This window comes from Ancylobacter mangrovi, from assembly GCF_024752355.1.
GTDB lineage: Bacteria > Pseudomonadota > Alphaproteobacteria > Rhizobiales > Xanthobacteraceae > Ancylobacter > Ancylobacter mangrovi.
This window is the reverse complement of sequence record NZ_JANTHZ010000009.1, coordinates 56083-111323: the sequence shown is the minus strand read 5'-3', so window position 1 is coordinate 111323 and position 55241 is coordinate 56083. Positions and strand designations below refer to the sequence as shown.

Annotated in this window: 54 protein-coding genes, 1 tRNA gene and 1 pseudogene (1 of these 56 running past the window's edge); 39 read left to right on the top strand and 17 right to left on the bottom strand. The window is 68.9% G+C overall.

The genetic code is table 11. The features are described from left to right. On the top strand, positions 1-426 hold the end of the coding sequence (epmA, locus tag NVS89_RS18230; protein ID WP_258734181.1) for an EF-P lysine aminoacylase EpmA. It extends 618 nt beyond the left edge of the window; the window shows 426 of its 1044 coding nt (coding positions 619-1044); its start codon lies off the left edge, out of view; it ends in the stop codon at positions 424-426. A gap of 12 nt (positions 427-438) precedes the next feature. Here the strand turns inward: epmA and NVS89_RS18225 are convergent, their stop codons facing one another. Continuing rightward, positions 439-1083: a uracil-DNA glycosylase gene (locus NVS89_RS18225; RefSeq protein WP_258734274.1), complete on the bottom strand. Its 645-nt coding sequence runs from the start codon at positions 1081-1083 to the stop codon at positions 439-441. A 59-nt stretch (positions 1084-1142) separates the two neighbouring features. Beyond that, complete coding sequence (locus tag NVS89_RS18220) at positions 1143-1754, bottom strand: LabA-like NYN domain-containing protein (RefSeq protein WP_258734180.1); 612 nt, start codon at positions 1752-1754, stop codon at positions 1143-1145. A 258-nt stretch (positions 1755-2012) separates the two neighbouring features. Here NVS89_RS18220 and rpoZ point away from each other — a divergent pair, with 258 nt between their 5' ends. After that, positions 2013-2402, top strand: coding sequence for a DNA-directed RNA polymerase subunit omega (gene rpoZ / locus NVS89_RS18215; RefSeq protein ID WP_258734179.1), 390 nt, complete (start codon positions 2013-2015; stop codon positions 2400-2402). Between the two features lie 132 nt (positions 2403-2534). On the opposite strand, the gene NVS89_RS18210 is transcribed toward rpoZ, so the two are convergent. Then, on the bottom strand, positions 2535-2678 hold the full coding sequence (locus NVS89_RS18210) for a hypothetical protein (RefSeq protein WP_258734178.1): 144 nt from the start codon (positions 2676-2678) through the stop codon (positions 2535-2537). Positions 2679-2878: 200 nt separating this feature from the next. Here NVS89_RS18210 and NVS89_RS18205 point away from each other — a divergent pair, with 200 nt between their 5' ends. The 9 genes from NVS89_RS18205 (at position 2879) to recO (ending at position 11232) form a co-directional block, all read left to right on the top strand. After that, positions 2879-5086: a RelA/SpoT family protein gene (locus NVS89_RS18205; RefSeq protein ID WP_258734177.1), complete on the top strand. Its 2208-nt coding sequence runs from the start codon at positions 2879-2881 to the stop codon at positions 5084-5086. A 128-nt stretch (positions 5087-5214) separates the two neighbouring features. Next, entirely contained in the window at positions 5215-6051 is an 837-nt protein-coding gene (locus tag NVS89_RS18200; protein WP_258734176.1) for a transglutaminase-like domain-containing protein, read from the top strand. Between the two features lie 74 nt (positions 6052-6125). Then, positions 6126-6719, top strand: coding sequence for an orotate phosphoribosyltransferase (gene pyrE / locus NVS89_RS18195; RefSeq protein ID WP_258734175.1), 594 nt, complete (start codon positions 6126-6128; stop codon positions 6717-6719). A 5-nt stretch (positions 6720-6724) separates the two neighbouring features. Continuing rightward, a complete protein-coding gene (locus NVS89_RS18190; protein ID WP_258734174.1) occupies positions 6725-7495 on the top strand; it encodes a pyridoxine 5'-phosphate synthase in 771 nt (256 codons plus the stop codon). Between the two features lie 7 nt (positions 7496-7502). Continuing rightward, positions 7503-7943, top strand: a complete 441-nt coding sequence (gene acpS, locus NVS89_RS18185) for a holo-ACP synthase (protein WP_258734173.1) — start codon at positions 7503-7505, stop codon at positions 7941-7943. Positions 7944-8068: 125 nt separating this feature from the next. Continuing rightward, complete coding sequence (gene lepB, locus NVS89_RS18180; RefSeq protein ID WP_258734172.1) at positions 8069-8824, top strand: signal peptidase I; 756 nt, start codon at positions 8069-8071, stop codon at positions 8822-8824. Beyond that, positions 8821-9540 (top strand): ribonuclease III, encoded by a 720-nt coding sequence (rnc, locus tag NVS89_RS18175; RefSeq protein ID WP_374114599.1) that lies wholly within the window; start codon positions 8821-8823, stop codon positions 9538-9540. Before lepB ends, rnc begins: the two co-directional genes overlap by 4 nt. Beyond that, positions 9537-10469 carry a GTPase Era gene (era, locus tag NVS89_RS18170; RefSeq protein WP_258734170.1) on the top strand — a complete coding sequence of 311 codons (933 nt, stop codon included), beginning with the start codon at positions 9537-9539 and terminating at the stop codon, positions 10467-10469. Before rnc ends, era begins: the two co-directional genes overlap by 4 nt. A 16-nt stretch (positions 10470-10485) precedes the next feature. Next, complete coding sequence (recO, locus tag NVS89_RS18165; RefSeq protein ID WP_258734169.1) at positions 10486-11232, top strand: DNA repair protein RecO; 747 nt, start codon at positions 10486-10488, stop codon at positions 11230-11232. Here the strand turns inward: recO and NVS89_RS18160 are convergent. After that, positions 11226-11516: a hypothetical protein gene (locus NVS89_RS18160; protein WP_258734168.1), complete on the bottom strand. Its 291-nt coding sequence runs from the start codon at positions 11514-11516 to the stop codon at positions 11226-11228. The two genes, recO and NVS89_RS18160, sit on opposite strands and share 7 nt — an antisense overlap. Positions 11517-11834: 318 nt before the next feature. Here NVS89_RS18160 and parC point away from each other — a divergent pair, with 318 nt between their 5' ends. Then, positions 11835-14066: a DNA topoisomerase IV subunit A gene (parC, locus tag NVS89_RS18155; RefSeq protein ID WP_258734167.1), complete on the top strand. Its 2232-nt coding sequence runs from the start codon at positions 11835-11837 to the stop codon at positions 14064-14066. 152 nt (positions 14067-14218) lie between these two features. Here parC and NVS89_RS18150 read toward each other — a convergent pair whose 3' ends face one another. The 5 genes from NVS89_RS18150 to hemB form a co-directional block, all read right to left on the bottom strand. Then, a complete protein-coding gene (locus NVS89_RS18150) occupies positions 14219-14965 on the bottom strand; it encodes an arginyltransferase (RefSeq protein WP_258734166.1) in 747 nt (248 codons plus the stop codon). 84 nt (positions 14966-15049) lie between these two features. After that, positions 15050-15565: an RDD family protein gene (locus tag NVS89_RS18145; RefSeq protein WP_258734165.1), complete on the bottom strand. Its 516-nt coding sequence runs from the start codon at positions 15563-15565 to the stop codon at positions 15050-15052. A 65-nt stretch (positions 15566-15630) separates the two neighbouring features. Further along, on the bottom strand, positions 15631-16857 hold the full coding sequence (locus NVS89_RS18140; RefSeq protein ID WP_258734164.1) for a threonine ammonia-lyase: 1227 nt from the start codon (positions 16855-16857) through the stop codon (positions 15631-15633). A gap of 8 nt (positions 16858-16865) precedes the next feature. Then, positions 16866-18203 carry a branched-chain amino acid ABC transporter permease gene (locus NVS89_RS18135; RefSeq protein WP_258734163.1) on the bottom strand — a complete coding sequence of 446 codons (1338 nt, stop codon included), beginning with the start codon at positions 18201-18203 and terminating at the stop codon, positions 16866-16868. A 36-nt stretch (positions 18204-18239) separates the two neighbouring features. Then, positions 18240-19301, bottom strand: coding sequence for a porphobilinogen synthase (hemB, locus tag NVS89_RS18130; RefSeq protein WP_258734162.1), 1062 nt, complete (start codon positions 19299-19301; stop codon positions 18240-18242). Between the two features lie 278 nt (positions 19302-19579). Here hemB and NVS89_RS18125 point away from each other — a divergent pair, with 278 nt between their 5' ends. The 3 genes from NVS89_RS18125 to ldtR all read left to right on the top strand — a co-directional run bounded on the left by NVS89_RS18125 (position 19580) and on the right by ldtR (position 21764). Next, positions 19580-20641 (top strand): enoyl-CoA hydratase/isomerase family protein, encoded by a 1062-nt coding sequence (locus NVS89_RS18125; protein ID WP_258734161.1) that lies wholly within the window; start codon positions 19580-19582, stop codon positions 20639-20641. 25 nt (positions 20642-20666) lie between these two features. Next, positions 20667-21098 (top strand): DUF6163 family protein, encoded by a 432-nt coding sequence (locus NVS89_RS18120; protein WP_258734160.1) that lies wholly within the window; start codon positions 20667-20669, stop codon positions 21096-21098. Positions 21099-21239: 141 nt separating this feature from the next. After that, positions 21240-21764 (top strand): transcriptional regulator LdtR, encoded by a 525-nt coding sequence (gene ldtR, locus NVS89_RS18115; RefSeq protein WP_258734159.1) that lies wholly within the window; start codon positions 21240-21242, stop codon positions 21762-21764. Positions 21765-21785: 21 nt separating this feature from the next. Here the strand turns inward: ldtR and NVS89_RS18110 are convergent, their stop codons facing one another. Next, positions 21786-22814, bottom strand: a complete 1029-nt coding sequence (locus NVS89_RS18110) for a histone deacetylase family protein (protein WP_258734158.1) — start codon at positions 22812-22814, stop codon at positions 21786-21788. 259 nt (positions 22815-23073) lie between these two features. Here NVS89_RS18110 and glyA point away from each other — a divergent pair, with 259 nt between their 5' ends. The 9 genes from glyA (at position 23074) to NVS89_RS18065 (ending at position 30951) form a co-directional block, all read left to right on the top strand. After that, positions 23074-24381: a serine hydroxymethyltransferase gene (glyA, locus tag NVS89_RS18105; protein WP_258734157.1), complete on the top strand. Its 1308-nt coding sequence runs from the start codon at positions 23074-23076 to the stop codon at positions 24379-24381. Between the two features lie 35 nt (positions 24382-24416). Next, on the top strand, positions 24417-24947 hold the full coding sequence (gene nrdR, locus NVS89_RS18100) for a transcriptional regulator NrdR (protein WP_258734156.1): 531 nt from the start codon (positions 24417-24419) through the stop codon (positions 24945-24947). A 26-nt stretch (positions 24948-24973) separates the two neighbouring features. Next, a complete protein-coding gene (gene ribD / locus NVS89_RS18095; protein WP_258734155.1) occupies positions 24974-26086 on the top strand; it encodes a bifunctional diaminohydroxyphosphoribosylaminopyrimidine deaminase/5-amino-6-(5-phosphoribosylamino)uracil reductase RibD in 1113 nt (370 codons plus the stop codon). Position 26087: 1 nt separating this feature from the next. Further along, positions 26088-26678: a riboflavin synthase gene (locus NVS89_RS18090; protein ID WP_258734154.1), complete on the top strand. Its 591-nt coding sequence runs from the start codon at positions 26088-26090 to the stop codon at positions 26676-26678. 45 nt (positions 26679-26723) lie between these two features. Further along, entirely contained in the window at positions 26724-27215 is a 492-nt protein-coding gene (gene ribH / locus NVS89_RS18085; RefSeq protein ID WP_258734153.1) for a 6,7-dimethyl-8-ribityllumazine synthase, read from the top strand. Between the two features lie 6 nt (positions 27216-27221). Beyond that, on the top strand, positions 27222-27716 hold the full coding sequence (gene nusB / locus NVS89_RS18080; RefSeq protein WP_258734152.1) for a transcription antitermination factor NusB: 495 nt from the start codon (positions 27222-27224) through the stop codon (positions 27714-27716). A gap of 10 nt (positions 27717-27726) precedes the next feature. Continuing rightward, positions 27727-28737, top strand: coding sequence for a thiamine-phosphate kinase (gene thiL / locus NVS89_RS18075; RefSeq protein WP_258734151.1), 1011 nt, complete (start codon positions 27727-27729; stop codon positions 28735-28737). A gap of 119 nt (positions 28738-28856) precedes the next feature. Beyond that, entirely contained in the window at positions 28857-29666 is an 810-nt protein-coding gene (locus NVS89_RS18070; RefSeq protein ID WP_258734150.1) for an ABC transporter substrate-binding protein, read from the top strand. A gap of 46 nt (positions 29667-29712) precedes the next feature. After that, positions 29713-30951 (top strand): NAD(P)/FAD-dependent oxidoreductase, encoded by a 1239-nt coding sequence (locus tag NVS89_RS18065; protein WP_258734149.1) that lies wholly within the window; start codon positions 29713-29715, stop codon positions 30949-30951. A 25-nt stretch (positions 30952-30976) separates the two neighbouring features. On the opposite strand, the gene NVS89_RS18060 is transcribed toward NVS89_RS18065, so the two are convergent. Beyond that, the gene (locus NVS89_RS18060) at positions 30977-31516 is read right to left on the bottom strand and encodes an outer membrane protein assembly factor BamE (protein WP_258734148.1); all 540 of its coding nucleotides are present in this window, start codon (positions 31514-31516) and stop codon (positions 30977-30979) included. A gap of 222 nt (positions 31517-31738) precedes the next feature. Between NVS89_RS18060 and NVS89_RS18055 the strand changes: the two genes are divergently transcribed. From NVS89_RS18055 to NVS89_RS23025, 6 genes and pseudogenes are all read left to right on the top strand, one after another. Beyond that, complete coding sequence (locus NVS89_RS18055) at positions 31739-32302, top strand: ubiquinol-cytochrome C chaperone family protein (protein ID WP_258734147.1); 564 nt, start codon at positions 31739-31741, stop codon at positions 32300-32302. Then, the gene (locus tag NVS89_RS18050; RefSeq protein WP_258734146.1) at positions 32299-32838 is read left to right on the top strand and encodes a YceD family protein; all 540 of its coding nucleotides are present in this window, start codon (positions 32299-32301) and stop codon (positions 32836-32838) included. Before NVS89_RS18055 ends, NVS89_RS18050 begins: the two co-directional genes overlap by 4 nt. A 132-nt stretch (positions 32839-32970) precedes the next feature. Further along, positions 32971-34050, top strand: a complete 1080-nt coding sequence (gene plsX, locus NVS89_RS18045; RefSeq protein ID WP_258734145.1) for a phosphate acyltransferase PlsX — start codon at positions 32971-32973, stop codon at positions 34048-34050. Continuing rightward, positions 34047-35018: a beta-ketoacyl-ACP synthase III gene (locus tag NVS89_RS18040; RefSeq protein ID WP_309486568.1), complete on the top strand. Its 972-nt coding sequence runs from the start codon at positions 34047-34049 to the stop codon at positions 35016-35018. Before plsX ends, NVS89_RS18040 begins: the two co-directional genes overlap by 4 nt. 98 nt (positions 35019-35116) lie before the next feature. Beyond that, a complete protein-coding gene (locus NVS89_RS18035; RefSeq protein WP_258734144.1) occupies positions 35117-35422 on the top strand; it encodes an integration host factor subunit alpha in 306 nt (101 codons plus the stop codon). Between the two features lie 35 nt (positions 35423-35457). Further along, a pseudogene (locus NVS89_RS23025) lies at positions 35458-35727 on the top strand (MerR family transcriptional regulator); the annotation flags it as partial. Between the two features lie 726 nt (positions 35728-36453). On the opposite strand, the gene NVS89_RS18025 reads toward NVS89_RS23025, so the two are convergent. Continuing rightward, positions 36454-36822, bottom strand: coding sequence for a septal ring lytic transglycosylase RlpA family protein (locus NVS89_RS18025; protein ID WP_258734142.1), 369 nt, complete (start codon positions 36820-36822; stop codon positions 36454-36456). Positions 36823-37236: 414 nt separating this feature from the next. On the opposite strand from NVS89_RS18025, the gene amaB reads away from it, so the two are divergent. Then, positions 37237-38784 (top strand): L-piperidine-6-carboxylate dehydrogenase, encoded by a 1548-nt coding sequence (amaB, locus tag NVS89_RS18020; protein ID WP_374114596.1) that lies wholly within the window; start codon positions 37237-37239, stop codon positions 38782-38784. Here amaB and NVS89_RS18015 read toward each other — a convergent pair. Beyond that, complete coding sequence (locus NVS89_RS18015) at positions 38754-39437, bottom strand: nitroreductase family protein (protein WP_258734141.1); 684 nt, start codon at positions 39435-39437, stop codon at positions 38754-38756. The genes amaB and NVS89_RS18015 overlap by 31 nt on opposite strands. Before the next feature lie 145 nt (positions 39438-39582). Here NVS89_RS18015 and NVS89_RS18010 point away from each other — a divergent pair, with 145 nt between their 5' ends. From NVS89_RS18010 to NVS89_RS17995, 4 genes are all read left to right on the top strand, one after another. Beyond that, complete coding sequence (locus tag NVS89_RS18010; protein WP_258734140.1) at positions 39583-40107, top strand: GNAT family acetyltransferase; 525 nt, start codon at positions 39583-39585, stop codon at positions 40105-40107. A 39-nt stretch (positions 40108-40146) separates the two neighbouring features. Continuing rightward, a tRNA-Pro gene (locus NVS89_RS18005) sits at positions 40147-40224 on the top strand. 357 nt (positions 40225-40581) lie between these two features. Next, positions 40582-42954, top strand: coding sequence for an arylsulfatase (locus NVS89_RS18000; protein WP_258734139.1), 2373 nt, complete (start codon positions 40582-40584; stop codon positions 42952-42954). Positions 42955-43087: 133 nt separating this feature from the next. Continuing rightward, entirely contained in the window at positions 43088-44560 is a 1473-nt protein-coding gene (locus NVS89_RS17995) for a lipopolysaccharide biosynthesis protein (RefSeq protein ID WP_258734138.1), read from the top strand. 12 nt (positions 44561-44572) lie between these two features. Here NVS89_RS17995 and NVS89_RS17990 read toward each other — a convergent pair whose 3' ends face one another. After that, positions 44573-44815 carry a DUF2842 domain-containing protein gene (locus tag NVS89_RS17990; RefSeq protein ID WP_258734137.1) on the bottom strand — a complete coding sequence of 81 codons (243 nt, stop codon included), beginning with the start codon at positions 44813-44815 and terminating at the stop codon, positions 44573-44575. Between the two features lie 167 nt (positions 44816-44982). Between NVS89_RS17990 and NVS89_RS17985 the strand changes: the two genes are divergently transcribed. Further along, entirely contained in the window at positions 44983-46056 is a 1074-nt protein-coding gene (locus tag NVS89_RS17985; protein WP_258734136.1) for a COX15/CtaA family protein, read from the top strand. A 62-nt stretch (positions 46057-46118) separates the two neighbouring features. Here NVS89_RS17985 and uvrA read toward each other — a convergent pair whose 3' ends face one another. Both uvrA and NVS89_RS17975 read right to left on the bottom strand, forming a co-directional pair. Further along, positions 46119-49025: an excinuclease ABC subunit UvrA gene (gene uvrA, locus NVS89_RS17980; protein WP_258734135.1), complete on the bottom strand. Its 2907-nt coding sequence runs from the start codon at positions 49023-49025 to the stop codon at positions 46119-46121. A gap of 163 nt (positions 49026-49188) precedes the next feature. After that, complete coding sequence (locus tag NVS89_RS17975; protein ID WP_258734134.1) at positions 49189-49356, bottom strand: hypothetical protein; 168 nt, start codon at positions 49354-49356, stop codon at positions 49189-49191. Positions 49357-49643: 287 nt separating this feature from the next. Here NVS89_RS17975 and ssb point away from each other — a divergent pair, with 287 nt between their 5' ends. Then, the gene (gene ssb, locus NVS89_RS17970; RefSeq protein ID WP_258734133.1) at positions 49644-50177 is read left to right on the top strand and encodes a single-stranded DNA-binding protein; all 534 of its coding nucleotides are present in this window, start codon (positions 49644-49646) and stop codon (positions 50175-50177) included. 618 nt (positions 50178-50795) lie between these two features. Here ssb and NVS89_RS17965 read toward each other — a convergent pair. Beyond that, positions 50796-51422: a MarC family protein gene (locus NVS89_RS17965; protein ID WP_258734132.1), complete on the bottom strand. Its 627-nt coding sequence runs from the start codon at positions 51420-51422 to the stop codon at positions 50796-50798. Positions 51423-51800: 378 nt separating this feature from the next. Between NVS89_RS17965 and gyrA the strand changes: the two genes are divergently transcribed. Both gyrA and NVS89_RS17955 read left to right on the top strand, forming a co-directional pair. Beyond that, positions 51801-54557 carry a DNA gyrase subunit A gene (gene gyrA / locus NVS89_RS17960; RefSeq protein WP_258734131.1) on the top strand — a complete coding sequence of 919 codons (2757 nt, stop codon included), beginning with the start codon at positions 51801-51803 and terminating at the stop codon, positions 54555-54557. 34 nt (positions 54558-54591) lie between these two features. Further along, complete coding sequence (locus tag NVS89_RS17955) at positions 54592-55173, top strand: LOG family protein (protein WP_258734130.1); 582 nt, start codon at positions 54592-54594, stop codon at positions 55171-55173. Positions 55174-55241 lie beyond the last annotated feature (68 nt).

The following is a 55241-nucleotide window of genomic DNA, read 5'->3' as shown; positions in this document are numbered from 1 at the left end:
GCGGAGGACGACACATGGGCCGACGTCTTCACCCGGGTGATGGTGGAGAAGGTCGAGCGGCATCTTGGGCTGGGGCGGGCGACGATCCTGTGCGAATACCCGATCTCGGAGGCGGCGCTGGCGCGCCCCAAGCCCGGCGATCCGCGTGTCGCCGAGCGGTTCGAGCTTTATGCGTGCGGCGTCGAACTCGCCAATGCCTTCGGCGAGCTGACGGATGCGGACGAGCAGCGCCGGCGCTTCGTCGGCTGGATGGACGAGAAGGAGCGCCTCTATGGCGAGCGCTACCCGATCGACGAGGACTTCCTCTCCGCGCTTGCCGTCATGCCTGAAGCGTCGGGGATCGCGCTGGGGCTGGACCGGCTGGTGATGCTCGCCGCCGGCGCGCGGCGGATCGAGGACGTGCTGTGGGCACCCGTCGCGCCGTGAGCTGACGCGCATTCAGACCAGCGCGTCGATATGCGCGCGCACCTTGGCGAAGACGTCGCGGAACATCTCGGGCGTCAGCACGCCAGTGTTCGTGTTGTAGCGCGAGCAGTGATAGCTGTCGAAAAGCACCAGATCGCCGATCCGGTGCACGGCGCCATGGGCGAACTTGTGGTGGCTCAGCCGCTCGCCATGGGCCGCGAGCACCTGGTCATGAGCGATCTTGCCGAGCGCGACGATGGCGCTCAGCCGCGGCAGAAGCCCGATGGTGGCGGCGAGGAAGGGGCGGCAGGTGCGCATCTCCTGCGTGGTCGGCTTGTTCTCGGGCGGTACGCAGCGCACCGCATTGGTGAGGCGCGAATCGACGAGGCGCAGCGTGTCGTCCGGCCGCGCCTCGAAGCGCCCGGTGGCGAAGCCGTAGCGGATCAGCGTGTCGTAGAGCAGTTCGCCCGCATAGTCGCCGGTGAAGGGGCGGCCGGTGCGGTTGGCTCCGCGCAGGCCCGGCGCCAGCCCGACGATCAGCAGCCGGCCGTTGAGCGGCCCGAAGGAGGGCACCGGGGCGTTGTGCCAGCCGGGCTCGGCCGCGCGCCACTGCTCGCGGAAGGCGACGAGGCGCGGGCAGAGCGGGCAGTCGCGTGCCGGCTCGGCCTCGGCCGGCAGGGGCGCCGTGGCATGGAGGGCGGCGCCCGTCGCCGCGGGCCGGGTCGCCGTGGCGCGGGTCAGGAGTCGCCCTCGTCGTCATCGTCGGCGCTGCCCGAGGGCGCGGCACGGCGCTCGAGGAAGCGCGGCGTCTCCTGCAGCCGGTTCGAGCGCTCGGCCGGGTCGCGGCCGACGCGGCCCTGAAGATCGACCAGATCGATGAACACGTCCGCCTGCCGGCGCAGCTCGTCGGCGATCATCGGCGGCTGGGTGTGGACGCTGGAGACCACGCTCACCCGCACGCCGCGGCGCTGGATCGCCTCGACCAGCGAGCGGAAATCGCCGTCGCCGGAGAAGATCACGATGTGGTCGACATGGGGGGCGAGCTCCATCGCGTTCACGGCGAGCTCGATATCCATGTTGCCGCGGATGCGGCGCCGGCCAAGATTGTCGGTAAACTCACGCGCCGGCTTGGTAACGACGGAGTAGCCGTTGTAGTCGAGCCAGTCGAGCAGCGGCCGAATGGAGGAATATTCGGTGTCCTCGACGAGAGTCGTATAATAAAAGGCGCGGAGAACATATCCGCGCGACTGGAACTCCTTGAGCAGGCGCTTGTAGTCAATGTCGAATCCGAGCGACTTGGTCGCGGAATAAAGATTAGCGCCGTCGATGAAAAGAGCGATCTTTTCCATGCCGTGAGCCGAAGTGGGCAATACGCAACTCCCAGACAATCCAGAATTCCCCGCCGCCCGCGGCGAAGCAATCCACGCCCCTCATCTAGACATAGCCGATTTATGGCGCCGGTGAGGCCGGCCCGAGAACACGCCGCCACAATTCCACAAGGGCGTTGTCGCAGGGTATCAGGATAGGGTTTTCGCCGGCTTGCATGCCGATCGGCATTGGTTTAAATGCACACTCTTCTCCAGATACACCGACAGGAGTGCCGAGGCATGGCTCGCGTCACCGTCGAGGATTGCATCGACAAGGTCGACAATCGTTTCGAGCTCGTTCTGCTTGCGGGGCACCGCGCCCGCACGATCGCGTCCGGCTCGCCGATCACCGTCGATCGCGACAACGACAAGAATCCGGTCGTCGCCCTGCGCGAGATCGCCGAGCAGACCGTCTCCCCGGAGGACCTGCGCGAGGAGCTGATTCACTCGCTGCAGAAGTTCACCGAGGTGGACGAGCCCGAGCCCGAGACCGTTCCGATGATCGCGTCCGGCAATCAGGAAGGCGTGGACGATTCGGACATCATGCTCGACCGCATGACCGAGGAAGAGCTGCTCGCCGGCCTCCAGGGCCTCGTGCCGCCCGAGCCGAGCGACGACGAGGAAGGCTGAGCCCCGAAGAAGGGGATTTCTTTTCTCAGTCGACACGAAAATCAACGCCGCTTGCCACACCTCCCGACAAGTCCGGGACCGCGTGGCGGGCGGCGTTTTTCGTTCTGCTGGAAAGGGTCGGATCTCGCGCGTCTATTCCGCCGGTTCCTGACGGGCCCGAAGGCGTTCCAGCTCGTTCATCAGCTCTATCTTGGAGGCACCGCAGAACAGACCCACGGTCAAACAGCCGGACACGCCACCAATCAGATACGCAATGATGTAGCCGAACCAGTTCATCGATGGAGCCCTCTGTGCGAGCGGCACCATTAAGAGGACATTTCGTTACCGATTGCAACCTATGAGTGCCTACACAGAAAGAGGTACCTCTCGCGTTGTATTTCGGCGCGATCCTCCGCTCTTGCCTTCCGCCGGACCCATGGCAATAGTGACGCAAGATCGTCCTGGAGGACGAGTCCAGTCCAACGGGTTAGCCTGTCATGATGCGGCAGTACGAGCTCGTCGAGCGCGTGCGCCGGTATAATGCGAATACCGACGAGGCGCTGCTCGATCGCGCCTATGTCTATGCCATGCGTGCGCATGGCACGCAGAAGCGCGCCTCGGGCGACCCCTATTTCTCGCACCCGCTCGAAGTCGCCGCCATCCTCACCGATCTGAAGCTCGACGACGCGACCATCGTCGCGGCGCTGCTTCACGACACGATCGAGGACACCGACACCACGCGCGACGAGATCGACGGCATCTTCGGGCCGCAGATCGGCGCGCTGGTCGAGGGGCTGACCAAGATCAAGAAGCTCGACCTGGTCTCCAAGCAGGCCAAGCAGGCGGAAAACCTGCGCAAGCTGCTGCTCGCCATCGCCGACGACGTGCGCGTGCTGCTGGTCAAGCTGGCCGACCGGCTCCACAACATGCGCACCCTGAAATGGGTGCCGGAGGAGAAGCGCAACCGCGTCGCCCAGGAGACGCTGGACATCTACGCGCCGCTCGCCGGGCGCATGGGCATGCACGACATGCGCGAGGAGCTGGAGGACCTGTCGTTCCGCCAGCTCTCGCCGGAAGCCTATGAATCGATCCGCTCCCGCCTGCAGACGCTGAAGGAGAGCAATGGCGAGCTGGTCGCGGCGATTGAGCGCGAGCTGTCCGAGGCCGTGGCCCAGAAGGGCGTCTCCGCGATGGTGAAGGGGCGGGAGAAGCGGCCCTATTCCATCTGGCGCAAGATGGAGCAGAAGTCGGTCGCCTTCGAGCAGCTCTCCGACATCTACGGCTTCCGCATCCTCGTCGACACGGTCGAGGAATGCTACGCCGCGCTCGGCGTCGTGCACACCAAGTGGCCGCTCGTTCCCGGCCGCTTCAAGGACTACATCTCGACCCCGAAGCAGAACGACTATCGCTCGATCCACACCACCGTGGTCGGGCCCGGCCGTCAGCGGGTCGAGCTGCAGATCCGCACCCGCATGATGCACGAGGTCGCCGAATACGGCATCGCCGCGCACGCGATCTACAAGGACATGGGCGCCCCGACCGAGGACGTGCTGGCGCGCGATTCGAGCGCCTATGCCTGGCTGCGCCGCACCATCGAGCTGCTGGCGGAAGGCTCCAGCCCCGAGGAGTTCCTCGAGCACACCAAGCTCGAGCTGTTCCACGACCAGGTGTTCTGCTTCACGCCGAAGGGGCGGCTCATCATCCTGCCCCGCCGCGCCACGCCGATCGACTTTGCCTATGCGGTCCATACCGGCGTCGGCGACCGGGCGGTGGGCGCCAAGGTGAACGGCAAGGTGTCGCCGCTGGTCTCGGAGCTGCAGAACGGCGACGAGGTCGAGGTCATCACCGCCGAGGGCCAGACCCCGCCGGCGGCGTGGGAATCGATCGTCGTCACCGGCAAGGCCCGCGCCGCCATCCGCCGCGCCACCCGCGCCGCCGTGCGCGCGCAATATGCCGGCCTCGGCAAGAAGATCGTCGAGCGCGCCGTCGCCCGCGCGGGCAAGGCGTTCTCGGAGGAGAAGCTGACCGGCGCGGTCGGCCGGCTCGCGCGCTCCTCGCTGGAGGACGTCTACGCCGCCGTCGGGCGCGGCGAGATCCGCCCGGACGACGTGGTCAAGGCGCTTCATCCGGAATGGACCGGCCCGCGGCCGGAGGAGAAGGCGGCGCTGAAGGGCGAGGGCTGGTTCGAGCTCGAGCAGGGCCAGAGCCTGAAGTTCAAGATTCCGGGCATCGAATCGAATCCGGACCCGGAGACCGCGATCCCCATTCGCGGCATCAACCGGGGGCTCCCGGTCCGCTTCGCGCCCAATGGCGGGGCGGTGCCGGGCGATCGCATCGTCGGCATCCTCACGCCGGGCGAGGGGATCACGATCTACCCGATCCAGTCGCCCGCGCTGCAGGACTTCGAGGAGGAGCCCGAGCGCTGGCTCGACGTTCGCTGGGACGTCGACGAGAACGACGCGCAGCGCTTCCCGGTGCAGATCGTGGTGGTGGCGACCAACGAGCCGGGATCGCTGGCCCAGATCGCGCAGGTCATCGGCGAGCGCGGCGGCAACATCGACAATCTGCGCATGTCCTCGCGCTCGGCCGACTTCACCCAGATGGTGATCGACATCGGCGTCTACGACCTGCGCCACCTCAACGGCATCGTCGCCGACCTCAGGGCGCGCGAGGTGGTGTCGAGCGTCGAGCGCGTCAACGGCTGACAGCGGAACCGCGAGGGCGGCCTCGCGTTGTCGGGAGCGGGCCGGTCGACACCGGCCGGCGATCTGCCCGCCCATCGACGGGCAGGTTCGGAACGTCCATTCATCCCGTCTTCCGGAGGTGATCCGCGATGCGGATTCGCTATGGTTTTCGCCTCGCGCTGGACTGCGCCCAGCCCACAGCCGCCAGCTTCGCCGTCGATGTGCATCCCTCGCGGGCCGTGGACGTCATCGTCTCATCGCCATTCGCGATCCGCGACGCGAACCGCAACATCGTGCCGAGCACGCGCACGCTCGACCTGTTCGGCAATGTCCGCCGCCGCGCGGTGCTGCCTGCCGGCCGCTGCCTGCTGGAGCTTGACGGGCTGATCCGCGACAGCGGCCGGCCCGATCCGGTGGTGCCGTCGGCCGGCCAGATGCCGACCGGCGACCTGCCGGAGGACGTGATGGGCTTCCTCGTCGGCAGCCGCTACTGCGAGACCGATCTCATCGGCGCCGAGGCGTGGAGCCGCTTCGCCGGCGTGCCGGAAGGGTGGGAGAGGGTGCAGGCGATCTGCGATTTCGTTCACGGGCACATCACCTTCGGCTACGGCCACGCCGACTGCACCCGCTCGGCGATGGGCGCGCTGCGCGAGGGGCGCGGCGTGTGCCGCGACTTCGCGCATCTCGCCATAACGTTCTGCCGCGCCATGAACATTCCCGCGCGCTACTGCACCGGCTATCTCGGCGACATCGGCGTGCCGGCCGATCCCGCGCCGATGGATTTCAGCGCCTGGTTCGAGGCCTATATCGACGGGCGCTGGTACAGCTTCGACGCGCGCCACAACAAGCCGCGCATCGGGCGCATCGTGATGGCGCGCGGGCGCGACGCCGCCGACGTGCCGATCGTCAACACCTTCGGCGCCCATACGCTGGCCGGCTTCGAGGTCTGGACCGACGAGGTCGAGGAGCAGCGCGCCGTGGCGTGAACGGAACGGCGGTGACGGCGCGGGCGGGATCGGCTATCACGACGCCGATCCACAACCGCTCAGCAGGCACCGACATGACACAGGACGAGGTACTGGCCGAATTCCGCGAGGCGGGCGCACTGCTCGAGGGCCATTTCATCCTGACCTCGGGCCTGCGCAGCCCGGTCTTCCTGCAGAAGGTGTTCGTGTTCCAGGACCCGGTCCGCACCGAACGCCTCTGCCGCGCGCTGGCGGCGAAGGCCGAGGCCGCCTTCGGCAAGATCGACTATGTGGTCTCGCCGGCCGTCGGCGGCATCGTCCCCGGCTACGAGACCGCGCGCCACCTCGGCGCCAAGGCGATCTTCGTCGAGCGTGAGAACGGCGCGTTCCAGCTCCGGCGCGGCTTCACCATTCCCGCCGATGCCCGCGTTCTGATGGTCGAGGACATCGTGACCACCGGTCTTTCCTCGCGCGAATGCCTCGCCGCGCTCGCCGAGCACACCAGCCACGTCGTGGGCGCCGCCTGTCTGATCGACCGTTCCGGCGGGCGGGCCGATCTCGGCGTGAAGCTGATCTCGCTGGCCCAGCTCGACATCCCGGCCTATCCGGCCGACGCACTGCCGCCCGAGCTCGCGGCGCTGCCGCCGATCAAGCCCGGCAGCCGTGGCATCCAGGGCGCGAAGGCCTGAGCGCCATGACCGCGATCGTCCCTCCGCTTCGCCTCGGCGTGAACGTCGACCACGTGGCGACCGTGCGCAATGCGCGCGGCGGTGCGCTCCCGGACCCGGTGCGCGCGGCCCAGCTCGCCGCCGCCTCGGGCGCGGACGGCATCACCGCGCATCTGCGCGAGGATCGCCGGCATATCCGTGACGACGACATGAAGCGCCTGCGCGAAGTGCTTCAGATTCCGTTGAATTTCGAGATGGCGGCGACCGACGAGATGGTCGCGCTGGCGCTCGGCCTCAAACCGCACGCCTGCTGCCTGGTGCCCGAGCGGCGCGAGGAGCGCACCACCGAGGGCGGGCTCGACGTCATCGGCGGCGGCATCGACCTCGCCCATAAGGTCGAGGCGCTGGGCAAGGCGGGCATCCGCGTCTCGCTGTTCATCGCACCCGACCCCGACCAGATTGCTCGCTCGGCCGATATCGGCGCGGCGGTGATCGAGCTGCACACTGGCGCGTGGTGCGAATTCATCGCGGCCGGTGAGGGCGAGGCGGCCGAAGCCGAGTTCGCCCGGCTGGCCGAGGGCGCGCGGCAGGCGACGGCGCTCGGGCTCGAGGTGCATGCCGGCCACGGGCTCGATTTCGCAACCGCAGAGCGCATCTCCGGCCTGCATGAGATCCGCGAGCTCAATATCGGCCATTTCCTGATCGGCGAGGCGATCTTCGACGGGCTCGAATCCGCCATCCGGCTGATGCGTACGGCCATGGCGCGCGGGCGGGCGCAGGGCGCGAAGGCGGCGTGAGGCGGCGATGATCATCGGCATCGGCTCGGACATCACGGATGCACGGCGCCTCGCCGAGGTGCTGGAGCGCCATGGCGAGCGTTTCCTCGATCGCGTCTTCACGCCCGTCGAGCGGGCCAAGTCCGACCGGCGGCGCCGGCGCGCGGAGAGCTACGCCAAGCGCTTCGCGGCCAAGGAGGCCTGCGCCAAGGCGCTCGGCACCGGCCTCTCGCAGGGCGTGTTCTGGCGCGACATGGGCGTCGTGAACCTGCCGTCCGGCCGGCCGACCATGCAGCTCACCGGCGGTGCGCGCCGGCGGCTCGACGCGCTGACGCCGCCCGGCTTCGAGGCGCGGATCGATCTGACCATCACCGATGATGGGCCGCTGGCGCAGGCTTTCGTCATCATCAGCGCCGAGCCCGCAAGCGCGGGACCCGACAGCGGCAAATCCAAGGCCGACAACGGTTGACGCTCGGTTACCTCCAAGGAACGTGACCGGCGTGCGTTGCCGCAGGACCGGGGAGCGTTTATAGGAGCCGGCACGCCCCCGCCGGGCGGCGCACATCGCGCCCAGGGAGCGCAACGGAAGGCGATATGACCTCGACCACCGAACCCAAGAAGAAGGAAGGCGGCCTCGGCGAGACCGTCAAGGTGATCCTTCAGGCGTTCCTCATCGCCATCGTCATCCGCACCTTCCTGTTCCAGCCGTTCAACATTCCGTCCGGCTCGATGAAGGAGACGCTGCTGGTCGGCGACTATCTGTTCGTCTCCAAGTTCAGCTACGGCTACAGCCGCTTCTCATTCCCGTTCTCGCCGCCGCTGTTCGACGGGCGCGTCCTCGGCTCGTCGCCGAACCGGGGCGACGTGGTCGTCTTCAAGCTGCCGCGCGACGAGTCGACCGACTACATCAAGCGCGTGATCGGCCTGCCGGGCGACGAGATCCAGATGATCGACGGCGTGCTGCACATCAACGGCACGCCCGTGAAGCGCGAGGATGCCGGCTACTGGATGGACGACGAGGGCAATGGCCGGGTCGAGCGCGTGAAGCGCTGGCGCGAGACGCTGCCGAACGGCGTGAGCTACTACACGCTCGATCTCGTCGACAACGGCTTCTATGACAACACACCGGTCTACAAGGTGCCGCCCGGGCACTACTTCATGATGGGCGACAACCGCGACAACTCCACGGACAGCCGCGTGCTGAGCCAGGTCGGCTACGTTCCCTACGAGAACCTCGTCGGCCGCGCCCAGATGATCTTCTTCTCGGTGGAAGAGGGCGAGCCCGCCTGGGAGTTCTGGAAGTGGCCCTGGACGGTCCGCTGGGACCGCCTGTTCTCCTTCGTGCGATGACGCGCGGCACCGGCCGCGCCGATCGTGATGCCGGTCTCGACGCGCTGGAAGAGGCGCTCGGGCACCGTTTCACCCAGCGCGCGCATCTCGTCCTCGCCCTGACGCACATCTCATCGGTCACCGGGGTGCAGGGCTCGCGGGCGCGGGTGCGCTCCTATCAGCGCCTCGAATTCCTCGGCGACCACGTGCTCGGCCTGGTCGTCTCCGACATGCTCTACCGGGCCTTCCCCCACGCGGAGGAAGGCGAGCTGTCGCGGCGCCTCGCCGATCTCGTCTGCGAGGAGGCCTGCGCCGAGGTCGCCCGCGCGATGGGCGTGGCGGCGCATATCCGGCTCGGCGCCGGCGAGGACCGCTCGGGCGGGCGCGAGCGCAGCGCCATTCTCGCCGACATCGCCGAATCGGTGCTGGCGGCGGTCTATCTCGACGCCGGATTCGGCGCGGCCGAGGCGATGGTGGAGCGCTTCTGGCGGCCGCGGCTGGCGGCGCCGGGCGGCTCGGGCCGCGATCCCAAGACCGCGCTGCAGGAATGGGCGCAGGCGCGGGGCCTGCCGCCGCCGACCTACCGGCTGGTCGAGCGCTCGGGTCCCGACCATAATCCGCAATTCACCATCGCCGTCGAGCTGCCCGGCCACGAGCCGGTCGAGGCCGTCGGTTCCTCCAAGCAGGGCGCGCAGAAAGTCGCGGCTGCGGCATTTCTTGAGCGGGTGACGTCATGAGCGAAATGCCGGAAACGAACGACACGCCGGAAACCACGCGCTGCGGCTTCGTCGCCCTCATCGGCGCGCCCAATGCCGGCAAGTCGACGCTGACCAATGCGCTGGTCGGGACCAAGGTCTCGATCGTCTCGCACAAGGTGCAGACGACGCGAAGCCTGGTGCGCGGCATCGCCATCGAGGGCGTGACGCAGATCGTGCTGGTGGACACGCCCGGCATCTTCGCGCCCAAGCGACGGCTGGAGAAGGCGATGGTGCGCTCCGCCTGGAGCGGGGCGGGCGATGCCGACGCCGTGGTGCTGCTGATCGACGCCCGCGTCGGCCTCACCGAGGATGTCGAGGCGATCATCCGCGGGCTCGCCGACGTGCGCCGCCCGCGGGCGATCCTGCTCAACAAGGTCGACCTGGTGAAGCGCGAGAACCTTCTGGAGCTCGCCGCCGCGATCGCCGACCGGGTGAGCTTCGACCGGCTGTTCATGGTCTCGGCGCTGACCGGCGACGGGCTCGCGGAGCTGCGCGACTGGCTCGCCGGCATGCTGCCGCTTGGCCCCTGGCTCTATCCCGAGGACCAGATCTCGGACGCGCCGATGCGCATGCTCGCCGCCGAAATCACCCGCGAGAAGCTGTTCCACCGGCTCCACCAGGAACTGCCCTACCGCTCGACGGTGGAAACCGAGAGCTGGCAGGAGCGAAAGGACGGCTCGGTGCGGATCGAGCAGACCATCTTCGTCGAGCGCGAGAGCCAGCGGAAGATTGTGCTCGGCAAGGGCGGGGAGACCATCAAGGCGATCTCGACCGCCGCCCGCGCCGAACTCGCCGACATCGTCGAGGCGCCGGTGCACCTGTTCCTGTTCGTGAAGGTGCGCGAGAACTGGGCCGACGATCCCGAGCGCTATCGCGAGATGGGGCTCGACTTCCCGCCACCCGAATGAGCGGGGCGCCCGCCCGATGGAATGGACCGACGAGGGCGTCATCATCGGCGTGCGCCGCCACGGCGAGGCCAACGCCATCGTCGAGCTGCTGACCCGGGCGCATGGCCGCCATCTCGGCATCGTCCGGGGCGGGGGCTCGCGCCGGCAGGCGGCGACGCTCCAGCCGGGAAACAGCGTTCGGGCGGTGTGGCGGGCTCGGCTCGACGAGCATCTGGGCAGCTTCGCGCTCGAACTGACCGCCGCGCGCGCCGGCGAACTGATGGCGCAGGCGCATTCGGCCTTCGCGCTCGCCCACGTCTCGGCGCTGCTGCGCCTGCTGCCCGAGCGCGATCCGCATGGCGACCTGCACGGGCTGGTAGAGACCATGACCGAGCATCTCGGCGAGGTGCGCCTTACTGGTATGCTGGTGGCGCGGTTCGAGCTGATGATGCTCGCCGAGCTCGGCTTCGGGCTCGACCTGACACGCTGCGCGGCGACCGGCGGGCGCAACGACCTGCTCTATGTCTCCCCCCGCTCGGGCCGGGCGGTGAGCCGGGAGGCGGGCGAGCCATGGCGCCAGCAATTGCTGGACCTGCCCTATTTCCTGGTCGGCGAGGTGGCCGAGCCGCCCTCCGCCGGCGACGTCGACGCCGCCTTCGCGCTCACCGGCCATTTCCTCGCGCGGCGGATCTTCGAGCCGCGCGGCCAGGCGCTTCCCGACTCGCGCGCGGCGCTCCTCGGCGTGCTGAAGCGGGCGGGCGGGATGCCGGCCGGCAGTCAGTAGAGCGGGTTGAGGAAGGTCGGGTCGGTGTAGTACCGGCCGTTGCTGAAATAGAGCTGGCCGATCCACACCGGGCTGCAGGAGGCGGCGCGGAAGGTGATCAGCCGGTTGCTGCCGACCCGGCGCGTGATCTCCCGCTCGCGGCAGATATTCTGCCAGCCCCTCTGGCTGCCGCCATGTTCGAGGGCGGCGGATGGCGAGCGTGGATAGGCCTGGGCGTCGGCGCGATCGGATCCTGCGACATGCAGCATCACGAACGCCGCGACGATGGCGAGCGTCAATTTCATGGCGGCCTCCCTTGGCTCGGGGACGGTACCCCGTTCTTTTGTGACGAAATTACTTCCAAATTCGAATTAAATATATACCGTTTGTTCACCACGTCGGCCGCTTGCCATCTCAGGCTGCATTCACCCGCAAGCTGCTGTGAAAACGTCATAAATGTGCTGTCGTCCTCAGAATTGCGGTATTTGGGTAGCGCAGGATGGTTGCGGTATCGGGTTGTTTCAATTCGTCGCATCCGGGCCGCCGCGAAATTGCGGTGATTGCGCCGCTGCCATGCGCGTTCGCTACTTGTTCCCGGCCATCCTTCCCTGTAGCCAGAAGCCATGGGAGAAGGACCGATTCCGACCGATGACGGCACGATCGAGCCGATCGGGCTGAAGGCGGCGCTCGAGGAGCGCTACCTCGCCTATGCGCTCTCGACCATCATGCACCGCGCGCTGCCCGACGCGCGCGACGGGCTGAAGCCCGTGCACCGGCGCATCCTCTACGGCATGCGCCTGCTGCGCCTCGATCCCGGCGGCGGCTTCCGCAAGAGCGCGAAGATCGTCGGCGACGTGATGGGCTCGTTCCACCCGCACGGCAACATGGCGATCTACGATGCCATGGTGCGCCTCGCGCAAGACTTCGCGCAGCGCTATCCGCTGGTCGACGGGCAGGGCAATTTCGGCAATATCGACGGCGACAACGCCGCCGCCGAGCGCTACACCGAGGCGCGGCTGACCGAGGTGGCGCGCCTCATCCTCGACGGCATCGACGAGGACGCGGTCGACTTCCGCCCCAATTACGACGGCACGACCGAAGAGCCGGTCGTCATGCCCGGGGCGTTCCCGAACCTGCTCGCCAACGGCTCGACCGGCATCGCGGTGGGCATGGCGACCTCGATCCCGCCGCACAACGCGGCCGAGCTGATCGACGCCAGCCTGCACCTGATCGAGAACCCGCAGGCGACCACCGACGACCTGCTGAAATTCGTGCGCGGCCCGGACTTCCCGACCGGCGGCATTATCATCGAATCGCCGTCCTCCATTGCCGACGCCTACGCGACCGGCCGCGGTGGCTTCCGCCTGCGGGCGCGCTGGGAGAAGGAGGAGACCGGCCGCGGCACGTATGTCGTGGTGGTGACGCAGATCCCCTACGGCGTCGCCAAGTCGCGGCTGATCGAGAAGATCGCCGACCTGCTGAACGAGAAGAAGCTGCCGCTGCTCGCCGACGTGCGCGACGAATCCGCCGAGGACGTGCGCGTGGTGCTGGAGCCGCGCGCGCGCAACGTCGACGCCGAGCTGCTGATGGAGAGCCTGTTCCGGCTCACCGAGCTGGAGGTCCGCTTCCCGCTCAACATGAACGTGCTGGTCGGCGGGCAGGTGCCCAAGGTGGTCAGCCTCGGCGAGGCGCTGCGCGAGTGGGTCGACCACCGCCGCGAGGTGCTGCTGCGCCGCTCGCGCCACCGTCTGGCGCAGATCGAGCACCGGCTCGAGGTGCTCGGCGGCTACCTGATCGCCTATCTGAACCTCGACGAGGTGATCCGCATCATCCGCGAGGAGGACGAGCCCAAGCCCGCGCTGATGGCCCGGTTCGAGCTGACCGACGTGCAGGCCGAGGCGATCCTCAATATGCGCCTGCGCAGCCTGCGCCGGCTCGAGGAATTCGAGATCCGCAAGGAGCACGACAAGCTCACCGAGGAGAAGGACGGGATCGAGAAGCTGCTCGCCTCCGAGGCGCGGCAGTGGAAGACGGTGGCCTGGGAGCTCGGCCAGACCCGCAAGATGTTCGCCCCCGACACCGAGCTCGGCCGGCGCCGCACCGGCTTCGGCGAGGCGAGCACGCATGACGCAAGCGCCGTGATTGAGGCGATGGTGGAGCGCGAGCCGATCACCGTCGTGGTCTCGGACAAGGGCTGGGTGCGCGCGCTGAAGGGGCACGTCGCCGACCTTTCCTCGCTCGTCTTCAAGGGCGACGACAAGCTGCGCCTGTCCTTCTTCGCCGAGACCACCTCCAAGCTGCTGGTGTTCGCTACCAATGGCCGCTTCTACACGCTCGACGCCTCCAAGCTGCCGGGCGGGCGCGGCCATGGCGAGCCGCTGCGCCTGTCGATCGAGCTGGAGCAGGAGGCCGACATCGTCGACGTGCTGCCCTATCAGGGCGGGCGCAAGCTGCTGGTGGTGGCGAAGGAAGGGCGCGGCTTCGTGGTGGCGGAGGACGACTGCCTCGCCAACACCCGCAAGGGCAAGCAGGTGCTCGGCGTCGACGGGCAGGACGCCGCCAAGGTGGTGATCGCCGCCGGCGACACGGTCGCGGTGATCGGCGAGAACCGCAAGCTGCTGGTGTTCCCGCTCTCGCAGGTGCCGGAAATGGCGCGCGGGCGCGGCGTGCGGCTGCAGCGCTACAAGGACGGCCGGCTGAGCGACGTGAAGGTGTTCGCCCTCGCCGACGGCCTGACCTGGACCGACACGTCCGGGCGCACCTGGACCGTGACCGATCTCACCGAGTGGAAGGGCGACCGCGCCGCCGCCGGCCGCCTGCCGCCGAAGGGCTTCCCGCGGAACAACAGGTTCTAGCGGCGTCTCGGCAAGCTGGGCGTCAGCGGGACTGGTGATGATCCGGTGGGCGCGCGCCGGGCTCGATCTGGGTCAGCGCAGATTTGCCTCGGCGATGCGGTCTCACAGCCTGAGGCGAGTTTTTTCCAGCCTCGCCCGGGCGCGTGGGTGGGCTAATCCACCCGTTCCCAGCCGCCGGGCATAAGCCGCTCCTGCGGCAGGAAGCGGCGCTTGTAGTCCATCTTCTCCGAGCCATCGACCCAGTAGCCGAGATAGACATAGGGCAGGCCGAGCTGGCGCGCCTTCGCCACGTGGTCGAGGATCATGTAGGTGCCGATGGAGCGCGAGGGCTCGTCCGGCTCGTAGAACGAGTAGACCATGGACAGCCCGTCCGCGAGCACGTCGGTCAGCGCCACGGCGTAGAGGCTGCCCTGGCCGCGCCCGTGAATGGCGGTGTCCGGCCCGCGGCGGCGATATTCGATCAGGCGCGTGTGCACATGGCTGTCCTCGACCATCATCGCGTAGTCGAGCACGGTCATGTCGGCCATCCCGCCGTCGCTGTGGCGGCTGTCGAGATAGGCGCGGAACAGCGAGTACTGCTCGGCGGTCGGCACGGCGGCGCGCATGTCGCCGATGAGGTCGGCATTGGCCTGCCGCACCCGGCGGAAGCTGCGCGTCTCGCGGAAGCCGTCGACGCAGACCCGCACCGACACGCAGGCGCGGCAGTGCTCGCAGGCCGGCCGGTAGGCGATCGACTGGCTGCGGCGGAAGCCGCCATGGGTGAGCACGTCGTTGAGCTGAGTCGCCCGCTCGCCGACCAGATGGGTGAACACCTTGCGTTCCTCGCGGCCCGGGAGATACGGGCAGGGGGAGGGCGCCGTCAGATAGAACTGCGGTGTATCGCGCGGGTGTTCGGTCACAGGTGCTTCGCGGTCAGCGGGACTTAGAGATTGCCAGAGCCGACGCCGGCGTCAAATCCCGCAATCGGCCCCGACGGAAATTTCTTACCTGCGGTAATGACGCAGAGACGCGGCGCGTTCCTCGGTGTTGGTCACCACCGTGCCGAGCACGAAATCGTGCAGCAGGCGCCTGCGGGCGTTGAACAGGCCGACGATCACCACCAGCGGCGTCAGCACGCTCACCGAGACCCAGAACAGCACGATGCTGAGCACCGCCAGCAGTGGGTACATCGGCGCGCCGTGCCACAGCCGCATCTCGATGCCCATGGTGCGCATGCCGATGGTGGAGGACTGCGCGCCGCCGAGCGTCAGCCCCGTATAGGCCAGCGCCCAGATCACATAGGCCGGGCTGAGCAGGCCGTACAGGTACCAGCCGAGCCCCAGCGTGATGAAGCCGAACACGAAGATCAGGATCGCGGCGACGACGATCGGCGCGATGATAATCACCGCGTCGATGAGGAAGGCGATGACGCGCCGCCACAGCACGCCCTCGAAATATTCCGGCTCGGCATAGGGGTCGTAGGCGTAGGGCCTCTGGTCCCCGTAATAGGTCTCGGACATGCGCCGCTCCTCCATTCCCATCAGATTGGGGGCCGGGCGCCCCGGGACAAGGGGCGGCCGCTGCGTCAGCCGGCGGTGCGCCAGTCCACCCGCGCGACGTTCATGCCCTCGGCGAGCAGGACCCGGTGCACCTCGTCAGCATGGGCGCGGTCGCGGGTCTCGACCGTCACGTCGAGCCGGGCGCCCTTGGCGTGCACGTCGAGGAAGTGCCGCTTGTGCTCCACCTCGAGGATGTTGGCGCCGAGCTGGCCGAGCAGGGTGGAGATGATGCCGAGCTCGCCCGGCCGGTCCATCATCGAGAAGCGGAAGCTGACGATGCGCTCCTCGCGCTCCAGCTCGCGCATCATGATCGAGGCGACGATGCGCGGGTCGATATTGCCGCCCGAGACCACAAGGCCGACATTGCGGCCGCGATAGCGGTCGGGCTGGGCCAGCAGCTCGGCGAGCCCCGCGGCGCCGGCACCCTCGGCCAGCGTCTTCTGCTGGGTGAGGAACAGGTTCACCGCGCGCTCGAAGGTCGGCTCGTCGACCAGCACCACGTCGGAGACCAGCGCCGAGACGATCTCGCGGGTCAGCGCGCCGGCCTGCTTGACGGCGATGCCCTCGGCCAGCGTTGCCCCCTCGCAGGGGCGGTTCTGCTGGTGCAGCGCGTTCCACATGGAGGGGTAGAGCGTGGTCTCGACGCCGACGATCTCGATGTCGGGGCGCATGGCGCGGGCGGCGACCGCCATGCCGGAGATCAGCCCGCCGCCGCCGACCGGCACCAGCAGCGCGTCGAGGCCGGGTATGTCCTCCAGCATCTCCGCCGCGACCGAGCCCTGGCCGGCGATGACGCGGGCATCGTCATAGGGGTGGACCCAGACCAGGCCCTCCTCGTGGGCGATGCGGTCGGCCTCCTCGCTGGCGTCGCCGACGGACTCGCCGTGCAGCACCACGCGCGCGCCATGCGCCTCGGTGGCGATCACCTTCACCAGCGGGGTGTGCTTGGGCATCACGATGGTGGCGCGGATACCGAGCCGGGCGGCGTGGTAGGCCACCGCCTGGGCATGGTTGCCGGCCGACATGGCGACGACGCCCGAGGCGCGCTCCTCCGGCGAGAGGCTGGCGAGCTTCACCAGCGCGCCGCGCTCCTTGAAGCTCGCGGTGACCTGCAGGTTCTCGTATTTCACGAACACATGCGCGCCCGTAATCGCCGAAAGGCGCGGCGCCGGCAGGGTGGGCGTGCGCAGCACGGCGCCGGCGAGAACCTCGCGGGCGGCGGCAACATCGGCTGGGGACACGGGCAGGGTCATCGAAATGCTCAGAATTCTCGGGGCGAGGGCGCCGAACGATTGAGGAGGCCGCCTGGCCGCAGCACGAGGAATGCCACCAGGAGGGAATAGGTCACTACGTCGCGATAGGCGATATCGAAGGCCGAAGACCACACGATTTCGACGCCGGCGACGAGGGCGGCGCCGAGGAAGGCGCCCGGCACCGAGCCAATGCCGCCAATAATCGCCGAAATCAAGGCCTTGAGCGTCAGGGAAAGCCCGTCGCCCGCCTGCACGGTACCATAGGCGATCACCACCACCGCCCCCGCGAGCCCCGCCGAGGCGCCGGCGATGATGAAGGTGAGCGAGCGCAGCGTCGGGATCGGCACCCCCAGCATGGCCGCCATCAGCGGGTCCTCGGCATGGGCGCGCCAGGCGCGGCCGAAGCGCGAGAACATCATCAGGGCGAGCAGCATTGAGGCGCCCGACAGCGACAGGCCGGCGGCGAGAAGCTGGGCCGGGGTGACGGTGGCGACGAAATGGTCGGCACCGGCGAGGTAGAGCGGCCGGTTGAGAAGCGCCGGCAGCCAGTTGACGCGGCTGCCGGAGGTGAGGCGCAGCAGCTCGGTCAGCACGATGGCGAGCGCCAGCGTGCCGATCAGCGCCGTCTGCGGCGCGCGCGAGCGGGTCGCCAGCGGCATGACGACGAGGCGCCCGGCGACCCAGCTCAGCAGCGCCGCCGCGCCGACGCCCGCGAACAGCGCGAAGGTGAGGGCCGGGGCGTTCAGCCGGCCGAGCAGCGAGACCACGCCCACCACGACCAGCGTGTTGACGCCGCCGGCCACCGCGATCTCGCCGAAGGCAAGGTTCACCCGTCCGGCGAGGCCGTAGATCAGCGCGAAGCCGGTGGCGATCAGCCCGTAGACGCCGGCCAGCACCATGCCGTTCAGCGTCTGCTGCAGCCAGTAGGCGGCACGCGACCCGAGATGGAACAGCGGCGCGATGCCCGGCTCGACGCGGACATCGTCGAGCCACCAGCGCTTCAGGATCAGCAGCTTGACGCCGCTGAGCGTGCCGCGGTCGGTCTCGACATCGACGAGGTTGAACCGGCCGACGCCGGTCTGGGCGGCGAAGCGGCAGATGATCCAGCGCGGCAGCGTGACGTCGCCCACGCGCAGCCGGTAGGCGAGCCGCAGCGCCGCAGGCACGCCCGGCACCGGCGACAGCGAGACCTCGGCGATGTCGGCGCCTTCCTCGTGCAGCGCTTCGGGGATGGCACGGCAGATGCGCGCCTGGTCGGAATCGACCACCGAGCCGCAGGCGGCGAGCAGCGGGACGGCGAGCAGGATGGAGAGAATGCTCAGGACGATGCGGACGATGCGGCCCACAATGCCAGTCACCCGTGCCCGCGGCACCGTGATCGATCAGCCCTCACGGGCGAGCTTCTCGGCCACGCGCGGCGCGAAATAGGTGAGGATGCCGTCGGCGCCGGCGCGCTTGAAGGCCATCAGGCTCTCCATCATCGCCTTCTCGCCGTCGAGCCAGCCATTGGCGGCGGCCGCCTCGATCATCGCGTACTCGCCCGACACCTGATAGGCGAAGGTCGGCAGGCCGAAGCTCTCCTTCAGGCGCCAGAGGATGTCGAGATAGGGCATGCCGGGCTTCACCATCAGCATGTCCGCGCCTTCCTCGATGTCGAGCGCGGCCTCGCGCAGCGCCTCGGTCCCGTTGGCGGGGTCCATCTGGTAGGTGCGCTTGTCGCCGGTCAGGCAGCCCGAGGAGCCGACCGCGTCGCGGAACGGGCCGTAGAAGGCCGAGGCGTATTTAGCGCTGTAGGCGAGGATCTGCGCGTCGAGAAAGCCGGCGGCGTCGAGCGCGCGGCGGATGGCGCCCACGCGCCCGTCCATCATGTCGGACGGGGCGATGACGTCGGCGCCCGCCTCCGCCTGCACCAGCGCCTGCTCGACGAGGACAGCGACGGTCTCGTCGTTGAGGATGCGCCCGTCGGCGTCCAGCAGCCCGTCATGGCCGTGGCTGGTATAGGGGTCGAGCGCGACGTCGGTGATGAGGCCGATATGCGGCACCGCGTCCTTGATGGCGCGCAGCGTGCGGCAGACGAGGTTTTCGCCATTCAGCGCCTCGGCACCGTCGGCCGAGCGCAGGGCGGGGTCGGTGAAGGGGAACAGCGCGATCGCCGGGATGCCGAGGCTCGCGGCACGCTCGGCCTCGCGCACCGACTGGTCGACGGTGAGGCGCTCGACGCCGGGCATGGAGCTGACGGGCACGCGCGCGTCGGTGCCGTCCATGACGAAGATCGGCCAGATCAGGTCCGCGGCGGTGAGCGTGTTCTCGCGCATCAGCTGGCGCGCCCACTCCGATTTCCGGTTGCGCCGCGGCCGCTGCACGAGGTCGAGCTTCGAGGATGCGTCGGGCCGGATCGACGGCTCGGGCTGGACGGGACGCGGACGGGCGAAGGGAATGGTCATGGCAAGCTCACAGGGCGGAAGGGCCGCTCACCGCATCGAACGATGCTGTTTCGAACATTTATAGCTTCATATGACAGGATGCGCGACCTGTCCGCCGTCCAATTGCGCATTCGCCGGTCAATCCGCCGCAGGCGCGGAAGGCGTCTTTCCGCGGTACCCTTGCGGCACCCGGGCACCTCGGAACGGATGCCGACGGTTGCCCTCATCCTCTTGGACGGGTTCCCATACCGGTGCCGAAAGCCTATGCCGGGAGTGGGCATCCATCGAGCGGGGGCGGCGTGAGCAGCGAGATCGGCGTTCGCTTCGAGAAGCGGGGCAGGGCGGGCATCGTCACCCTCGACCGGCCGCGCGCGCTGAACGCGCTCGACCACCCCATGGTCGGGGCCATGCACGCCACGCTCGAGGGCTGGATCGGCGATCCCGACATCGCCCATGTGGTGCTGCACTCGGCCAATGAGCGCGCCTTCTGCGTCGGCGGCGACATTCGCGCCATGCACGACCTCGGCAAGGCGGGCGAGAAGGAGGCGGCGCGCGCCTACTGGCGGGACGAATACGCGCTCGACTACCTCATCTCCCGCTATCCCAAGCCCTTCGTCTCGCTGGTGGACGGGCTGTGCTTCGGCGGCGGCTTCGGCATGTCCGGCCATGGCCGCTACCGGGTCGCAGGCGAGCGGCTCGGCTTCGCCATGCCGGAGGTCGCGATCGGCCTGTTTCCCGATGTCGGCGGCACCTTCGTGCTGCCGCGGCTGCCCGGCTGGACCGGCACCTGGCTCGCCATGACGGGCGCGCGCATCGGCATGCCGGACGCGGTGGCGATGGGCCTCTACACCCATCACATTCCGGCGAGCGCATGGCCTTCGCTGATCGAGGCGCTGGCGAAGGGCGAGGCGATGGAGGCGTCGCTGGCGCGTTTCGCCGCGCCGGCACCGCGGCCGGCCCTCACCGCCTTCTATCCGGCGATCGACCGCATCTTCGCCGGCGGATCGGTCGACGCCGTCATGACCGCGCTCGACCAGGCGGCGAGCGGCAAGGACGACGTCGCCGCCTTCGCCCGCGCCCAGCGCGACACCATACGCCGCGCCTCGCCGACCAGCGTCCACATCGCCTTCCAGCAGATGCAGCGCGGGCTCGGGCTCGACCTCGCCGGCTGCCTCGGCCTCGAATTCCGCGTCGTCACCCGCCTGCTCGACCAGCACGACTTCTATGAGGGCGTGCGCGCGGTGCTGATCGACAAGGACCAGCGGCCGGTCTGGTCGCCGGCGCGGCTCGAGGATGTCGACCCCGCCGCCATCGCCGCGATGTTCGACCAGCCACTCGCCGACGAATTGGTGCTGACCTGAGCGCGAATTCGGCTATGGAAGGGGCATGAGCTCGCCCTACGATCCCATCGACGCCACGCTTGGCCCCGCCGGCGCGGAGCTGCCGCCCTGGCAGCGCCGCGTGGTGATCTATCTGCGCCTGCTGGCCGGCTTCCTGCTGGTGAAGACGGTCTATAGCTGGACGCTGATCTGCGGCGTCTGGGACGGCGAGGCCAGCCGCTTCGAGATGCTCTCGATGGCCGCGCAGTCGGCGGTGATCTGGGCCGCGATCATGAACCCGGTCGCCGCCGTGGGTCTCTGGCTCGGCGCCTCCTGGGGCGTGGTGCTGTGGCTGGTGACGGCCATGGTGCAGATCCTCATCAACGCCTCGGCGCCCGAAGGGGTGGGGCGGCTGATGATCGTCGCCATCATCGAGACCCTGCTGGTGGCGATCTACGCCTTCCTCACCTTCAAGGCTGCGCGCGAGAGCGAGGAATAGGCCGGTCGGCGGGATCGGTCGGTTGCGGGACGGCGCGTTAACGAACGATTCAGCTTTCCGCTTAAGGCCATCTTAGAGGCCGCCCCGGACACTCCGGCGATGCAGAGGGAGAAAATCCCCACGTCACGACCGGGTGTGAACATGAGCAGAGCAGCACAGCGGAGCCCCGCGCCGCCTTCCGAGCTTCGAACGGATACGAGGCTGGAGGAGATTTCCCCTCTCTACCGCGAGACGCTGACGCTGGTGGAACGCCTTCACCGTCGCCTGCTCGACGTCGTGAAGGACGAGTTCGACCGGCGCGGGCGCGAGGACGTCAACGCCGTGCAGGCGCTGCTGCTCTACAATATCGGCGATGCCGAGCTGACCGCCGGAGAGCTGCGCACGCGCGGCTACTATCTCGGCGCCAACGTCTCCTACAATCTGAAGAAGCTCGCCGAGGCGGGCTATCTCGACCACCGCCGCTCGCGGGTGGACCGACGCGCCGTGCGCATCCGCCTGACCGACAAGGGCGAGGAGATCCGCTCCATCGTCGAGGGGCTGTACGCCAAGCACACCACCACGATCGAACCGATCGGCGGCATCGGCCCGCAGGAATTCGAGACGCTGAACAAGGCGCTCAACCGGCTCGAGCGGTTCTGGGTCGACCAGGTGCTGTACCGGCTGTGACCGCCGGACGGGCAGGGCGGCTCAGCCCTGCTCGAAGCCTTCCAGCGTGTTGGCGACGTTGGTGCCGATCGCTTCCACCGCGTAGCCGCCTTCCATGACGAACAGCGTCGGCCTGGCGAGCTTCGCGATACGCGCGCCGATCTTCAGATAGTCCGGGCTGTCGAGCTTGAACTGCGAGATCGGGTCGTCCTTGTAGGTATCGACGCCGAGCGAGACCAGCACCACGTCGGGCGCATGGGCCTCGATCCGCGCGCAGGCCGCGTCCAGCGCCGCGCCCCAGCCCTCATAGTCCGTGCCCCAGCGCAGCGGGAAATTGGCGTTGAAGCCCTCGCCGGGGCCTTCGCCGGGCTCGTCCGCGTAGCCGAGGAAATAGGGAAATTCCTGCATCGGGTCGGCGTGGATGTTGCACACCAGCACGTCCGGGCGGGCGTAGAAGATCGACTGCGTGCCGTTGCCGTGGTGGTAGTCGACGTCGAGGATCGCCACCCGCGCCGCGCCGCGGTCGATGAAGGACTGCGCCGCCACCGCCGCGTTGTTGACGAAGCAGTAGCCGCCCATCGTCCCGGCATGGGCGTGATGGCCGGGCGGGCGGCACAGCGCGAAGGCGGCGTTCTCGCCGGATGAAATCAGGTCGACGCCGGTCAGCGCGATGTCGGCGCCCGCCTGCACCGCGTCCCAGGTGCCCGCAACCATGCAGCAGCCGGCATCGAAGGAGAAATGGCCGAGCTTGCCGTCGATGCTCTCCGGCTCGATGGAGCGCATGCCGGGCGCCTTCCAGAAGCTCGGCAGGGCTGGAAAGTCGCGCCCGTCCGCCGTCCACAGCTCCCACGCGGTCGACAGGAAGCGGATGAAATCGGCATCATGGACTTTGAGCACCGGGTCGAGGCCGTGCGCCTGCGGGTCCATGAACGGCCCGAGCTGGCGTTCGCCCACGGCGCGCAGAATCATCGCCACCCGCTCCGGCTTCTCGAAGGCCGGCACGACCTGCCCGTTCATGAGCTCGACATGGCCGGAATGGCCGAGATGGCGCGGGGAATGGATGATCTTCATGCGCGGGAATCCGGGATTCGGGAGCGGGGCGAGGCACCATAGGCGAGCGCCGGGCGCGGTGTCATCCGCCGCCGAAGGGCGGGGCGCGCGGGCCCAGATGTCGCGCCGCTTCCCGCGAGCCGCCGCGCCCGTGCAAGGCGGCCCTGCGGCAGCGTGCTTTGAAAGGCCGAGGGTGCTGTGCTAAGCGACCCGCCTTGAATCCGCACGGCCGGCATGAGGCTGGCCGCGAGGCGTCGCCACCGCCCAGGGAGGCCGGTTAATGTCGTCCGAAGCCCACGCTTCTTCCAGCAACACCAATAGCCGTTTCTTCTCGGCCACTCTTGCCGAGACCGATCCGGAGCTCGCCGGCGCGATTTCCGCCGAGCTCGGCCGCCAGCGCGACGAGATCGAGCTGATCGCTTCGGAGAACATCGTCTCCCGCGCGGTGCTGGAAGCGCAGGGTTCGGTGCTCACCAACAAATACGCCGAGGGCTACCCCGGCCGGCGCTACTATGGCGGCTGCCAGTTCGTCGACGTCGCCGAGCAGCTCGCCATCGACCGCGCCAAGAAGCTGTTCGGCGCCGGCTTCGCCAATGTGCAGCCCCATTCGGGCGCGCAGGCGAATACGGCCGTGTTCTTCGCGCTGATGCAGCCCGGCGACACCTTCCTCGGGCTGAACCTCGCCGCCGGCGGGCATCTGACCCACGGCGCCCCGGTCAGCCTGTCGGGCAAGTGGTTCAAGCCGGTGCCCTACAGCGTGCGCCGCGACGACCAGCGCATGGACTATGAGGAGATCGCCAAGCTCGCCGACGAGCACAAGCCGAAGGTGATCATCGCCGGCGGCTCGGCCTATCCGCGCCATATCGACTTCGCGAAGATGCGCGCCATCGCCGACTCGGTCGGCGCCTATCTCATGGTCGACATGGCCCATTTCGCCGGCCTGGTGGCGGGCGGGGCGCACCCGAACCCGGTGCCGCACGCCCATGTGACCACCACCACCACGCACAAGACCCTGCGCGGCCCGCGCGGCGGCATGATCCTCACCGATGACGAGGACCTCGCCAAGAAGTTCAACTCGGCGATCTTCCCCGGCACTCAGGGCGGCCCGCTGATGCACGTCATCGCCGCCAAGGCGGTCGCGTTCGGCGAGGCGCTCCAGCCGGAGTTCAAGGTCTACGCGAAGAACGTGGTGGAAAACGCGAAGGCGCTTGCGGAAAACCTCAAGGGCCATGGCTTCGAGATCGTCTCCGGCGGCACCGACACGCATCTGATGCTGGTCGATCTTCGGCCGAAGAAGCTGACCGGCAAGGTGTCGGAGATCGCCCTCGGGCGCGCCCACATCACCTGCAACAAGAACGGCATCCCCTTCGATCCGGAGAAGCCGATGGTCACTTCGGGCGTGCGCCTCGGCACGCCGGCGGGTACCACGCGCGGCTTCGGCGTGGCCGAGTTCCAGCAGATCGGCGACATGATCGCCGAGGTGCTGGACGTGCTGTCGCAGAAGGGGACGGACGAGGATAGCCTTGTCGAGGCGGCTGTGCGTGAGAAGGTAAAGGGTCTGCTCGCCCGATTCCCGATCTACAGCTAGGCCGGATCGCCGGCCGATCCTGAAGAGGAAATGCCATGCGCTGCCCCTATTGCGGGAGCCTCGACACGCAGGTGAAGGACTCCCGTCCCACCGAGGACAGCGCCGCCATACGCCGCCGCCGCATCTGCCCCGATTGCGGCGGCCGCTTCACCACCTTCGAGCGGGTGCAGCTTCGTGAGCTGACCGTGCTTAAGCGCTCCGGGCGCCGCGTGCCGTTCGACCGCGACAAGCTGGCGCGCTCGATCGAGGTGGCGCTGCGCAAGCGCCCGGTGGAGCCCGAGCGGATCGAGCGCCTGGTCTCCGGCCTCGTGCGGCGGCTGGAGAGCATGGGCGAGAGCGAGATTTCCTCGGAGATGATCGGCGAGCGGGTGATGGAGAGCCTGAAGCAGCTCGACGACGTCGCCTATGTCCGCTTCGCCTCGGTCTACCGCAATTTCCGCGAGGCCAAGGATTTCGAGACCCTGCTCGGCGAGCTCGATGCCCGCGTGGGCGAGGGCGGCCTCGCCGAGCCCGAGGTTGCCAAGCCGCTGCGCCGCCCGGCCGGGCTGGCGGGGCTCGACGATTGAACCCGCCGCGCGCGGGGAACGGCCTGATGAACCAGAAATCCCGTGACGAGGCCCTGATGGGCGTGGCGCTCAGCATCGGGCGCCGCGAACTCGGCCACACATGGCCCAACCCCGCGGTCGGTGCCGTAGTGGTGCGCGAGACACCGGCCGGCCCGGTCATCCTCGGGCGCGGCTGGACGGCGAAGGGCGGGCGCCCCCATGCCGAGCCGCAGGCGCTGGCAATGGCGGGCGAGGGCGCGCGCGGGGCGACGCTCTATGTGACGCTCGAACCCTGCTCGCATCATGGGCGCACGCCTCCCTGCGTCGATGCCGTGCGCGCCTCCGGCGTCGCTCGCGTGGTGGCGGCGATCGGCGATCCGGATGTGCGCGTCTCCGGTCGCGGCTTCTCGATCCTGCGCGAGGCCGGCATCCGGGTGGATGTCGGCGTCGGCGCGGCGGAGGCGGCGCTGGTCCATGCCGGCCATATCCGCCGGGTGAGCGAGGGCCGGCCGCATGTGATGCTGAAGATGGCGGTGTCCGCCGACGGCAAGGCGGGGCTCGAGGAGCGCCGCCCGGCGGCCATCACCGGGCCGGCCAGCCGCGCCCGCGTGCACATGATGCGCGCCACCCACGACGCCGTGCTGACCGGCATCGGCACGGTGCTCGCCGACGATCCCCAGTTCACCTGCCGCCTGCCGGGCATGCTCGACCGCTCGCCGGTGCGGGTGGTGCTCGACAGCGCGCTGCGCCTGCCGGCGGAGAGCGCGCTGCTCGCCAGCCTCGATACCGCGCCGGTGTGGGTGGTGGCGGGCGAGGACGCGCCGGCCGCGGCCGAGGAGCGGCTCGGCGAGCGCGGTGTCGAGGTGATGCGGGTGCGCCGCCATCCCTCCGGCGGGCTCGACCTCAACGAGGTGATGCGCCTGCTGGCGCTGCGCGGCCTGACGCGGGTGATGGTCGAGGCCGGCCCGCGCATGGCCGCCGCCGTGCTGCGCGCGGACCTCGTCGACGAATGCGCGCTGTTCGAGGCGCCGGTGCAATTGGGCGTTGGCGCGATCGACGCGCTGGAGGGGCTGCCGCTCGGCGCCCTGAATGACTATCTCACCACCGTCGGGACGGAACGGCACGGGCCGGACCGTCTGACCATCATGAGGCGCCGCTGACATGTTTACCGGGATCGTTACCGACATCGGCACCGTCCGCACCTTGGCTCCGCGCAACGACGTGCGCCGGCTGACCATCCAGTCCGCCTACGATCCCGCCACCATCGAGCTCGGCGCTTCCATCGCCTGCTCGGGCGTGTGCCTGACCGTGGTCGCGACCGGCGCCGACAGCTTCGACGTCGAGGCCGCGCCGGAGACGCTTGCCGTCACCACGGCGGGCGACTGGCGCGAGGGGCGGCGGCTGAACCTCGAACGGGCGATGAAGATCGGCGACGAACTCGGCGGGCACATCGTGCAGGGCCATGTCGACGGCGTCGCCACCGTGGCGGACCGCGAGGATCTCGGCGAGACGACGCGCTTCACCTTCGAGGCGCCGGCCGAGCTCGCCCGCTTCATCGCGCCGAAGGGCTCGGTGGCGCTCGAGGGCACGTCGCTGACCGTCAACGAGGTCGACGGCGCGCGCTTCACCTGCCTGCTCATCCCGCACACGCTGGCGCACACCGCCTGGGCCAACGTGCAGCCCGGCGACCGTGTCAACATCGAAGTCGACATGATGGCCCGCTACGCGGCGCGGCTTGCGGAGTTCCGCTGAGGCCTGTACGTCGTCGGCCCTGACAATTTCACGAGGTTCCATCCCATGGCGAGCCCCCGCCCGCCGCGCGCTTCCGAAGCTCCCGCTGTGCCGCTCGATGGCGCGCGTGTGCTGATCGTCGAGGCGCGCTTCTATGACGACATCGCCGACGAGCTGCTCGCCGGGGCGCGCAAGGCGCTGGAAGCCGAGGGCATCGAGCCCGATCTGGTGACGGTGCCCGGCGCACTGGAGATCCCGGCCGCCATCGCCATCGCCGTCGATTCCGCCGCGCAGGCGGGACGGCCCTATGACGCCGCCGTGGCGCTCGGCTGCGTGGTGCGCGGCGAGACCTATCATTTCGAGATCGTGGCCGGCGAATCCTCGCGCGCGATCATGGACATGTCGGTCGCGCGCAAGCTGCCGATCGGCAACGGAATCCTCACCGTCGAGAACGACGAGCAGGCCTGGGTCCGCGCCCGCGTCGCCGAGGGCGACAAGGGGGGCGGGGCGGTCGCCGCCGCGCTGGCGCTGGTGCGCCTGCGGCGCCGGGTGGAGTAGGCCGCCATGAGCACTGCCAAACCGACCACAGCCAAACCCGCCGGGCACAAGCCGGTGCGCAAGAGCGCGGCCCGCCTCAACGCGGTGCAGGCGCTCTACCAGATGGACGTCGCCGCGACGCCGCTGCCGGAAATCCTCGCCCAGTTCGAGAGCCACTGGATCGGGCGCGAGATCGAGGGCGACGAGATCGCCGCGGCCGACGTGAACCTGTTCCGCGACATCGTCAGCGGCGTGGTGAACGGGCAGCGCGCCATCGACCCGGTGCTCGACGCGGCGCTGGTGCGCGGCTGGCCGCTCAAGCGCATCGAGGCGGTGCTGCGCGCCGTGCTGCGCGCGGGCGCCTACGAGCTCGCCTCCCGCCCGGACGTGCCGGCGCGGGTGGTGGTCGCCGAATATGTGAACGTCGCCGCCGCCTTCCTCGACCGCGAGGAAACCGGCATGGTGAACGCCGTGCTGGACGGGTTGGCGCGCGAGCACCGGCCCGGGGAATTCACCGGCTGAGGGCAGGGCGATGACGGGCGGAGCGGGCGAGGGAAGGATCTCCGGAGAGGACCTGCTGATCGCCCGGCTGTTCGAGCCGATCGCCCGCCACCCCGGCGCGCTGGGCCTGAAGGACGATGCTGCGGTGCTCGCCCCGCCGCCCGGCCACGATCTGGTGCTGACCAAGGACGCGCTGGTCGCCGGCGTCCACTTCTTTCCCGACGATCCGCCGGCCTCGGTCGCCCGCAAGGCGCTGCGGGTGAACCTGTCCGACCTCGCCGCCAAGGGCGCCGAGCCGCTCGGCATCCTGCTGGCGATCGCCATCCCCGCCGACATGCCGGCCGAGGCGCTGGAAGCCTTCGCGCAGGCGCTCGGCGCCGATGCGCACGCCCATGGCGCGCCGCTGCTCGGCGGCGACACGGTGCGCACGCCCGGCCCGCTGACGATCTCGATCACCGCGCTCGGCGCCGTGCCCGCCGGCACCATGGTGAAGCGCGCCAGCGCGCCGCCCGGGCAGGCCATCGTCGTCACCGGCACAATCGGTGACGGCGCGCTCGGCCTCTGCCTGCGGCGCGAGCCCGGCCGGCCGGGCTTCGCGGCGCTCGATTCCGCTGGGCGCGAGTTCCTGGCCGACCGCTATCTGCACCCGCGCCCGCGTCTCGCTCTGGCCGGGGCGCTGCGCCGTTTCGCCAGCGCCGCCATGGACGTCTCGGACGGCCTCGCCGGCGATCTCGCCAAGATGCTGGCGGCCTCGGGCGTCGGCGGAGAGATCGAGGCCGAGCGGGTGCCGCTGAGCCCGGCCGCGCGCGCGGCCATCGCCGCCGAGCCGGCGCTGCTCGTCCCCGCACTGACCGGCGGCGACGATTACGAGATTCTCGCCGTCATGCCGGACCACAATCTCGACGCGTTCGCGGCCACCGCCACGGCCGCCGGCATCGGCACCACCGTGATCGGGCGTACCTTCGCGGGCGAGGGGTTGCTGGTGCGCGACGGCGAGGGCGCCCCGATGGACCTCGGCGCCGGCAGCTTCAGCCATTTCTGACGCGGCGGCCGGCCCCGACCAAAGGCTAGCGGAACGCCCGATTGCCTCCGATGAAGCGCGCGCCTAGCCTCGACGGGCCGGTGCGCGACGGGCCTCGGCCGTTCAACAGGAATCATCCCATGAAGATCGTGCCCAAGAAAATCGCGTCCAAGAAGATCGCGTCCACGACGTTCGTGACGGTTCTGGCTGCGGCTGCCACCCTCGCGGTCGGCGCGGGCGTGGCGCATGCCGAGATCAAGAAGGTGCGGATCGGCACGGAGGGCGCCTATCCGCCCTTCAACTCGGTCGACACCACCGGCCAGCTCGTCGGCTTCGACATCGATATCGCCAAGGCGCTGTGCGAGAAGATGAAGGTCGAGTGCACCTTCGTGGCGCAGGACTGGGACGGCATCATTCCCGCGCTGCTGGCGAAGAAATACGACGCCATCGTCGCCTCCATGTCGATCACCGACGAGCGCAAGGAGAAGGTGGACTTCACCATCCCCTACTATCTGACGCCCGGCAATTTCATCGCCCCGAAGGACACCCCGATCACCGACATCTCGCCCGAGGCAATGAAGGGCAAGGTGATCGGCGCCCAGTCCTCGACCACCGGCGCGGTCTATCTCGAGGACAAGTACAAGGGCTCGGAGATCAAGCTCTACCCGACGCAGGACGAGGCGAATGCCGACCTCGCCGCCGGCCGGCTGGACGCGGTGCTCGCCGACAAGTTCGTGCTCTACGAGTGGCTCGAGAAGACCGACGACGGCAAGTGCTGCAAGTTCGTCGGCCCCGACCTCGCCGACGTCAATCCGGACGGCACCGGCATCGCCGTGCGCAAGGACGACACCGAGCTGCGCGAGATGTTTAACAAGGCGATCAAGGAAATCGAGGCGGACGGCACCTACCAGAAGATCAACGCCAAGTATTTCCCGTTCCCCATCAACTGAGACCCCAGCGGCGCTGCCCCGCTGTCCACTCCCGGATCCGAACGCGATGAAGACCGACACGATAGTGCTCGGTGCCGGCATTGTCGGCACCTCGATCGCCCTGCACCTCGCCCGGCGCGGACGCTCGGTGGTGCTGGTGGACCGGCGCGGGCCGGGGGAGGAGACGTCCTTCGGCAATGCCGGCCTGATCGAGCGCGCCTCGATCTATCCGGTCGCCTTCCCGCGCAGCCTCACGGCGCTGGTCGACGTGGCGCTGGGGCGCAATCCGGCCGCGAACTATCACTGGAGCGCGCTGCCGGGGTTGGTGCCGTGGATGTACGCCTATTGGCGCGCCTCGGCGCCGGCCCGCATCCTCGACTATGCCCGCACCATGGAGAAGCTGCTGGCGCGCAGCATCGAGGAGCATGACCGGCTCGCCGGGCCGAGCGGGGCGACCGGCCTATTCCGCGAGGGCGGTTGGCTGAAGCTCTACCGCAGCGAGGCGGGGCTGGCGAACGAGCGCAACGAGTTCCCGCTCGCGCACAAATACGGACTCACCGCCCGCGAGATCGGCGTCGACGAGGCGCTGGCGATGGAGCCTTCGCTGCGGCCGGTCTTCACCGGCGCGGTGATCTGGTCGGACCCGCACTCCTCCTCGAACCCCGGCGGGGTGACGAAGGCCTATGCGGACCATTTCGCCAGCATGGGCGGCAGGATCGTGATCGGCGATGCCCGCACGCTCGCGCGCGCCGGCGCCGGGTGGAAGGTGATGACCGCCGAAGGCGAGGTCGAGGCGGCGGAGGCGGTGGTCGCGCTCGGCCCGTGGGCGATGGACGTGCTCGGCCCGCTGGGGCTGCGCCTGCCCTTCGCGGTCAAGCGGGGCTACCACATGCACTACCGCGCTGAAGGCAATGCCGCCCTGTCGCGGCCGGTGCTCGACGAGGAGGGCGGCTACGTCATCACGCCCATGGTCGGCGGCATCCGCCTGACCACCGGCGTGGAATTCGCCCGGCGCGACGCGCCGAAGACGCCGGTTCAGCTCGCCAGGACGGAGAAGATCGCACGCGGGCTGTTCCCGCTCGGCGAGCGTGCCGATCCCGAGCCGTGGATGGGCAGCCGGCCCGCCTTTCCCGACATGCTGCCGGTGATCGGCCCGGCGCCGGGGCAGAAGGGGCTGTGGCTCGCCATCGGCCACCAGCATCTCGGCTTCACGCTCGGCCCGGTGACCGGGCGCCTGCTCGCCGAGATGATGACCGGCGAGGCACCCTGCACCGATCCCGCGCCCTTCGCCGCGACGCGCTTCTGAGGGCGCGCCGCCGCTTCGGTCCGGCTCAGAACGGGCTGAACTGGGTGGCGTTGAAGAACTGGCCGAGCACGGACAGCTCGTTGCCGCCGGTCGGCGTGGTGCGGCTGACGAAGTCGAAGATCTTGCCGTCCTTCAGCCCGTAGTCGGCGACGCGGGTCACGCGCTTGTCCTTGGGGTCGAAATAGATGGCGATCACGCGCTGCTCGATGACCTCGGGGCGCATGAACATGACCTTCTTGGTCTTCTGCGAGATGTAGTAAAAGACCTCGCCGTCGACCGTCGCCACCGTGGAGGGCGTGCCGAGCACCAGCAGCACCTGCTCCTGGCTGGAGCCGACCGGGATCTGGTCGAGCGCGCCGGGGGTGGGCACATAGCCGCGCTGCTGCTCGGTGACGAAGTTGGTCGGCGTGCGCGGCAGCCCCAGATTGGCGTTCGCTATCGGCATGTCGCCGGAACAGGCGGACATGCCCAGCGCCGCCAGGGCGCAGGCGCCGAGCAGGCCGGATCTACGCAAACGGGTCCCGCGAGACCGGGCCGTCGCGTGCGCCGCGCAGGTCGATGCCATCAACTCCACTCCAACTTCCCTTTTCGCAACATTCGCCGTGCAGAAAGCACAAGCGCGGGGCGTACGGCAACCTCTGCCCGCCGCCCCGGACGGCAAACCCGCACCGGCGGGGCGAATCGGCGCCCCATGGCCGCTGCACGGCGGGGTTGCCAGCAACCGAGCCGCGCGCTACCCCGCCGGAAGGCGATCGTCGCGCGGGAGCGGCGAGAAGGAGACCGACCCATGATTCTGCGCTTCTTCCGCCGGGATGACGGGCGGGAGACCATCCAGCGGCTCTATGGCGCGATCGTGGCGCATTCGCGCGATCCGTCATTCTACACCGCCTATGGCGTGCCGGACACGATCGAGGGTCGGTTCGAGATGATCCTCGTGCACGCCTTCCTGCTGTTCCATCGTCTCAAGAGCGAGGGCGAGGAGCAGCGTGCGCTCGGACAGCGCGTATTCGACGCGTTCTGCGTCGACATGGACGCGAATCTGCGCGAGATGGGCGTCAGCGACGTGGCCGTGCCCAAGCGCATGAAGAAGGTCGCCGAGTCGTTCTATGGCCGGGTCGGCGCCTATGACGGCGCGCTCGACCGCGACGATGCGCAGGCTCTCGCCGAGAGCGTGCTGCGCAATGTTTTCGGCTCCGATTCCGCCCGCGGGGCTGAGGCGCGCGCCATGGCGGCCTATATAGGAGAGGCGGCGCGCTCACTCGCGGCGCTGCCATTCGCGACGCTGGCCGCGGGCGAGTTCCCGCTGCCCGCGCCTGCCGGCTTCATATCCGAGGAGCGTTCCGCACCATGACGAGCGAACAGCCCTTTTCCCATCCCGTCACCGTTGCCAGCCTGCCGGACGACGGGCTCACGCTCAACCTGTCTCCCGACGCCGGGACCCGGGCGGCGCTGGCGAAGGACTTCGGCATTCCCGGCATTCCCGCGCTCCGCGCGCGGGTGACGCTGACGCCGCGCGCCAAGGGCCAGGTCGAGGTGGGAGGCCATGTCGACGCGGTGGTCACGCAGACGTGCGTCGTCACGCTGGAGAACTTCGACAGCCCGGTGTCCGAGGACATCGAGCTGCGCTTCGCGCCGGAGGACCAGATTCCCGAGATCCAGCCCGGCACCGAGATCGACGTCCGCGAGGCCGACCTTCCCGATCCGCTGGTCGACGGCATCATCGACGCCGGCGCGGTGGTCGCGGAGTTCCTCGCGCTCGGGCTCGATCCCTATCCGCGCAAGCCCGGCGCGATCTTCGAGCCGCCGGCCGAGCCCTCGGCCGCCGAGCTCTCGCCCTTCGCCGCGCTGGCGCGCCTGCGCAAGAACGGTAAGGAAGGGCAGGATTAGACCTCGAATCGAACGCCCCATTACGGCCCGAATGCAGCACGCACTTGTCATGCGCGCCCATCTGGGGCATGCCCTGACCGCTGCGGCGGCCGATGAAGGCCGTCGCCACGATCCGCGAGACCACGCCAGCAGATGTCATCGACCGTCCGCATAGCGCTCGACGTCATGGGCGGCGACCATGGTCCCGACGTGGTCCTGCCGGGCGCGGAGATCGCGCTGCTGCGCCATCCCGACATCCGCTACCAGCTGTTCGGCGACGAGGCCCGCATCGCGGCGCTGCTCGCCAAGCATCCGCGCCTCGCGGCCGCGAGCACGGTGTTCCACACCGACGTGACCGTGCAGATGGACGACAAGCCGAGCCAGGCCCTGCGCAAGGGCCGCCGGGTGTCCTCCATGTGGCGGGCCATCGACGCGGTGCGCACGGGCGAGGCCGACTGCGCCGTCTCCGCCGGCAATACCGGCGCGCTGATGGCCATGGCCAAGGTGAACCTCAAGACCATGTCGGGCATCGCGCGCCCGGCCATCGCCTGCCTGTGGCCAACGATGCGCGGGGAAAGCGTCGTGCTCGACGTCGGCGCCTCGATCGGCGCAACCACCCAGCACCTCGTCGACATGGCGGTGATGGGCGCGGCGATGGCGAACATCGTGCTCGACATCGAGCGCCCGACCGTCGGCCTGCTCAATATCGGCGTCGAGGAGGTCAAGGGCGTCGAGGAGGTGAAGGAGGCCGGTGCCGCGCTGCGCGAGATGGCGCTGCCGGTGCTCGACTATCGCGGCTTCGTCGAGGGCGACGACATCGGGCGCGGTACGGTCGACGTGGTGGTGACGGAGGGCTTCTCCGGCAACATCGCGCTCAAGGCCGCCGAAGGCACCGCCAAGCAGGTGGCCGATTTCCTGCGGGAGGCGATCGGCCGCAGCTTCATGGCCAAGATCGGCTACGTGCTGGCCCGGGGCGCCTTCCGCGCGCTGCGCGAGAAGCTCGACCCGCGCAAGTCGAACGGCGGCGTGTTCCTCGGGCTCAACGGCGTGGTGATCAAGAGCCATGGCGGCACCGATGCCGAGGGTTTCGCCTCGGCGGTCGATATCGGCTACGACATGATCCATTACGATTTGCTGTCCCGCATTGCGGCGGGGATCAAGGGACGTCCGCGACTGAGCGCGAGCAACGGAGCGGATGTCGCGGTTTCGGACGAATTACAGGTTTCATCGTGAATGCTATCCGTTCCGTGGTGCGCGGCGTCGGCGCGTATCTGCCAGCCCGTGCCCTGACGAATGCCGACCTCGCTCAGATGGTCGACACCTCTGATGAATGGATCGTCCAGAGGACCGGCATTCGCGAGCGTCACATCGCCGCCGACCACGAGCTGACCTCCGACCTCGCGCTCGCCGCCGCGCGCGACGCGTTGGACGCGGCGGGCATGGAGCCGGGCGAGATCGACCTGATCGTGCTCGCCACCTCGACGCCGGACAACACCTTCCCCGCGACCGCGGTGAGCGTGCAGGCGGGGCTGGGAATCACCCATGGGGCGGCGTTCGACCTGCAGGCGGTGTGCTCGGGTTTCGTGTTCGCGCTGGCGACGGCCGACAATTTCCTCAAGTCCGGCGCCTACAAGCGTGCGCTCGTCATCGGTGCCGAGACCTTCTCGCGCATCCTCGACTGGTCCGACCGCACCACCTGCGTGCTGTTCGGCGACGGCGCCGGCGCCATGGTGCTGGAAGCGGTCACCGATGAGGGCGAAGGGCGCGGCGTGCTCACCAGCCATTTGCGCTCCGACGGCCGGCACAAGAACAAGCTCTATGTCGATGGCGGCGTCTCCTCGACCAAGACGATCGGATATCTGCGCATGGAGGGCCGCGAGGTCTTCCGCTACGCGGTGGGCATGATCACCGACGTGATCCAGGACGCGTTCCAGGCGACCGGCGAGAATGCGCAGACGCTCGACTGGTTCGTGCCGCACCAGGCCAACCGGCGGATCATCGACGCGAGTGCCCACAAGCTCGGCATCGCGCCGGAAAAAGTGGTGGTGACGGTCGACAAGCACGGCAATACCTCGGCGGCATCGATTCCGCTCGCCCTCGCCTCCGCCTGCAAGGATGGGCGAATCAAGCGGGGCGACCTGGTGATGATCGAGGCGATGGGTGGTGGATTCACCTGGGGATCGGCGCTAATCCGCTGGTGATGCGCATCTTCCTTGCGATGCAGCGTTGACCGGGCGAGGCCGGCGTGCCTACGTTCAACGTTCGGAAGAGCCACGGCTGAAAGAGGCGGAGACGAGCAATGGCGGGTCGTACCATCACGCGCGCGGATCTGTGCGAGGCCGTGTACCAGCGGGTCGGCCTGTCGCGGACCGAATCGGCGTCGCTCGTCGAGACCGTGCTGTCGGAAATCGCCGACTGCGTCGCGCGTGGCGAGACCGTGAAGCTTTCCTCCTTCGGCTCGTTCGTCGTCCGCCAGAAGGGCGAGCGGGTCGGCCGCAATCCGAAGACCGGCGAAGAGGTGCCGATCGCGCCGCGCCGGGTGATGGTGTTCAAGCCGTCCAACATCCTCAAGCAGCAGATCAACGGCGCCTCCACCGAGACGTGAGCGCGGGACAGGGGAATCCGAAGGAGCAGCCGGCCGTGGAGAAAGGCCCCGACGCCTTCCGCACGATCAGCGAGGTGGCCGAGGATCTCGACCTGCCGCAGCATGTGCTGCGCTTCTGGGAGACGCGCTTTCCGCAGATCCGCCCGCTGAAGCGCGGCGGCGGTCGGCGCTACTACCGCCCCGACGACGTCGAACTGCTGCGCGGCATCCGGCACCTGCTCTATGCCGAGGGCTACACGATCCGCGGCGTGCAGCGCATCCTCAAGGAAGAGGGCCCGCGCTACGTGCAGGCGATCTGGCGCGACGTCGAGACCGAAGTGCTGGAGGGTGCCGCGCTCGAGGCCGCCGAGGCCCGCCGGCGCGAGCGTCCGGCGCCGGGCGCTGGGCCCATCGACGCCGGCCATCCCGGACGCGACCAGAACGACGACGACGAAACGCACGGGGGCGGGCTGGGCGGCTTCCTCAATTTGCTGCCCTCGCGCCACCGCGAGAGCCCGGACGAGCCGGCGGCCCGCCGCCCGGCGCGGCGCCGCGACCCCGAGGACGACGACCAGGACTATCTCGAACTGCCGCTGCTGCCCGATCTCGCGCCGCAGAACCGGCCCGCGCGCGAACCGTCTGAGCGCGTGCACGACGAGCGGGCCGCCGGCGAGGCGCTGCCGAACTTCCCGTTCCGCGCCGTGGCGCCGGAAGCCCAGCCCGGACCGGCGTTCGACGAGGATTTCGAGGACGCGCCCGTTCCGCTGGGCGACGAGGATCTGGAAGCCGACGCCGTGCCCACGCACGCGCTCAGTGCGCCGCCGCTGGCGGTGCCGCCCCTCGACCTGTCATCGGACGAGATACAGAACCTGAAGGCGGCCCTGCACGAGCTTCAGGAATGCCGGCGTCTGCTCGACGCCGCCCGCGCCCGCAAGGGCTGACGAACCGTCCGTAAAATCAGGACGCGGGACCCGCGCGCCGGGGCGCACCCGCACGGGCGCCGGATCGCGATGCCGCGCCGCGGCCCGCGTCAGGTCGGGAAGCTGGCGGCGTCAGTCGACGACCGCGATCTGCACCTTGGCGACACCGCGCTTGCGGAAGCCGAGGCTTTCCGCCGCCGCCGTCGACACGTCGATGATGCGCCCGCGTACGAAGGGGCCGCGATCATTGATGCGCAGGACGACGGAACGTCCGTTCGAGACATTGGTAACGCGCACCTTGGTGCCGAAAGGCAGGCTGCGGTGCGCCGCCGTCATGGCCGCCGGGCTGTGGCGCTCGCCATTGGCGGTGCGTCCACGATAGCCATAGTAGGAGGCCATGCCGGTATTCGCGAATTTAGGTTTCTGATCAGCAAGCGCCGCATTGCCGCCGGTGACGAAGAAGATCCCCGCCGCGAATGCCGCGCCGGCGATCCGTCCCATTCCCCAAGCCGTCAATAGCCTTGTCCTTTTCCAATTGCATCCCGCGGAACGGAATGAAAAGGAAATGTGTCGACGGCATCACGATTTTGTGGCTGGAAAGGGAAATCAAACGTGCCGCGCACGATGGATTTCATGTCCCTCAACGTCAGTACAGGCTGACCTATTCTGTTGTGCGAAGCAAGATGAGTGGGGACAGTTTTTCTTCGATTGCAGGGATTTACGCACAGGCTGCAACGCATGACGTGCGGTAAAAAATGACCTCTCGGGAAAGGTGCGGGCGTTGCTATCGCGCACGCGGGACGCGCCGAGGCGCCGGCGCATTCTCGGCCGAAAGCCCCGATGGATTCGCCCGCGCCGCCAATGTTATTGACCATGCTCACGATGCCGCGCGATGCGGCCGAGGAGTTTCTGCACATGACGAGGAAAAGCGGGGCCGACGCAGCGCGGCCGGTCGCGGATGAAATCGCCGACCTGATGCGCGCCATGGGCGTGCCCGACGCGAGCTGGCGCAACGGCACGCGGGCGACGCGCTCGCCGATCACCGGCGAGACGATCGCGCATGTGGCGGAAGCATCCCGCGACGACGTCGCCGGTGCCGTCAGCCGCTCGGTCGCCGCCTTCGAGGCCTGGCGCACCGTGCCGGCGCCGCGCCGGGGAGAGCTGGTGCGTCTGCTGGGCGAGGAGCTGCGCGCGCACAAGGCCGGTCTCGGCCGGCTGGTGACGCTGGAGGCGGGCAAGATCGTCTCCGAGGGCCTCGGCGAGGTGCAGGAGATGATCGACATCTGCGACTTCGCGGTCGGCCTCTCGCGCCAGCTTTACGGGCTGACCATCGCTTCCGAGCGCTCCGGCCACCGGATGATGGAGAGCTGGCACCCGGTGGGGCCGGTGGCGATCATCACCGCCTTCAATTTCCCGGTCGCGGTCTGGTCGTGGAACGCGGCGCTGGCGCTGGTGTGCGGCAACAGCGTGCTCTGGAAGCCGTCCGAGAAGACCCCGCTCACCGCGCTCGCGGTGCAGGCGCTGTTCGAGCGCGCCGTGCATGCGTTCGGCGGCGCGCCGGAGGGGCTGTCGCAGCTTCTCATCGGCGGTGCCGAGGTCGGGGTGGCGCTGGTCGACGACACGCGCGTGCCGGTGGTCTCGGCGACCGGCTCGACCCGCATGGGACGCGTGGTGGGCGAGCGGGTGGCACGCCGCTTCGGCCGCTCCATCCTCGAGCTCGGCGGCAACAACGCGGCGATCGTCTGCCCGTCCGCCGATCTCGACCTCGCGCTGCGCGGCATCGCCTTCGCGGCGATGGGCACGGCCGGCCAGCGCTGCACCTCGCTGCGCCGCCTGATCGTGCAGGAAGGGGTGAGCGAGGGCTTCGTGCCGCGCCTCGCCAAGGCCTATGCCTCGGTGAGCGTCGGCGACCCGCGCGCGGAGGCGACGCTCATCGGCCCGCTGATCGACGCCGCGGCCTATGAGGGCATGCAGAAGGCGCTGGACGTGGCGCGCGCGGCGGGGGCGACCATCCATGGCGGCGAGCGCGTGCTCGCCGATATGTGGCCCGACGCCTATTACGTCCGCCCGGCGCTGGTGGAGATCGACGAGCAGGTCGAGATCGTCACGCACGAAACCTTCGCCCCGATCCTCTACGTGCTGAGGAGCGCCGGCCTGCCCGAATCGATCAAGCTGCAGAACGGCGTGCCGCAGGGCCTGTCGTCCTCGATCTTCACCAACGACCTGCGCGAGGCCGAGGCGTTCCTGTCGGCGGAAGGCTCGGATTGCGGCATCGCGAACGTCAATATCGGCCCGTCCGGCGCCGAGATCGGCGGGGCGTTCGGCGGCGAGAAGGAGACCGGCGGCGGGCGCGAATCCGGCTCAGACGCGTGGAAGGCCTATATGCGGCGCTCCACCAACACGATCAATTACTCGCGCCAGCTCCCGCTCGCTCAGGGCGTCTCGTTCGACGTCGAGGGCTGATCGGGCGACCACGCGCTCACCACCTCGTCGAGCGCGGGCCGCGCGCGGTCGGCGCTCTCGACCGAAGGGCGGCCGAGATGGATGAAGCCGGCGACCTTCTCGCCCGGCTTCACGCCCAGCAGCGCCGTCGCCTGCGGGTCGCGGCCCGGCCATTTCAGCAGCCACTGGGTGGCGAATCCCATGGCCGAGGCGGCGACCGTCAACGCCATGCCCGCCGCGCCGGCCGAGAGCACCTGATTCCACTCCGGCACCTTCGCCGCCGGATCGGGCCGACTGACCAGCACCACCGTCAGCGGCGCGCGCAGCATGTAGAGCGTCCACATGTCGGCCTTGGCCGCCGGCAGTTCGGGGTTCTGCCGCGCATAGAGCGCGTCGAGCCGCTCGCCGAGCATGCGGCGGGATTCCCCTTCGACCACGATGAAGCGCCAGGGCACCAGCCGGCCGTGATCGGGAACGCGCGCGGCGAGATGCAGCATGCGCTCGAGCTCGGCCGGCGTCGGTCCCGGCTCGACCAGACCGCGCAGCGGCGAGGAGCGCCGCGATTCGAGACGCACCAGCATCGGCTCGAGCGGCGCGATCCAGAGCGGCTCGGCTGCGGGCGACGATGCGGGCGGGGCAGGGTGGGCGTGATGGTGGCGCGATGGCTGGTTCATGGGACCTCTCGCAGACGAGTATAGCGCGCGGACATCGGGCCAGGAGTTCGAACTGCGGGGAACGCTCCGGTCCGGCGGCCCGCGGACTTGTCGCGCCGGCCGGCCGATCTAGTTACCTGCACAGGCAGTGGGAGCAGCAGGTTTCGTGGTCGATTTCATAAGCTTCTTCATCAGGGCCGTCTTCGCCGTCGCCGCCTGCGCCATCATGGCCGTGGCGGCGGTGCTGCTCGTCTATGCCCCCTACAGCGCAGTCAAGGACAGCCTGTTTGGCGACAAGCCCGTTGCGCACACGCTGTTCTCGGCGGTCGGCTACCTCATCGTGGCTATGGCGCTGTTCGACGTCGCCAAATACTTCTTCGAGGAGGAGGTTCCGGCGCGGCGCGAAAAGCGTACCGCCGCCGACGCCCGGCGCGGGCTGACGAAGTTCATCTCCACCATCATCATCGCCGTGTTCCTGGAGGCGCTGGTGCTGGTGTTCGAAACATCGCAGGACAACGTCTCCCAGATCGTCTATCCGGCGACGCTGATGGGGGCGGGGTGCGTGACGCTGGTCTCGCTCGGCCTGTTCCAGCGGCTCAGCGCGTCGGTCGAGAAAACCGTGGGACCGGAGCCCGATCCCGACGCCGATCCACCGCCGAAGATCACGCCCGCGCCCGGCCCGCTTGCGTAGCGGGCGGCAAATGGCTAGACAGTCGTCGCCCAAGGGTGTCGGAGCGTAGCGCAGCCTGGTTAGCGCACCAGTCTGGGGGACTGGGGGTCGGAGGTTCAAATCCTCTCGCTCCGACCATTCATCCCATCGGGATCATACGATTTCAGGTTTGATCGCGACCGCCGGACCGGCGCGCGGCGGATCGCGCGGATCGCACCCGACATTCCCGCAGAAAAGCCCGAGCCCTTCCCGACTGCCGCGACAGGAATCGTCGCGGAGCCGATGACGGCATCGAAGGCGCGGGTGATTCTCCATCTGCCTTCCCCGCCGTCGCCTTTCCCCCGCCGATCATAGCGGGGCCCGGCGCGCGCGGCTCACGCCCGCCCTCCACTCCCGATATTCCCCAAGGTCATGATAGAATGGTTCCAGCAGGCACCGATCCGGCGTCGGAACGTTGCGGAGAACGGTGTCGCGAGAGCGCCAGAGGAGCCCGCCATGTTCCGCCATTCGCTTGTTCTCGCCGCCGTCGTTTCTTCCCTTCTCGCAGCACAGACCACAAAGGGCCTCGCGCAGACCGCGGAGAGCTCTCCGGCTGTCGGCAACGGGCAGGTCGTCCTGCCCTATGCGGAGCCGAAGTTCCGCGGTGCGGTGGGAACGACCTTCAAGGATTCAGATCCGGCCGCATTTCCCGCGCCCGTCGCTGCCCCGAAGGGGGCGCCCAACGTCCTGCTGATCCTGCTGGACGACGTGGGTTTCGGCCAGTTCGAGGTTTCGGGCGGCGGCGTCCCTTCGCCCTCGCTGGACCAACTGGCGCAGGAGGGACTGCTCTACAACCGCTTCCACACCACGGCGCTGTGCTCGCCGACGCGCGCGGCGCTGCTGACCGGCCGCAATCACAACGTGTCGGGCACCGGGGTGATCACCGAGCTCGCCACGGGATATGACGGCTATACCGGCATCATCCCGAAGGACACGGCGACGGTCGCCGAGATCCTGCGCCAGAACGGCTACATCACCTCCTGGTTCGGCAAGAACCACAACACGCCGATCTACGAGACCAGCGCCGTCGGCCCGTACGACCACTGGCCCAACGGGCTCGGCTTCGACTATTTCTACGGCTTCATGGCGGGCGACACCAACCAGGTGCGGCCCTATCTGTTCGAGAACCAGACGCCGATCGGCACCCCCGACAAGGAGGGCTACTACCTCAGCGTCGATCTCGCCGACCATGCGATCCAGTGGCTGCAGAACATCGAGGCCATCCAGCCCTCCAAGCCCTGGCTTCTCTATTTCGCGCCCGCCGCGACCCACGCCCCGCATCAGGCGCCCAAGGCCCTGATCGAGAAGTTCGCCGGCAAGTTCGACATGGGCTGGGACGAATACCGCCGGCAGACCTTCGAGCGGCAGAAGGAGATGGGCATCATCCCGCAGGACACCATCCTGACGCCCCGGCCCGCCAGCCTGCCCGCCTGGGACAGCCTCGATGACAAGCAGAAGAAGCTCTACAGCCGGATGATGGAGGTGTTCGCCGCCTATGGCGAGCAGGTCGACGAGGAGACGGGCCGCGTGCTCGACTATGTGGCAGCGATGCCGGACGCCGAAAATACGCTCGTCATCTACATCGTCGGCGACAACGGCGCCTCGGCCGAGGGCGGCTTCGACGGCACGCTGAACGAGAACGCCTTCTTCAACGCCTATCTCATGACCACCGACGACATGCTGGACCGCATCGACGAGATCGGGACCGAGCTGCACTTCAACCATTTCCCGGCCGGCTGGGCCTGGGCCATGGACACGCCGTTCCAGTGGACCAAGCAGGTCGCGAGCCATCTCGGCGGCACGCGCAACGTGATGGTGGTGAAATGGCCGGAACGCTACAAGAATGGCGGCGAGATCCGCTCGCAGTTCACCCATGTGATCGACATCGCGCCCACCATTCTCGACGCGGCGGGCATCGCCGAGCCGCGCAGCGTGAACGGCACCGCGCAGACGCCCATTCAGGGCAAGAGCTTCCTGTCCACGCTCTCGGACCCGAAGGCGAAGGAGATCCGCACCAGCCAGTATTTCGAGATGTTCGCCAATCGCGGCATGTACAAGGACGGCTGGTGGGCGGCCTCGCTCTCGTTCGAGCCGTGGGAGCCGGAGCGCGGCGACTTCGATCCGTTCAAGGCGAAGTGGGAACTCTACAATCTCGACACCGATTTCAGCCAGGGCAAGGACGTCGCCACCGAGAACCCCGACAAGCTCGCCGAGATGACCGCCCTGTGGTGGGCGGAGGCTTCCGCCAACAAGGCGCTGCCGCTCGACTGGCGCGGCGCCGAGCGGTTCAGCGCCGAACTGACCGGCAAGCCCAACCTTGCGGGCGACCGTACCAGCTTCTCCTATCACGGCATCTTGACGGGCCTGCCGGAATCCTCGGCCCCCGATCTCAAGAACAAGTCGTTCAGCGTGTCCGCCAAGGTGAAGGTCGACGACAACGCCAACGGCATGATCTTCACCCAGGGCGGCAATACCGGCGGATGGGCCTTCTACATGAAGGACGGCAAGCTGACCGCCGCGCACAACTTCATCGACGTCGACGTCTATTCCGTCTCGAGCCGCGACCCGGTGGCGAGCGGCGAGCGCACGGTGAAGATGGACTTCGTCTATGAGGGCGGCAAGGAGGTCGGAAAGGGCGGCACCGTCACCCTGTTCGTTGACGGGCAGGAGGTCGGGTCCGGACAGGTGGCGAGGACCACGCCGTACAAGTTCTCGCTCTCGGAGAACCAGGACATCGGCGCCGACACCGGAACGGCGGTCAGCCCCGACTACCGCGCGCCGTTCGATTTCCAGGGCACGCTGGAAGAGGTGGTGGTGGAGCTGAAATAGGCGCTCAACCGTGCATCGGCGTGCGGCGAGGGGAGGGCGGCGGGCGCCGCGGCTCTCCGCCGTTTCGGCGGTTCGGCCGGGGGCACCTTCCTTAACGCCCTAGAAACCACAATGGCCGCCTAATGAGGCCATGTTGGACGAGCGCACGATCGCACAGGACATCGCGTCGCCGGAGGGAGCGCACGACGCCCGCCGGACGCCTCGCGACGGTTCGGCGACGGGCAACGCGGTGCGCGGCGGGCTGCGGTCCGGCTTCGCGCGCCGCCATCTGCTGGTGCCGGCGCTCGCGGGTCTTCTCGTCGCCGGTGTGGCGAGCCAGCTCGTCGCACCGCGCTACACCTCCGAGGCGCGCATCTCCGCCGAGGGCCGTTCGAGCGGCACTTCCGGCAGCCAGGCGCAGATCATCGGCTCGCGCGAATTCGCCCGTCAGCTTCTCGACGACAAGGATCTCGCCGCCCGGCTGGCGCCCGATGCCGCGGGCAAGCGTCTGGCAGGGGCGATCGGCCTCGGCGAGGCGGGTGCCTCGCAAGAATCGCGCGCGCTGGAAGCGATCGAGTCGGGGCTCGACGTGCGCGCGCTTGCCGACGGCCAGACCGCGATCCGCTTCACCTCGGCCGATCCGCGCCTGTCGGCGGATATCGCCAATGCCTTCGCCGCCGCCTATCTCCGGCTGCGCAGGGAGAAGGCGGCTTTCAACATGGACCCGAACGGCCCGATCTCGACCGCGGCCCGGCTGGCCGCGAGCGCAGTGCCGGCCTCCGAGCCCGCGACGCCCGCGCCCTTCACCGTCGCGCTGGGGCTGGGCTTTGCCGGATTCGGCGCGAGCCTCGGCCTTCGCCGCCTGCTGCGCCGGCGCGAGCGCACTGTGCCGCCTCCCGAGCCGACGCATCTGCCGCAGACCGCCCCGCAGGGCGAGACGCAGCATTTGCCGTGGATCGGCGGCGAGATGGCCGGCGACTATCCCGACGACGATTTTCTCGTGCCGCGCCGCCGCCTCTCGCGCGACGGCGAGCTCGCGGACCTGTCGCGGCTGATCGAGCTGCGCGGGGAGGCGGCCCGGCTGGTGGTGGTGACCGGCCCGACGCCGGACGAGGGGATCGCCCGCTGCGCGCTGGCGCTCGGCCGCTCGCTGGCGAGCGCGGAGCGGCGCGTGGTCATCGTCTGCCTCGACGTCGCTGCCGCGCCGCTCGACTCGCTGACCGAGGACCCGCGCGCGCCGGGGCTGACCGACCTGCTGTTCGGTGTGGCGAGCTTTTCCGACGCGATCCATCGCGAGAACGCCTCGCGCTGCCATGTCATTCCGCCCGGACGCGGCGCGCGGGAGGCGGACGGGCTGATCGGCGCCGACCGGCTGGCGCTGATCCTCGGCGCGCTGGTGCAGACCTACGACCATGTCGTGGTGGCCGCCCCGCCGCTCGGCGGCTGCGAGGGCGCGCAGGGCATCGCGGCGCTGAAGCCGACCCTCATCCTCGTCACCCAGCCCGGCGGTCCGGCGACGGAAGCCGTGCGTGCCTTCGACGGGCTCGCCGACCTCGGCTTCGCCGAGATCGCCATGGTGACCTTCGCGGAGGTCGCCGAGAACCCCGCTTTGTGCGAGGCTGCCTGAGGCTTTGCGCGCCTAGAGCGTTTCCTGCCGCCGGTCGTGCTTCAGCATCCAGCGGATGAGAAGGCCGGCGGGAAACACCCAGCCGAAGCCCAGCACGACATAGGCGACGAATTGCAGGTAGCCGGGAAGCTGCGTGACGCGGCCCTGCGCCAGAGCCATCGCGCCCAGCGCCCAGACGAGCACCAGCACCAGCATCAGCACCGTGCCGACGAACTTGCGCAGGCGCGGCGACAGGCCGACAGGGGCGTTGCTCATGGTCCGGCTCCCGCTTGGTCACAAGGTGGCGCGGGACAAAAAGACCCGTTGCGCCCGCGCGCCTGCCTCTATATCGCTCGCCTCGCCGCGGCGGAAGCCGCCCGGCCCGTGGCGACCCGAGGGGCTGAGGGTCAGAGCGGAACTCCGCGCAATCAGGGAGCGCAGCCATGGCCCTCGACCACGCCGCGACGACGGGCGCGATTGCCGACGTCGCCGCCACGCCCGCCGACCGGATGAAGCCGGTGCGGCTGTGGCTCTACGCGGTCGCCGCCATGATCGTTCTGATGGTGGTCGTCGGCGGTGCCACGCGTCTGACCGAGTCCGGCCTTTCCATCACCGAATGGCAGCCGGTGACGGGCGCACTGCCACCGCTGAGCGAGGAGGCCTGGCAGTCCGAGTTCGAGAAGTACCGCCAGATCCCGCAATACCAGCAGATCAACCGGGGCATGAGCCTCGAGCAGTTCAAGTACATCTTCTGGTGGGAATGGGGCCATCGCCTGCTCGGCCGGCTGATCGGCTTCGTCTTCCTGCTGCCGTTCCTGTTCTTCCTCTGGCGCGGGCTGATCGACCGCGCGCTCGGCGTGAAGCTGGGCGGGCTGTTCGTGCTCGGCGGGCTGCAGGGGGCGGTCGGCTGGTGGATGGTGGCCTCCGGCCTCGTCAACCGGGTCGAGGTCAGCCAGTACCGGCTTGCCACTCATCTCACGCTCGCCTGCCTGATCCTCGCCGCGACGGTCGCGGTCGCGGTGTCGCTGAAGCCGCTCGCCGCGCGACAGGCCGTCCCGCAGTGGCTGCGCGGCTATTCGCGGCTGCTGCTGGGCATCGTGGTGCTGCAGATCTTCCTGGGCGGGCTCGTCGCCGGCCTCGATGCCGGGCTGACCTACACGACATGGCCGCTGATGGACGGCCACATGGTGCCGCCGGTGCAGAACCTGCTGCTGCTGCAACCCGCCTGGCGCAATTTCTTCGAGAACGCTCTCACCGTGCAGTTCGACCACCGGCTGGTGGCCTACCTGCTGCTTGCGCTGGCGATCGGCAACTGGCTCAGCGCGCGGCGGGTGCACGGCGCGGTGGCGAAGCGCGCCCTGCTGATCCTGGCGCTGGTGTGCACGCAGGCGTTCCTCGGCATCGTCACGCTGATCAACCAGGTGCCGATCGATATCGCGCTCGCCCACCAGTTCGGCGCCACCATCGTGCTGATCGCGGCGACCGTGAACGTGGTGCGCATCCACCAGTCTGCCTGAGCCCGGCTGCCGGGCGCGCGAAGTCCTCCGGGAACCCGCCCCGGATGAGCTCCCGAGCCGAGCTATTCCGCCGCGCTGCGCGGCTTCATCGGCCGGCGCGCCAGCACCTCGGCGAGGAAATGGCCGGTGTGGCTGCGCTCGTTCTTGGCGATCGCCTCGGGCGGGCCGGCCGCGACGATTTCGCCGCCGCCGTCGCCGCCCTCCGGGCCGAGATCGATCACCCAGTCCGCGGTCTTGATGACCTCGAGATTGTGCTCGATCACCACCACCGTATTGCCCTGCTCGACCAGCTCGTGCAGCACCTCGAGCAGCTTGGCGACGTCGTGGAAGTGCAGGCCCGTGGTCGGCTCGTCGAGGATATAGAGCGTGCGCCCGGTGGCACGGCGCGAGAGCTCCTTGGAGAGCTTCACCCGCTGCGCCTCGCCGCCCGACAGCGTGTTCGCCTGCTGGCCGACCTTGATGTAGTCGAGGCCGACGCGCGAGAGCGTCTCCAGCTTCTCGCGCACCGCCGGCACCGCCTTGAAGAAGGTCGCCCCTTCCTCAACCGTCATGTCGAGGACGTCGGCGATCGACTTGTTTTTGAAGGTGACCTCGAGCGTCTCGCGGTTGTAGCGCTTGCCCTTGCAGACGTCGCAGGTGACGTAGACGTCCGGCAGGAAGTGCATCTCGATCTTGATGACGCCGTCGCCCTGGCACGCCTCGCAGCGCCCGCCCTTCACGTTGAAGGAGAAGCGCCCCGGCCCGTATCCGCGCGCCTTCGCCTCCGGCAGGCCGGCGAACCATTCGCGGATCGGTGTGAAGGCGCCGGTATAGGTCGCCGGGTTGGAGCGCGGCGTGCGCCCGATCGGCGACTGGTCGATGTCGATCACCTTGTCGAGGTGCTCCAGTCCCTCCAGCCGGTCGTGCGGGGCGGGCGGCTCGGAGGCGCCGTTGAGGCGCCGCGCCACCGCCTTGTAGAGCGTGTCGACGAGCAGGGTGGACTTGCCCCCGCCGGACACGCCGGTGACGGCGGTGAACAGGCCGAGCGGAATCTCGGCGGTCACGTCCTTCAGATTGTTGCCGCGCGCGCCGACGACCCGGAGCAGGCGCTTCGCGTTCGGCTTGCGCCGCCGCGGCACCGGCACCGACAGCGCGCCGGTGAGGTACTTGCCGGTGAGCGAGTGCGGGCTGGCGAGGATGTCCGAGGGAGTGCCCTGGGCGACGATGCGCCCGCCATGCACGCCCGCGCCCGGGCCGACATCGACCACGTGGTCGGCGGCGAGGATGGCGTCCTCGTCATGCTCGACCACGACGACGGTGTTACCGAGGTCGCGCAGCCGCTTCAGCGTGCCGAGCAGGCGCTCATTGTCGCGCTGGTGCAGGCCGATGGAGGGCTCGTCCAGCACATAGAGCACGCCGGTCAGGCCGGAGCCGATCTGCGAGGCGAGGCGGATGCGCTGGCTCTCGCCGCCCGACAGCGTGCCGGAGGCGCGGGCGAGGGTGAGATAGTCCAGCCCCACATCGAGCAGGAAGGCGAGGCGCTCGCGGATCTCCTTGAGGATGCGCACCGCGATCTCGTTCTGCTTGTCGGTGAGCTGGCCGGGCAGGGCGGTGAACCATTCCAGCGCCGTGCGCACGGAAAGCACCGCCGCCTCGCCGATGTGCTGGCCAGCGATCTTCACCGCCAGCGCCTCGGGCTTGAGCCGGTAGCCGTGGCAGGCGGCGCAGGGCACGGCGGAGAAGTACTTGCCGATCTCCTCGCGCGCCCAGTCGCTCTCGGTCTCGCGCCAGCGCCGCTCGAGATTGGTGATGATGCCCTCAAAGGTCTTCGAGGTCTCGTAGGCGCGCATGCCGTCGTCATAGACGAAGCGCACGCTCTCGCCGCCCGATCCGTAGAGGATGATCTCCTGCGCCTTGGCGGGCAGGTCTTCCCACGGCGTGGTGAGCTTGAAACCGTAATGGCGGGCGAGGGCGTCCAGCGTCTGGCCGTAATAGGGCGAGGAGGACTTGGCCCAGGGCGCGAGCGCCCCCTGCTTCAGCGAGCGCGAGCGGTCCGGCACCACGAGTTCGGGGTCGATCTTGCTCTCATGGCCGAGGCCGTCGCAGACCGGGCATGCGCCGAACGGGTTGTTGAAGGAGAACAGCCGCGGCTCGATCTCGGGGATGGTGAAGCCGGAGACCGGGCAGGCGAACTTCTCCGAGAAGATGATGCGCCGCGCCGCGCCGCCCTCATCCGCCTCGTCGGCGAATTCGATCACGGCTATGCCGTCGGCGAGGCCGAGCGCGGTCTCGAAGCTGTCGGCGAGGCGGCTCGCCATGTCGGCGCGCACCACGAGGCGGTCCACCACCACATCGATGTCGTGCTTGAACTTCTTATCGAGCGCCGGCGCCTCGGCGATCTCGTGGAACTCGCCGTCGATCTTGACCCGCTGGAAGCCCTTCTTCTGGAACTCGGCCAGCTCCTTGCGGTACTCGCCCTTGCGCCCACGCACCACCGGCGCCAGCAGGTAGAGCCGCGTGCGCTCGGGCAGGGCGAGGACCCGGTCGACCATCTGGCTGACGGTCTGGCTCTCGATCGGCAGGCCGGTCGCCGGCGAATAGGGCACGCCGACGCGCGCCCAGAGCAGGCGCATATAGTCGTAGATCTCGGTGACGGTGCCGACCGTCGAGCGCGGGTTCTTGGACGTCGTCTTCTGTTCGATGGAGATGGCCGGGGACAGGCCGTCGATCTGGTCGACGTCCGGCTTCTGCATCATCTCCAGGAACTGGCGGGCATAGGCCGAGAGGCTCTCGACATAGCGGCGCTGGCCCTCGGCATAGATGGTGTCGAAGGCGAGCGAGGACTTGCCCGACCCCGACAGGCCGGTGAACACGACAAGGCTGTCGCGCGGGATCTCCAGATCGACATTCTTCAGATTGTGCTCGCGAGCGCCCCGGATCGTGATCGAACGGGCATCGCGGCGCGGCGAGGGATCCACGCGGTCCTTCATTGCTGTCTCTTCATGCGGGCCCTCGGCCGGGCCGATCTTCACATCTGTTCCGCACCCGACACCGCACGCCGGGCAGGCCGGCGGCGCGGATCAGGCCGGAATGTCGGCCCGGCTGTCGCCTTCCCTTCCGGCCTCGCAGGCACGAATGCCCGCCGGCCGGGGATCAGAAAGCGATGCCGGCGCCCTTGAGGGCGATCGCCGCGCAGCCCAGCGCGGCGATGAGGCCGCCCGAAACGGCGAGGAGCGCCCGGCGGATCATCATCTGGCGGGCATCCTCGGCGCGCAGGGCGATAGCGCGGGCGGCACGGCGGCGGTTGCGCGGATCGGTCATGGCATCACAAGCTCGATAAGCGTCTCGGTTGACGTGTCCTTAACATAGTGGCCCTTCCGGCGGCTGCAATTGCACGAGTCGCATGCTTGCGCCCATCAGGCCACAATGCTAGGAACATAACAAGAACGATTTACATGGGCACGCCAGGAACGGCCGGCGCGGTGCCGCGAGCGTGCCAATATAGTGGACAAGCATGCCGCGTGCCGCGCCGTGCCCGGCGTGGTTGGCTATAAGATCAGGTCTTTGACGGGAGGACGCCGGCACGGCGTCCGGATGCGGAGGATAGGATGGCGGGCAGCGTCAACAAGGTGATCCTGGTCGGCAATCTCGGCCGCGATCCGGAAGTGCGTACGTTCCAGAACGGCGGCCGGGTGTGCAATCTGCGCCTCGCCACCTCCGAGACCTGGCGCGACAAGGCGTCGGGCGAGCGCCGCGAGCGCACGGAGTGGCACAGCGTCGTCATCTTCAACGAGAACCTGCTGCGCGTCGCCGAGCAGTATCTGCGCAAGGGCTCGAAGGTCTATGTCGAGGGCCAGCTCGAGACCCGCAAGGCGACCGACCAGTCCGGCGGCGAGCGCTATTTCACCGAGGTGGTGCTGCGCCCGTTCCGCGGCGAATTGACCATCCTCGACAGCCGCGGCAGCGGTGGCTCCTCGGAAGGCGAGGATTACGGCTCCGGCGGCAGCGATTTCGGCTCGTCCGGCAGCTTCGGTGGCGGCAGCGGCGGTTCGGGCGGACGCTCCTTCGGCGGCGAGCGCAAGCCGGCCCCCATCGGCGGCTCGGGCGGCGGCGGCGATCTCGACGACGAAATTCCGTTCTGAGCCTTGTGCCTGTTACGGGGCCTTCTCCCGCGCTGGGCCTCGCGCGGCTCGATGTTCCAGCCGGACCGGCGGGATAAGGCCGGCGAGGCGGCAAAGTGTGAACTGCCCGCCCGCCTTGCTATGCGGTGCGCCCGACGATGGACGCCGGGACCGGCAAGCGTGATGGCGTAAGGGGCTCGGGGGCGACCGAGCGGCATGGGATGAACCTGGCGCCGCTTCTCTAGGCTTCCCTGCCGATCTGCATTTACGCCTTTTCGACGCTTGCCGACCTCGGCGTTGCGCTGTTCGGCGGGCCTAAGGGCACTGCGGCCCGCCGCGGCGCTGGCCGGGTGTGGTGCGGAGCTCTGATGGCGACCGGGGTGGCCGGCTCGTCCTGAATCGGCCAGATGCGCCGGTCTGGCCGTTCGGGCTGATCTGCTTCCTGCCGCTCTACGTGATCTGGGTGCCGCCGGGCGAACTTCCGGGCACCCATCGGCATGTCGTACCGGTCCGCCAACGGGCGATGCCTCGCCCGCTCTTCGGCGGCCTGAAGCCGGCGACCCCGTTCACGTTCTGGCGCAGGCGCCCCATGCTTCGGGGCGCGTTCGACTCCCGAGCCGCTACCGGCAGGCGGGCAGGTCACGGCATGAACGTGGCCTTGATGCCGTCGATCACGAACTGGACCGCGAGGGCAGCGAGCACCACGCCGAGCAGGCGCGAGAGGATGGCGTTGCCGGTGACGCCGAGCAGGCGGTTCATCCGGTCCGCGATCAGGAACACCAGCAGGCAGCTCGCCAGCACTGCGAGCGTGATGGCGAACAGCGCGGCGAGGCGCGGGGCCTCGCCATGCGCCTCGCCCGACAGCAGCAGCATGGCGGTGATGGCACCCGGTCCCGCCATGAGCGGGATGGCGAGCGGGAACACGGCGATCATGCGCAGGTGCTGCTCGCGCATCGCCGCCTCGGCGGCCTCGAACTTGCGCTCGCTACGGCGGGCGAACACCATCTCGAACGAGATCGTGAACAGCAGCAGCCCGCCGGCGATCCGGAAGGCGGGCAGGGTGATGCCGAGCGCGTGGAGCAGCGGCGCCCCGACGAGCCCGAACAGCACCAGTATGGCCAGCGCAATGACCGACGCGCGGACCGCCACCGCCCGCCGCTCGCTCGCCGAGAGGTCGGAGGTCACGGCGAGGAAGATGGGCGTGAGGCCGATCGGATCGATGACCACCAGCATGGTCGCGGCCGCCGAGAACACGTAGTCCAGCATCAGTCAGCTCCCCCGCCCGATCACATGCCGCATCCAGCGCCTTTCGCGCCGCGTCCGCGCCCGAACTCGGCCCGCCAGCACTCATCTTCCATTTGCCCGACAGGCGGCCGGATGAGCCGGCGAAGCGTCGGCACGTTACGGCCTACGGTACTCCGGCGTCACCCCACGCCGCCGGCACCGGAATCGGCCCCGAATGGCCGTTTCATGATACCTGTCGGCCTTGGTTCCGCCACGTTCTCCCAGCGTTACGAAGTGTGGTCTGTAATGCATTGATTTTCAATGTATATTTCGCGCCTCGCCGAAGGCGTCCGGCTGGCGTCTCGCAGCGGAATCGGCTAGACAGGAGGCACCTTATGCAACCTGAGAAAAGTCGCTTCCTTGTCCGATTCCGATACGTCTAGGCCCGAGGGCGCAGAGCCTTCGGATATTCGGCCCGTCTCCATCACCGACGAGCTCTCGCGCAGCTATCTCGACTATGCGATGAGCGTCATCGTCTCGCGCGCGCTTCCGGACGTGCGCGACGGGCTGAAACCGGTGCACCGGCGCATCCTGTTCTCGATGCGCGAGAACAATTACACGCCCGAACGCCCGTACAACAAATCCGCCCGCGTCACCGGCGACACGATGGGTAAGTACCATCCGCACGGCAACCAGGCGATCTACGACGCGCTGGTGCGCCTGGCGCAGGACTTCTCGATGCGCCTGCCGCTGGTGGACGGGCAGGGCAATTTCGGCTCGATCGACGGCGACCCGCCCGCGGCCGAACGCTACACCGAGGTGCGGCTCGCCCGCCCGGCGATGACGCTGCTCGACGACCTCGACAAGGACACGGTCGACTTCGGCGAGAACTATGACGGACGCGAGCGGGAGCCCACCGTGCTCCCCGCGCGGCTGCCGAACCTTCTGGTGAACGGCGCCGGCGGCATCGCGGTCGGCATGGCGACCAACATCCCCCCGCACAATCTCGGCGAGGTCATCGATGCCTGCGTGGCGCTGATCGACGATCCCTCGCTGCAGGGCGAGGCGCTGCTGGACTACATCCACGGCCCCGATTTCCCGACCGGGGCGCTGATCCTCGGGCGCAGCGGCATCCGCCAGGCCTATCTCACCGGCCGCGGCTCGATCGTGATGCGCTCGCGCGCCAGCATCGAGACCCTGCGCAAGGATCGCGAGGCGATCATCGTCACCGAGATCCCCTACCAGGTGAACAAGGCGGCGATGATCGAGCGCATCGCCGAACTGGTGCGCGACAAGCGCCTCGAGGGCATCGCCGAGATCCGCGACGAGAGCTCCCGCGAGGGGCTGCGCGTGGTGTTCGAGATCAAGCGCGACGCGCAGGCGGACATCGTCCTCAACAATCTGTTCCGCATGACCGCGCTGCAGACCTCCTTCGGCGCCAACATGGTGGCGCTGAACGGCGGCCGGCCGGCGGTGATGACGCTGCTCGACCTGCTCACCGCCTTCGTCGCCTTCCGCGAGGATGTCGTTAGCCGGCGCACGAAATTCCTACTGCGCAAGGCGCGTGACCGCGCCCATGTGTTGGTGGGCCTCGCCATCGCGGTCGCGAACATCGACGAGGTGATCCACACCATCCGCACCTCGCCCGATCCGGCGACGGCGCGCGAGGCGCTGATGACCCGTCACTGGCCGGCGCACGACGTCGCGCCGCTGATCGCGCTGATCGACGACCCGCGCCACAAGCTGGCGGAGGACGGGACGTACCGGCTCTCGGCCGAGCAGGCCCGCGCGATCCTCGACCTGCGCCTGCAGCGCCTCACCGCGCTCGGCCGCGACGAGATCGCCGACGAGCTCGACAAGATCGCCGTGGAGATCCGCGACTATCTCGACATCCTCGGCAGCCGCGAGCGCATCCGCTCGATCGTCAAGAGCGAGCTCGTTGAAGTCAAAGAACAATTCGGCACGCCGCGGCGGACCGAGATCACCGAGGCCGACGGCGATTTCGAGGACGAGGATCTCATCGCCCGCGAGGAGATGGTCGTCACCGTCTCGCATGCGGGCTATGTGAAGCGCGTGCCGCTGTCGACCTATCGCGCCCAGCGGCGCGGGGGCAAGGGCCGCTCCGGCATGCAGACGCGGGACGAGGATTTCGTCACCCGGATCTTCGTCGCCTCGACCCACGCGCCGGTGCTGTTCTTCTCCTCCAAGGGCCAGGTCTACAAGCTGAAGGTCTGGCGCCTGCCGGTGTCCGCGCCGCAGGCCCGCGGCAAGGCTCTGGTGAACATCCTGCCGCTGACCGAGGGCGAGCGGATCACCTCGATCATGGCGCTGCCGGACGAAGAGACCTGGAGCCGGCTACAGATCATGTTCGCCACCACCTCCGGCTCGGTGCGGCGCAACCAGCTCTCCGATTTCACCAATGTGAACCGGAACGGCAAGATCGCCATGAAGCTGGAGGAGGGCGAGTCGATCGCCGATGTCGAGCTGTGCGGCGAGGACGACGACGTCCTGCTGACCAGCGCCAACGGCCAGTGCATCCGCTTCCCCGTCACCGAGGTGCGCATCTTCAAGGGGCGCGACTCGATGGGCGTGCGCGGCATCCAGCTCGAGGGCGGCGACCGGCTGATCTCGATGGCGATCATCCGCCATGTCGCGGCGACGGCCGAGGAGCGCGCCGAATACATCAAGCGCGCCAACGCCGTCCGGCGCAGCCAGAACGGCGCGGAGGAGAGCGGCGAGGCCGATGTCGAGATCATCGATGCCGATGCCGAGGAGGTCGCGGCCGGCGGCGGCGAGCTCGACCTCAGCCGCTACGCGCAGATGAGCGCGGCCGAGCAGTTCATCCTCACCCTCTCCGAGAACGGCTACGGCAAGCGCACCTCGTCCTTCGAGTACCGCACCACGCGGCGCGGCGGAAAGGGCATCGTCGCCATGGCGGTGAACAACCGCAACGGCCCGCTGGTGGCGTCCTTCCCGGTGGAGGAGACCGACCAGATCATGCTGGTCACCGATGGCGGGCAGCTCATCCGCTGCCCGGTCAACGGCATCCGCATCGTCGGGCGCGGCAGCCAGGGCGTCATCGTGTTCGACACCGCCGAGGACGAGAAGGTGGTCTCGGTCGAGCGGGTCAGCGAGGAGGAGAGCGAGGACATCGCCGGCGAGGACACGGCCGAATAGCCGCCTCGCCCCGTCCTCACTCCGGGAGAATCCCATGCGTCGTCTGTGCGTCTTTCTCGGCTCCAATCCCGGCCGCCGTCCGGGCTATGAGGAGGCGGCGGCGAGCCTCGGCCGCACGCTTGCCCGCGAGGGCATTGGCCTCGTCTATGGCGGCGCGTCGGTCGGCCTGATGGGCGCGCTCGCCAATGCCGCGCTCGAAGCCGGCGGCGAGGTGATCGGCATCATCCCGCAGCGGCTGATCGACAAGGAGATCGGCCACAAGGGCCTGTCGGACCTGCGCGTGGTCGGCTCTATGCACGAGCGCAAGGCGCTGATGGCGGAACTCTCCGACGGCTTCATCGCCCTGCCGGGCGGGGTCGGCACGCTGGAAGAGCTGTTCGAGGTATGGACCTGGGCCCAGCTCGGCAGCCACGACAAGCCCTGCGCGGTGCTGAACGTCGAGGGCTATTTCGGGCGCCTGCTCTCCTTCATCGACTATGCGGTGGAGGAAGGCTTCATGCGCGGGCCGCATCGCGACATGCTGCTGGTGGCGAACGAGCCGGCGGAGCTGCTCGAAAAGCTGCGAGCCTACCACCCGCCGAGGGTGACCAAGTGGATCGGGCGCGGCGAACGCTGAGCCTCGCCGCCGAAGGAGGGGGAGCCGCGCGGCCGGGAACGGCGCGCGCACGCCCCGCTCGGCTTGCT

What these genes read in the sequence shown, in the direction of transcription:
- ribH (WP_258734153.1), top strand. Translation starts at nt 26,724, where the DNA reads ATGGCGAGCCCCCGCCCGCCGCGCGCTTCCGAAGCTCCCGCTGTGCCG.
- NVS89_RS17965 (WP_258734132.1), bottom strand. Translation starts at nt 51,422, where the DNA reads ATGCTGGACTACGTGTTCTCGGCGGCCGCGACCATGCTGGTGGTCATC.
- NVS89_RS18060 (WP_258734148.1), bottom strand. Translation starts at nt 31,516, where the DNA reads ATGGCATCGACCTGCGCGGCGCACGCGACGGCCCGGTCTCGCGGGACC.
- acpS (WP_258734173.1), top strand. Translation starts at nt 7,503, where the DNA reads ATGATCATCGGCATCGGCTCGGACATCACGGATGCACGGCGCCTCGCC.
- glyA (WP_258734157.1), top strand. Translation starts at nt 23,074, where the DNA reads ATGTCGTCCGAAGCCCACGCTTCTTCCAGCAACACCAATAGCCGTTTC.
- ribD (WP_258734155.1), top strand. Translation starts at nt 24,974, where the DNA reads ATGAACCAGAAATCCCGTGACGAGGCCCTGATGGGCGTGGCGCTCAGC.
- plsX (WP_258734145.1), top strand. Translation starts at nt 32,971, where the DNA reads ATGTCATCGACCGTCCGCATAGCGCTCGACGTCATGGGCGGCGACCAT.
- rpoZ (WP_258734179.1), top strand. Translation starts at nt 2,013, where the DNA reads ATGGCTCGCGTCACCGTCGAGGATTGCATCGACAAGGTCGACAATCGT.
- NVS89_RS18000 (WP_258734139.1), top strand. Translation starts at nt 40,582, where the DNA reads ATGTTCCGCCATTCGCTTGTTCTCGCCGCCGTCGTTTCTTCCCTTCTC.
- NVS89_RS18160 (WP_258734168.1), bottom strand. Translation starts at nt 11,516, where the DNA reads ATGAAATTGACGCTCGCCATCGTCGCGGCGTTCGTGATGCTGCATGTC.
- amaB (WP_374114596.1), top strand. Translation starts at nt 37,237, where the DNA reads ATGACGAGGAAAAGCGGGGCCGACGCAGCGCGGCCGGTCGCGGATGAA.
- NVS89_RS18055 (WP_258734147.1), top strand. Translation starts at nt 31,739, where the DNA reads ATGATTCTGCGCTTCTTCCGCCGGGATGACGGGCGGGAGACCATCCAG.
- pyrE (WP_258734175.1), top strand. Translation starts at nt 6,126, where the DNA reads ATGACACAGGACGAGGTACTGGCCGAATTCCGCGAGGCGGGCGCACTG.
- parC (WP_258734167.1), top strand. Translation starts at nt 11,835, where the DNA reads ATGGGAGAAGGACCGATTCCGACCGATGACGGCACGATCGAGCCGATC.
- nusB (WP_258734152.1), top strand. Translation starts at nt 27,222, where the DNA reads ATGAGCACTGCCAAACCGACCACAGCCAAACCCGCCGGGCACAAGCCG.
- NVS89_RS18190 (WP_258734174.1), top strand. Translation starts at nt 6,725, where the DNA reads ATGACCGCGATCGTCCCTCCGCTTCGCCTCGGCGTGAACGTCGACCAC.
- NVS89_RS17985 (WP_258734136.1), top strand. Translation starts at nt 44,983, where the DNA reads ATGGCCCTCGACCACGCCGCGACGACGGGCGCGATTGCCGACGTCGCC.
- NVS89_RS17955 (WP_258734130.1), top strand. Translation starts at nt 54,592, where the DNA reads ATGCGTCGTCTGTGCGTCTTTCTCGGCTCCAATCCCGGCCGCCGTCCG.
- NVS89_RS18090 (WP_258734154.1), top strand. Translation starts at nt 26,088, where the DNA reads ATGTTTACCGGGATCGTTACCGACATCGGCACCGTCCGCACCTTGGCT.
- NVS89_RS18065 (WP_258734149.1), top strand. Translation starts at nt 29,713, where the DNA reads ATGAAGACCGACACGATAGTGCTCGGTGCCGGCATTGTCGGCACCTCG.
- NVS89_RS18070 (WP_258734150.1), top strand. Translation starts at nt 28,857, where the DNA reads ATGAAGATCGTGCCCAAGAAAATCGCGTCCAAGAAGATCGCGTCCACG.
- NVS89_RS18220 (WP_258734180.1), bottom strand. Translation starts at nt 1,754, where the DNA reads ATGGAAAAGATCGCTCTTTTCATCGACGGCGCTAATCTTTATTCCGCG.
- NVS89_RS18145 (WP_258734165.1), bottom strand. Translation starts at nt 15,565, where the DNA reads ATGTCCGAGACCTATTACGGGGACCAGAGGCCCTACGCCTACGACCCC.
- rnc (WP_374114599.1), top strand. Translation starts at nt 8,821, where the DNA reads ATGACGCGCGGCACCGGCCGCGCCGATCGTGATGCCGGTCTCGACGCG.
- NVS89_RS18050 (WP_258734146.1), top strand. Translation starts at nt 32,299, where the DNA reads ATGACGAGCGAACAGCCCTTTTCCCATCCCGTCACCGTTGCCAGCCTG.
- NVS89_RS18200 (WP_258734176.1), top strand. Translation starts at nt 5,215, where the DNA reads ATGCGGATTCGCTATGGTTTTCGCCTCGCGCTGGACTGCGCCCAGCCC.
- NVS89_RS18015 (WP_258734141.1), bottom strand. Translation starts at nt 39,437, where the DNA reads ATGAACCAGCCATCGCGCCACCATCACGCCCACCCTGCCCCGCCCGCA.
- NVS89_RS18210 (WP_258734178.1), bottom strand. Translation starts at nt 2,678, where the DNA reads ATGAACTGGTTCGGCTACATCATTGCGTATCTGATTGGTGGCGTGTCC.
- nrdR (WP_258734156.1), top strand. Translation starts at nt 24,417, where the DNA reads ATGCGCTGCCCCTATTGCGGGAGCCTCGACACGCAGGTGAAGGACTCC.
- ssb (WP_258734133.1), top strand. Translation starts at nt 49,644, where the DNA reads ATGGCGGGCAGCGTCAACAAGGTGATCCTGGTCGGCAATCTCGGCCGC.
- NVS89_RS18025 (WP_258734142.1), bottom strand. Translation starts at nt 36,822, where the DNA reads ATGGGACGGATCGCCGGCGCGGCATTCGCGGCGGGGATCTTCTTCGTC.
- NVS89_RS17990 (WP_258734137.1), bottom strand. Translation starts at nt 44,815, where the DNA reads ATGAGCAACGCCCCTGTCGGCCTGTCGCCGCGCCTGCGCAAGTTCGTC.
- uvrA (WP_258734135.1), bottom strand. Translation starts at nt 49,025, where the DNA reads ATGAAGGACCGCGTGGATCCCTCGCCGCGCCGCGATGCCCGTTCGATC.
- lepB (WP_258734172.1), top strand. Translation starts at nt 8,069, where the DNA reads ATGACCTCGACCACCGAACCCAAGAAGAAGGAAGGCGGCCTCGGCGAG.
- thiL (WP_258734151.1), top strand. Translation starts at nt 27,727, where the DNA reads ATGACGGGCGGAGCGGGCGAGGGAAGGATCTCCGGAGAGGACCTGCTG.
- NVS89_RS18140 (WP_258734164.1), bottom strand. Translation starts at nt 16,857, where the DNA reads ATGACCCTGCCCGTGTCCCCAGCCGATGTTGCCGCCGCCCGCGAGGTT.
- NVS89_RS18205 (WP_258734177.1), top strand. Translation starts at nt 2,879, where the DNA reads ATGATGCGGCAGTACGAGCTCGTCGAGCGCGTGCGCCGGTATAATGCG.
- era (WP_258734170.1), top strand. Translation starts at nt 9,537, where the DNA reads ATGAGCGAAATGCCGGAAACGAACGACACGCCGGAAACCACGCGCTGC.
- recO (WP_258734169.1), top strand. Translation starts at nt 10,486, where the DNA reads ATGGAATGGACCGACGAGGGCGTCATCATCGGCGTGCGCCGCCACGGC.
- ldtR (WP_258734159.1), top strand. Translation starts at nt 21,240, where the DNA reads ATGAGCAGAGCAGCACAGCGGAGCCCCGCGCCGCCTTCCGAGCTTCGA.
- NVS89_RS18035 (WP_258734144.1), top strand. Translation starts at nt 35,117, where the DNA reads ATGGCGGGTCGTACCATCACGCGCGCGGATCTGTGCGAGGCCGTGTAC.
- NVS89_RS18120 (WP_258734160.1), top strand. Translation starts at nt 20,667, where the DNA reads ATGAGCTCGCCCTACGATCCCATCGACGCCACGCTTGGCCCCGCCGGC.
- NVS89_RS18110 (WP_258734158.1), bottom strand. Translation starts at nt 22,814, where the DNA reads ATGAAGATCATCCATTCCCCGCGCCATCTCGGCCATTCCGGCCATGTC.
- hemB (WP_258734162.1), bottom strand. Translation starts at nt 19,301, where the DNA reads ATGACCATTCCCTTCGCCCGTCCGCGTCCCGTCCAGCCCGAGCCGTCG.
- NVS89_RS17975 (WP_258734134.1), bottom strand. Translation starts at nt 49,356, where the DNA reads ATGACCGATCCGCGCAACCGCCGCCGTGCCGCCCGCGCTATCGCCCTG.